This window comes from Streptomyces sp. STR69 (assembly GCF_024519455.1).
GTDB lineage: Bacteria > Actinomycetota > Actinomycetes > Streptomycetales > Streptomycetaceae > Streptomyces.
This window is the reverse complement of record NZ_JALJRY010000013.1, coordinates 115343-173013: the sequence shown is the minus strand read 5'-3', so window position 1 is coordinate 173013 and position 57671 is coordinate 115343. Positions and strand designations below refer to the sequence as shown.

The 57671-nt window shown below is 71.2% G+C and carries 50 protein-coding genes and 1 pseudogene (2 of these 51 running past the window's edge); 24 read left to right on the top strand and 27 right to left on the bottom strand.

What is annotated here, in order from left to right; translation table 11 throughout:
• The 9 genes from OC490_RS24845 to OC490_RS24805 all read left to right on the top strand — a co-directional run.
• Positions 1–236, top strand: partial view of an ABC transporter permease gene (locus OC490_RS24845; RefSeq protein ID WP_262060200.1) — the 3' portion only. It extends 706 nt beyond the left edge of the window; only the last 236 of its 942 coding nucleotides appear in the window; its start codon lies beyond the left edge, outside the window; it ends in the stop codon at positions 234–236.
• Entirely contained in the window at positions 233–2089 is a 1857-nt protein-coding gene (locus OC490_RS24840) for a dipeptide/oligopeptide/nickel ABC transporter permease/ATP-binding protein (protein ID WP_262060199.1), read from the top strand. Before OC490_RS24845 ends, OC490_RS24840 begins: the two co-directional genes overlap by 4 nt.
• Positions 2086–3012: an ATP-binding cassette domain-containing protein gene (locus tag OC490_RS24835; protein WP_262060198.1), complete on the top strand. Its 927-nt coding sequence runs from the start codon at positions 2086–2088 to the stop codon at positions 3010–3012. Before OC490_RS24840 ends, OC490_RS24835 begins: the two co-directional genes overlap by 4 nt.
• A complete protein-coding gene (locus OC490_RS24830) occupies positions 3009–4496 on the top strand; it encodes a glycoside hydrolase family 43 protein (protein ID WP_262060197.1) in 1488 nt (495 codons plus the stop codon). The genes OC490_RS24835 and OC490_RS24830 overlap by 4 nt, the downstream gene beginning before the upstream one ends.
• 59 nt (positions 4497–4555) lie before the next feature.
• A complete protein-coding gene (locus tag OC490_RS24825; RefSeq protein ID WP_262060196.1) occupies positions 4556–6736 on the top strand; it encodes a beta-galactosidase in 2181 nt (726 codons plus the stop codon).
• On the top strand, positions 6733–9267 hold the full coding sequence (locus tag OC490_RS24820; RefSeq protein WP_262060195.1) for a beta-glucosidase family protein: 2535 nt from the start codon (positions 6733–6735) through the stop codon (positions 9265–9267). The genes OC490_RS24825 and OC490_RS24820 overlap by 4 nt, the downstream gene beginning before the upstream one ends.
• The gene (locus tag OC490_RS24815) at positions 9264–10838 is read left to right on the top strand and encodes a DUF4038 domain-containing protein (RefSeq protein ID WP_262060194.1); all 1575 of its coding nucleotides are present in this window, start codon (positions 9264–9266) and stop codon (positions 10836–10838) included. Before OC490_RS24820 ends, OC490_RS24815 begins: the two co-directional genes overlap by 4 nt.
• 135 nt (positions 10839–10973) lie before the next feature.
• Complete coding sequence (locus tag OC490_RS24810; protein WP_262060298.1) at positions 10974–11894, top strand: DUF5829 family protein; 921 nt, start codon at positions 10974–10976, stop codon at positions 11892–11894.
• Positions 11895–11937: 43 nt separating this feature from the next.
• Positions 11938–12438, top strand: a complete 501-nt coding sequence (locus OC490_RS24805; protein ID WP_262060193.1) for a GNAT family N-acetyltransferase — start codon at positions 11938–11940, stop codon at positions 12436–12438.
• Between the two features lie 22 nt (positions 12439–12460).
• Here OC490_RS24805 and OC490_RS24800 read toward each other — a convergent pair whose 3' ends face one another.
• Both OC490_RS24800 and OC490_RS24795 read right to left on the bottom strand, forming a co-directional pair.
• Positions 12461–14230: an MFS transporter gene (locus OC490_RS24800; protein ID WP_410098955.1), complete on the bottom strand. Its 1770-nt coding sequence runs from the start codon at positions 14228–14230 to the stop codon at positions 12461–12463.
• Between the two features lie 65 nt (positions 14231–14295).
• Entirely contained in the window at positions 14296–14736 is a 441-nt protein-coding gene (locus tag OC490_RS24795) for a MarR family winged helix-turn-helix transcriptional regulator (RefSeq protein ID WP_262060191.1), read from the bottom strand.
• Between the two features lie 72 nt (positions 14737–14808).
• Between OC490_RS24795 and OC490_RS24790 the strand changes: the two genes are divergently transcribed.
• The 3 genes from OC490_RS24790 (at position 14809) to OC490_RS24780 (ending at position 17570) form a co-directional block, all read left to right on the top strand.
• Positions 14809–15696, top strand: a complete 888-nt coding sequence (locus OC490_RS24790; protein ID WP_262060190.1) for a PfkB family carbohydrate kinase — start codon at positions 14809–14811, stop codon at positions 15694–15696.
• Between the two features lie 80 nt (positions 15697–15776).
• A complete protein-coding gene (locus OC490_RS24785) occupies positions 15777–15971 on the top strand; it encodes a hypothetical protein (protein ID WP_262060189.1) in 195 nt (64 codons plus the stop codon).
• Positions 15972–16103: 132 nt separating this feature from the next.
• A complete protein-coding gene (locus tag OC490_RS24780) occupies positions 16104–17570 on the top strand; it encodes an FAD-binding protein (RefSeq protein ID WP_262060188.1) in 1467 nt (488 codons plus the stop codon).
• A 32-nt stretch (positions 17571–17602) separates the two neighbouring features.
• Here OC490_RS24780 and OC490_RS24775 read toward each other — a convergent pair.
• Positions 17603–17755: pseudogene (locus tag OC490_RS24775) on the bottom strand (helix-turn-helix domain-containing protein); the annotation flags it as partial.
• Here OC490_RS24775 and OC490_RS24770 point away from each other — a divergent pair.
• On the top strand, positions 17715–18677 hold the full coding sequence (locus tag OC490_RS24770; RefSeq protein WP_262060187.1) for an FAD-dependent monooxygenase: 963 nt from the start codon (positions 17715–17717) through the stop codon (positions 18675–18677). The pseudogene OC490_RS24775 and the gene OC490_RS24770 overlap by 41 nt on opposite strands.
• A gap of 13 nt (positions 18678–18690) precedes the next feature.
• On the opposite strand, the gene OC490_RS24765 is transcribed toward OC490_RS24770, so the two are convergent.
• On the bottom strand, positions 18691–20100 hold the full coding sequence (locus OC490_RS24765) for a DHA2 family efflux MFS transporter permease subunit (RefSeq protein WP_262060297.1): 1410 nt from the start codon (positions 20098–20100) through the stop codon (positions 18691–18693).
• A gap of 198 nt (positions 20101–20298) precedes the next feature.
• Here OC490_RS24765 and OC490_RS24760 point away from each other — a divergent pair, with 198 nt between their 5' ends.
• On the top strand, positions 20299–20730 hold the full coding sequence (locus tag OC490_RS24760) for a MarR family winged helix-turn-helix transcriptional regulator (protein ID WP_262060186.1): 432 nt from the start codon (positions 20299–20301) through the stop codon (positions 20728–20730).
• A 16-nt stretch (positions 20731–20746) separates the two neighbouring features.
• Here the strand turns inward: OC490_RS24760 and OC490_RS24755 are convergent, their stop codons facing one another.
• From OC490_RS24755 to OC490_RS24720, 8 genes are all read right to left on the bottom strand, one after another.
• Positions 20747–21133 (bottom strand): fic family toxin-antitoxin system, toxin component, encoded by a 387-nt coding sequence (locus tag OC490_RS24755; RefSeq protein WP_262060185.1) that lies wholly within the window; start codon positions 21131–21133, stop codon positions 20747–20749.
• Positions 21130–21429, bottom strand: a complete 300-nt coding sequence (locus tag OC490_RS24750) for a DUF1778 domain-containing protein (protein ID WP_262060184.1) — start codon at positions 21427–21429, stop codon at positions 21130–21132. Before OC490_RS24750 ends, OC490_RS24755 begins: the two co-directional genes overlap by 4 nt.
• Positions 21430–21474: 45 nt before the next feature.
• Entirely contained in the window at positions 21475–21855 is a 381-nt protein-coding gene (locus tag OC490_RS24745) for an NUDIX domain-containing protein (RefSeq protein ID WP_262060183.1), read from the bottom strand.
• Between the two features lie 118 nt (positions 21856–21973).
• Positions 21974–22420: a DUF6884 domain-containing protein gene (locus OC490_RS24740; protein WP_262060182.1), complete on the bottom strand. Its 447-nt coding sequence runs from the start codon at positions 22418–22420 to the stop codon at positions 21974–21976.
• A gap of 129 nt (positions 22421–22549) precedes the next feature.
• Complete coding sequence (locus OC490_RS24735) at positions 22550–23098, bottom strand: YciI family protein (protein WP_262060181.1); 549 nt, start codon at positions 23096–23098, stop codon at positions 22550–22552.
• A 2-nt stretch (positions 23099–23100) separates the two neighbouring features.
• Positions 23101–24090: an alpha/beta fold hydrolase gene (locus tag OC490_RS24730; RefSeq protein WP_262060180.1), complete on the bottom strand. Its 990-nt coding sequence runs from the start codon at positions 24088–24090 to the stop codon at positions 23101–23103.
• Between the two features lie 71 nt (positions 24091–24161).
• Positions 24162–24806 (bottom strand): molybdopterin-dependent oxidoreductase, encoded by a 645-nt coding sequence (locus OC490_RS24725; RefSeq protein WP_262060179.1) that lies wholly within the window; start codon positions 24804–24806, stop codon positions 24162–24164.
• 168 nt (positions 24807–24974) lie between these two features.
• The gene (locus OC490_RS24720) at positions 24975–25394 is read right to left on the bottom strand and encodes a molybdopterin-binding protein (RefSeq protein WP_093631270.1); all 420 of its coding nucleotides are present in this window, start codon (positions 25392–25394) and stop codon (positions 24975–24977) included.
• A gap of 435 nt (positions 25395–25829) precedes the next feature.
• Between OC490_RS24720 and OC490_RS24715 the strand changes: the two genes are divergently transcribed.
• The 3 genes from OC490_RS24715 to OC490_RS24705 are packed head-to-tail and all read left to right on the top strand — an operon-like array spanning position 25830 to position 28629.
• Positions 25830–27071 (top strand): methyltransferase domain-containing protein, encoded by a 1242-nt coding sequence (locus tag OC490_RS24715; RefSeq protein ID WP_262060178.1) that lies wholly within the window; start codon positions 25830–25832, stop codon positions 27069–27071.
• Between the two features lie 9 nt (positions 27072–27080).
• Positions 27081–27770 (top strand): aminopeptidase P family protein, encoded by a 690-nt coding sequence (locus OC490_RS24710; protein WP_262060177.1) that lies wholly within the window; start codon positions 27081–27083, stop codon positions 27768–27770.
• Positions 27771–27783: 13 nt separating this feature from the next.
• Positions 27784–28629, top strand: coding sequence for an MOSC domain-containing protein (locus tag OC490_RS24705; protein WP_262060176.1), 846 nt, complete (start codon positions 27784–27786; stop codon positions 28627–28629).
• 37 nt (positions 28630–28666) lie between these two features.
• Here OC490_RS24705 and OC490_RS24700 read toward each other — a convergent pair whose 3' ends face one another.
• Together OC490_RS24700 and OC490_RS24695 are read right to left on the bottom strand one after the other, a co-directional pair.
• Positions 28667–29281 (bottom strand): dihydrofolate reductase family protein, encoded by a 615-nt coding sequence (locus OC490_RS24700; RefSeq protein ID WP_262060175.1) that lies wholly within the window; start codon positions 29279–29281, stop codon positions 28667–28669.
• Positions 29282–29408: 127 nt separating this feature from the next.
• Positions 29409–30038 (bottom strand): helix-turn-helix transcriptional regulator, encoded by a 630-nt coding sequence (locus tag OC490_RS24695; RefSeq protein WP_262060174.1) that lies wholly within the window; start codon positions 30036–30038, stop codon positions 29409–29411.
• Between the two features lie 360 nt (positions 30039–30398).
• Here OC490_RS24695 and OC490_RS24690 point away from each other — a divergent pair, with 360 nt between their 5' ends.
• Positions 30399–31322, top strand: a complete 924-nt coding sequence (locus OC490_RS24690) for a hypothetical protein (RefSeq protein ID WP_262060173.1) — start codon at positions 30399–30401, stop codon at positions 31320–31322.
• A 7-nt stretch (positions 31323–31329) separates the two neighbouring features.
• Here the strand turns inward: OC490_RS24690 and OC490_RS24685 are convergent, their stop codons facing one another.
• Positions 31330–34347 carry a helix-turn-helix transcriptional regulator gene (locus tag OC490_RS24685; RefSeq protein ID WP_262060172.1) on the bottom strand — a complete coding sequence of 1006 codons (3018 nt, stop codon included), beginning with the start codon at positions 34345–34347 and terminating at the stop codon, positions 31330–31332.
• Between the two features lie 211 nt (positions 34348–34558).
• Between OC490_RS24685 and OC490_RS24680 the strand changes: the two genes are divergently transcribed.
• A complete protein-coding gene (locus OC490_RS24680; RefSeq protein ID WP_262060171.1) occupies positions 34559–37432 on the top strand; it encodes an AAA family ATPase in 2874 nt (957 codons plus the stop codon).
• Between the two features lie 29 nt (positions 37433–37461).
• On the opposite strand, the gene OC490_RS24675 is transcribed toward OC490_RS24680, so the two are convergent.
• The 4 genes from OC490_RS24675 to OC490_RS24660 all read right to left on the bottom strand — a co-directional run bounded on the left by OC490_RS24675 (position 37462) and on the right by OC490_RS24660 (position 43153).
• Positions 37462–38199, bottom strand: coding sequence for an ABC transporter ATP-binding protein (locus tag OC490_RS24675; protein WP_262060170.1), 738 nt, complete (start codon positions 38197–38199; stop codon positions 37462–37464).
• Complete coding sequence (locus OC490_RS24670; RefSeq protein ID WP_262060169.1) at positions 38196–40985, bottom strand: branched-chain amino acid ABC transporter permease/ATP-binding protein; 2790 nt, start codon at positions 40983–40985, stop codon at positions 38196–38198. The genes OC490_RS24675 and OC490_RS24670 overlap by 4 nt, the downstream gene beginning before the upstream one ends.
• Positions 40986–41030: 45 nt before the next feature.
• The gene (locus OC490_RS24665; protein WP_262060168.1) at positions 41031–42305 is read right to left on the bottom strand and encodes an ABC transporter substrate-binding protein; all 1275 of its coding nucleotides are present in this window, start codon (positions 42303–42305) and stop codon (positions 41031–41033) included.
• 380 nt (positions 42306–42685) lie between these two features.
• Positions 42686–43153 carry a hypothetical protein gene (locus OC490_RS24660; RefSeq protein ID WP_262060167.1) on the bottom strand — a complete coding sequence of 156 codons (468 nt, stop codon included), beginning with the start codon at positions 43151–43153 and terminating at the stop codon, positions 42686–42688.
• Between the two features lie 147 nt (positions 43154–43300).
• On the opposite strand from OC490_RS24660, the gene OC490_RS24655 reads away from it, so the two are divergent.
• Positions 43301–43771 carry a cupin domain-containing protein gene (locus tag OC490_RS24655; protein ID WP_262060166.1) on the top strand — a complete coding sequence of 157 codons (471 nt, stop codon included), beginning with the start codon at positions 43301–43303 and terminating at the stop codon, positions 43769–43771.
• A gap of 63 nt (positions 43772–43834) precedes the next feature.
• Here OC490_RS24655 and OC490_RS24650 read toward each other — a convergent pair whose 3' ends face one another.
• Together OC490_RS24650 and OC490_RS24645 are read right to left on the bottom strand one after the other, a co-directional pair.
• Entirely contained in the window at positions 43835–45262 is a 1428-nt protein-coding gene (locus tag OC490_RS24650; protein ID WP_262060165.1) for an aromatic ring-hydroxylating oxygenase subunit alpha, read from the bottom strand.
• Between the two features lie 58 nt (positions 45263–45320).
• On the bottom strand, positions 45321–45623 hold the full coding sequence (locus tag OC490_RS24645; protein ID WP_410098928.1) for a ferredoxin: 303 nt from the start codon (positions 45621–45623) through the stop codon (positions 45321–45323).
• Between the two features lie 252 nt (positions 45624–45875).
• Here OC490_RS24645 and OC490_RS24640 point away from each other — a divergent pair, with 252 nt between their 5' ends.
• Positions 45876–46859 carry an NAD(P)/FAD-dependent oxidoreductase gene (locus tag OC490_RS24640; protein ID WP_262060163.1) on the top strand — a complete coding sequence of 328 codons (984 nt, stop codon included), beginning with the start codon at positions 45876–45878 and terminating at the stop codon, positions 46857–46859.
• A gap of 63 nt (positions 46860–46922) precedes the next feature.
• On the opposite strand, the gene OC490_RS24635 is transcribed toward OC490_RS24640, so the two are convergent.
• Positions 46923–48512, bottom strand: a complete 1590-nt coding sequence (locus OC490_RS24635) for an FAD-dependent oxidoreductase (protein ID WP_262060162.1) — start codon at positions 48510–48512, stop codon at positions 46923–46925.
• A gap of 32 nt (positions 48513–48544) precedes the next feature.
• Positions 48545–49063 (bottom strand): VOC family protein, encoded by a 519-nt coding sequence (locus OC490_RS24630; protein WP_262060161.1) that lies wholly within the window; start codon positions 49061–49063, stop codon positions 48545–48547.
• A gap of 169 nt (positions 49064–49232) precedes the next feature.
• On the opposite strand from OC490_RS24630, the gene OC490_RS24625 reads away from it, so the two are divergent.
• The gene (locus OC490_RS24625; protein ID WP_262060160.1) at positions 49233–49700 is read left to right on the top strand and encodes a hypothetical protein; all 468 of its coding nucleotides are present in this window, start codon (positions 49233–49235) and stop codon (positions 49698–49700) included.
• A 5-nt stretch (positions 49701–49705) separates the two neighbouring features.
• On the opposite strand, the gene OC490_RS24620 is transcribed toward OC490_RS24625, so the two are convergent.
• Positions 49706–50608 carry a LysR family transcriptional regulator gene (locus OC490_RS24620; protein WP_262060159.1) on the bottom strand — a complete coding sequence of 301 codons (903 nt, stop codon included), beginning with the start codon at positions 50606–50608 and terminating at the stop codon, positions 49706–49708.
• A gap of 175 nt (positions 50609–50783) precedes the next feature.
• Here OC490_RS24620 and OC490_RS24615 point away from each other — a divergent pair, with 175 nt between their 5' ends.
• Both OC490_RS24615 and OC490_RS24610 read left to right on the top strand, forming a co-directional pair.
• Complete coding sequence (locus OC490_RS24615; protein ID WP_262060158.1) at positions 50784–51722, top strand: family 2A encapsulin nanocompartment shell protein; 939 nt, start codon at positions 50784–50786, stop codon at positions 51720–51722.
• Positions 51723–51724: 2 nt separating this feature from the next.
• Positions 51725–53674 (top strand): family 2A encapsulin nanocompartment cargo protein cysteine desulfurase, encoded by a 1950-nt coding sequence (locus tag OC490_RS24610; RefSeq protein WP_262060157.1) that lies wholly within the window; start codon positions 51725–51727, stop codon positions 53672–53674.
• Between the two features lie 437 nt (positions 53675–54111).
• On the opposite strand, the gene OC490_RS24605 is transcribed toward OC490_RS24610, so the two are convergent.
• The 3 genes in view from OC490_RS24605 to OC490_RS24595 are tightly spaced (each overlapping or abutting the next) and all read right to left on the bottom strand, a layout consistent with a single transcriptional unit that may run on beyond the window.
• Positions 54112–55125, bottom strand: a complete 1014-nt coding sequence (locus tag OC490_RS24605; RefSeq protein ID WP_262060156.1) for an LLM class flavin-dependent oxidoreductase — start codon at positions 55123–55125, stop codon at positions 54112–54114.
• A complete protein-coding gene (locus OC490_RS24600; RefSeq protein ID WP_262060155.1) occupies positions 55122–56858 on the bottom strand; it encodes a dipeptide ABC transporter ATP-binding protein in 1737 nt (578 codons plus the stop codon). Before OC490_RS24600 ends, OC490_RS24605 begins: the two co-directional genes overlap by 4 nt.
• Positions 56840–57671 carry the 3' portion of an ABC transporter permease gene (locus tag OC490_RS24595; RefSeq protein WP_262060154.1) on the bottom strand. It continues 95 nt past the right edge of the window, so the window shows 832 of its 927 coding nt (coding positions 96–927); the start codon falls outside the window, past its right edge; its stop codon occupies positions 56840–56842. The genes OC490_RS24600 and OC490_RS24595 overlap by 19 nt, the downstream gene beginning before the upstream one ends.

The window sequence follows — 57671 nt, the reverse complement described above, 5'->3', positions numbered from 1 at the left end:
CGGCCGCGCTGACCGTGCTGGCCCTGCAGTTCATCGGCCTGGTCGGCGGCGCGGTGGTCGTCGAGAAGGTCTTCGGCCTCAACGGGATCGGCAGCGAGGCGACGAGCGCCGGATCCCAGGGCGACACCCCGGTGGTCATGGGCGTCGTCGTGGTCATGGTCGCCCTCGTCGTGGTGGTCAACATCCTGATGGACCTCGCGTACGGCTGGCTCAACCCGAAGGTGCGTGTCGGATGACGCTGCCTCAGTCCGAAGAAACAGCGGTCACCGCGGCCGTCGCCGCACACGGAAGGGCGGGCCTCCTGCGCCGGCTGCTGCGCAGCCCGGTGGCCGTGACCTGCCTGGTCCTCCTCGCCCTCGTCTCCCTGGCCAGCCTGTTCGCGCCGCTGTTGACCAGCCAGGACCCGGCGCACACCTCGCTCACCGAGAGCCTCGCCCCGATGAGCGGCAAGCACCCCCTGGGCGGTGACGGCGTCGGCCGTGACGTCCTGGCGCGGCTGCTCTACGGCGGGCGCACCAGCCTGCTGGGCGCTCTGCTCGCGGTGGCCGTCGCCCTGGTGATCGGTGTTCCCGCCGGTCTGGTGGCCGGTTACTACCGCAAGTGGTTCGACGCGGTGAGCAGTTGGCTGGCGAACCTGCTGATGGCCGTACCGGCGATCATCGTGCTGCTGGTCGTGATGTCCTCGGTGGGACAGAACACCTACATCGCCATGGCCGTCTTCGGCGTGCTGATGTCACCGGGTGTCTTCCGGCTGATCCGCGCCTCGGTGATCTCCGTGCGCGAGGAGCTGTACGTGGATGCGGCCCGGGTCTCCGGCCTGGCCGACCGTCGGATCATCCGTCGGCACATCCTGCCCGTCGTCCAGGCGCCGACCATCATCCAGGCCGCCCAGATGCTCGGTCTCGGCATCGTCATCCAGTCCGGTCTGGAGTTCCTCGGCCTGGGCTCGGCGACCCAGGCGAGCTGGGGCTCCATGCTCAACGACGCCTTCGCCAACATCTACAACAAGCCGGAGTTGATGGTCTGGCCCGGAGCGGCGCTCGCCGTGACCGTCGCCGCGTTCGGCCTGCTGGGCAACGCCCTGCGGGACGCGCTGGACGGGACCGCGACCCGCGGACGGAAGCCGCGCGGCGCGACGCCCCGCAAGCCGGTGGTGGTGAAGCACTCCGTACGGCCCGAGGCGACGGACGCGCTGCTCGCCCTCGAAGGCCTGACGGTCTCCTATCCGACGGCCGAGGGGGAGAAGACCGTCGTCGACGGCGTATCGCTCACGGTGCGCCGGGGCGAAGTCCTCGGTCTGGTGGGGGAGTCGGGCTCGGGCAAGAGCCAGACCGCCTTCGCCGTCCTCGGCCTGCTGCCCCCGGAGGCCCGCGTCTCCACCGATCAACTGGTCTTCGACGGCACGGAGTTGGGAAGCCTCGGCCGCGCGGAGATGAACCGGTACCGGGGCCGCCGGATCGCCTATGTGCCGCAGGAGCCGATGTCCAACCTCGACCCCTCCTTCCGTATCGGCGCCCAACTGGTCGAACCGGTGCGCAGACACCTGAAGTTGTCGGCCGCCGAGGCGAAGGCCAAGACCCTCGCCCTGCTGGATCGGGTCGGGATCGCCGACCCCGAGCGGGTCTTCAACAGCTATCCCCACCAGATCTCCGGCGGCATGGCGCAGCGCGTCCTCATCGCCGGCGCGGTCTCCTGCGAACCGGACCTGCTGATCGCCGACGAGCCGACCACGGCACTTGATGTGACCGTGCAGGCCGAGGTGCTCGACCTGATCCGGTCCCTTCAACGCGAGCGGAACATGGGCGTGATCCTGGTGACCCACGACTTCGGTGTGGTGGCCGACATCTGCGACCGCGTGACGGTGATGCAGACCGGCACCGTCGTGGAGTCCGCCCCCGTAAGGGAGTTGTTCGCCGGTCCCCGCCACCCGTACACGCGGATGCTCCTGGCCTCCACGCTGGAGGACGCCGAGCCGAGGTCGCCGCTCAGCCGCATCGTGCCGGCGAGCGTCGCGGGAGCCACGCAGGTCGCGGGCCTCACGGACACCGCAGGGATCACGAACTCCGCACATCAGGAGGGTCCGGCATGACCGCGACCATGAACGGGACTCCGAACAAGGAACTCCCGGCCGAACCACTGCTGGCAGCCGACGACTTGGTCGTGGAATACCCGTCCAAGGGCTGGCGAAAGCCGCCGTTCCGGGTGCTGAAGGGCGTCTCGATCACCATCGGCGCGGGCGAGACCCTCGGACTGGTCGGTGAGTCGGGCTCCGGCAAGACCACCCTGGGCCGGGCCGTCCTCGGACTGGCCCCCGTCGCCTCCGGCACCGTCCGCTACGCCGGCAAGGTCATCTCGGGCCTGGGCCCGAAGGAACGCCGGGCGCTCAGCAGCGACATCCAGGTGGTGTTCCAGGACCCGTACACCTCCCTCAACCCGGCGATGACCGTGAACGACATCCTCAGCGAACCGCTCCGCGTCGCGGGCACCCCTCGCGCGGAGGCCGAGAAGCGGGTGCGGGACCTGCTCGACCAGGTCCGGCTGCCCGCCGACGCGGGGGAGCGGATGCCCCGGGAGTTCTCCGGCGGCCAGCGCCAACGCATCGCCATCGCAAGGGCGTTGTCCCGGGACCCCAGGGTCATCGTCTGCGACGAGCCGGTCAGCGCACTGGACCTGTCGACCCAGGCCCGGGTCCTGGACCTGTTCGTCGAGATCCAGGAACGCACCGGTGTCGCCTATCTGTTCGTCACCCACGACCTGTCCGTGGTCCGGCACATCAGCCACCGGGTCGCCGTCATGCGCGACGGCGAGATCGTCGAGACCGGCGACGCGGCGACGATCACCACCACACCCCAACACCCTTACACGAAACGGCTGTTGCTCGCCGCGCCGGTGCCGGACCCGGCTCGTCAGGCGGAACGCAGGGCCGAACGGCAACGCCTGGCGGCGGCCATGGCGGCCGGCGCCCCCACGAACACCCCCGTTATCGCCTCGACGTCGGGAGACCGAGCATGACCCTGCCCAACCCCACCGTCCCCGGCTTCCACCCGGACCCCAGCGTCACCCGCGTCGGCGACGACTACTACCTGGCCTGTTCCAGCTTCGAGTACCTCCCCGGCATACCGCTGTTCCACAGCCGCGACCTGGAGCACTGGGAGCCGATCGGCCATGTCGTCACGCGGCCGGGGCAGTTGGCGGTCGAGAAGGTCCCCACGCTCGGCGGTGCCTGGGCACCCACCATCCGCTTCCACGACGGCCGTTTCTGGCTGGTCGTCACCGACGCGATGGGACGCGGCAGCCTGATCTTCACCGCCGACCGTGCCGAGGGCCCCTGGTCCGACGGCATCGTCATGCAGGGAGCGCCCGGTATCGACCCGGACCTCGCCTGGGACGCCGACGGCACCTGCTACGTCACGTACTCCGGTCTCCAACTCGACGGCGACCGCGCCGGCGAACACCTGGGCGTCCAGCAGGTCCGGATGGACCTAGAAACCGGCCAAGCCCTCGAAGAACCACGGTCGTTGTGGTCCGGCACGGGCCTGATGTTCCCCGAGGCTCCGCACCTCTACGAGATCGACGGCACCTGGTACCTCCTGATCGCCGAGGGCGGCACCGAGCGCGGGCACTCCGTGAGCATCGCCCGCGGCACCCGTCCCGACGGCCCCTTCGAGGGCTGCCCGGCCAATCCCGTGCTCAGCGCCCGCAGCACCGCCCGCCCGATCCAGAACACCGGCCACGCCGACCTCGTACGCACTCCCGACGACGGCTGGGCCCTGATCCTGCTGGGGATGCGGCCCGGCGGTCTGACCAGGGCCTTCTCGCCCATGGGCCGGGAGACGTTCAGCACCGCGCTGGAATGGGTCGACGGCTGGCCCGTGGTACAGCCGGTCCAACTGACCCCGTCCACCCGACCGGTTGAGCAGACCGACACCTTCAGCGGCGCCCAACTCGGCCTGGAATGGCTCTCGATACGCACACCCGCCGCCGACTGGTCCTCGCTCACCGAGCGCCCGGGGCACCTCGTCATCCACGCCGACGGCTCCACCATGGACGACCCCCGACCACGGTTCGTCGGCCGCCGCCAGCAGCACGAGTCGGCCGTCTTCACGGTCCGCGTGGACAGCGGCGAGGGAGTCGGCGGACTGAGCCTGCGCATCGACGAACTCCATCACTACGACATCGAGGTGGGCGCCGGCCTCGCCCGTGCCCGCGCCCGGGTGGGCGGACTCTCCCAGACCTGGGAGCAGCCGATTCCCCCGGGACCGGTGACCGTACGGATCGAGACCGAACCGGTCACCGGTACGGGCCTCGACGCCCTCGGCCCCGACGTGGTCCACCTGTCCGTCGACTCCGGCACCGGACCGGTCGAACTCGCGGCCCTCGACGGCCGCTACGTCTCCGCCGAGACCGCCGCGTCCTTCACGGGCCGGGTCGTCGGCATGTACGCCGCCGAAGGCTCGGTCGCCTTCGCGCAGTTCAGCTACCGGGGCGAGGACTGACGCCTTCGTTCCGTCCCGAACCGGCCGACCGGTTCCTGACAGAAAGTCACCAGCACCGTATGGGCACTTCCTCCTCACGCATGCTCTTCGGAGCCGCGTACTACACCGAGTACCAGCCGTACGAGAGGCTCGCGCAGGACCTCGATCTGATGGCCGGGGCCGGGTTCAACGTCATCCGGGTCGGCGAGTCGGTCTGGTCGACCTGGGAACCTCGCGAGGGACAGTTCGAGCTCGACTGGCTGCAGCCCGTGCTCGACGCCGCCCACGACCGCGGCATCAAGGCCGTCGTGGGCACCCCGACCTACGCCGTCCCGCCCTGGCTGCGCCGCAAGTACCCCGAAACGGCGGCCCGTTCACGCACCGGGGAACCGATCCCGTACGGCATGCGACAGGACGCGGACTACTCGCACCCGGCCTTCCGGCATCTCGCCGAGCGGCTGGTCCGCAAGGTCGTGGGACGCTACGCCGACCATCCGGCGGTCATCGGCTGGCAGGTCGACAACGAGCCCGGACTGCGCCTGTTCTACAACGACTCGGTGTTCCAGGGCTTCCTCGACCACCTCCGCGACCGCTACGGCGACGTCGAGACCCTCAACCGCCGCTGGGGACTCACCTATTGGTCCCACCGCCTGCAGGACTGGGCGGACCTGTGGACCCCCGACGGCAACACCACCCCGTCGTACGACCTCGCCTGGCGCCGCTACCAGTCCCGGCTGACGCAGGAGTACATCACCTGGCACGCCGAACTGGTCCGCGACCTCGTCCCCGAGCACCACTTCATCACCACCTGCGTCGCCCTCGGCCAACAGGGCCTGGACATCTCGGCCATCGGCCAACCCCTCGACGTCGCCGGGGCCAACATCTACTACGCCACCCAGGACGGACTGGCCCTGCCGGGCCCCGACGAGCCCGCCGGCGGACTGCACCCGTTCTTCGTCCCCTGGTCGGGGCCCGCCTGGCTCTCCCTCCAGAACGACCTGGCCCGCGGCATCCGCCAGGAACCCTTCCTCGTCATGGAGACCAACGCCACCTCCATCGGCGGCTCCGCCGACAACTTCCCCCTCTACCGGGGCCAGGCCCGCCAGGCCGTGTGGAACATGGTCGCGCGCGGCGCCAGGATGATCGAGTACTGGCACTGGCACTCCCTGCACTACGGCGCCGAGACCTACTGGGGCGGCATCCTCGGCCACAGCCTGGAACCCGGCCGGACCTATCAGGAACTCTCGCTGATCGCAGGGGAGTTGCAGCAGGCAGGCCCGACGATCGAGGGTCTGCGCCCCCGCAGCGACGTGGCGATGCTGCTGTCCGCCGACAGTCGCTGGGCCATGGAGTTCATGGCACCCCTCAGGGGCGGCGCCCCCGCCTGGTTCGGCGACCCGCAGTCCTACGACTGGATCGTCGCCGCGTACTACCGGGGGCTGTTCGACGCCGGACTGTCCGTCGACATCGTCGCCCCCGAACAACTCCCGTCCAGTCCTGAGGAGGTGGCGGACCGCTGGCCGGTGCTGGTCGTCCCGGCGCTGTACATCGCGGACGACACGACACTCGACCTGCTGCGCCGGTACGCCGAGGCGGGCGGCCATCTCGTCCTCACTCCCCGCACCGGCTACGCCGACGAGGAGGCCGTCGCCCGGCACACGGTCATGCCCGGAGTGCTGCGCCCCGCCGCCGGCGCGCACTACCAGGAGTTCACCAATGTGCTGACCCCGGTCACGATCACCAAGGGCGAGGGGACACCGAACGGCCCCGCCCTGCACGGGCGGGCCACCGCGTGGGCCGACGGGCTGATCCCGGACGGTGCGACCGTCCTCGCCGGGTACGACCATCCGCACCTGGGCGAGTTCGCCGCCGTCACCACCCACGAGTACGGCGCCGGCCGGGTGACGTACGTCGGCACCGTCCCGGACCGCGAACTCTCGCACAGCCTCGCCGACTGGATCGCCGCGACCTCGCTGCCGCCCGACGCCTGGCGCGCGGCCCGGCCGGCCTCCGTCACCTGCACCTCGGCCACCACCACCGACGGCGCGATGCTGCGCTTCGTCCACAACTGGGCCTGGGAGCCGGTCGATTACCACCTGCCGGAAGACGTCCGCGACCTGCTGACCGGCGAGCCCCTCGCCGCCGGCAGCGCGCTCCCACTCGGGCCCTGGGACGTCCGGGTGCTCGTCGAGCACCCGGACGACACCCCCGCGACATCCCTTTCGCCCGCCGACCCCACTTCTTCGAGGAGGACGCCGTGACCCGGCAGCCCACCCCCACCGACGCCCCGCCCACGGCCGACGAGGCCGAGCTCGCCAGGCGCCTCGGCGCGCTCACCCTGGAGCAGAAGGTGCGGCTGCTGACCGGCGCGGACTTCTGGTCCCTCCATCCCGAACCCGCCGTAGGACTGAGGCGGTTGGTCGTCTCGGACGGCCCCGCCGGAGTCCGCGGCGAACTGTGGGACGAGCGCAGCCCCTCCGCCAACGTGCCCTCGCCCACCGCCCTCGCCGCCACCTGGGACGAGCAACTCGTCGAGCAGCTCGGAGGGTTGCTCGCCCACGAGGCGCGCGCCAAGGGCGTCGACGTCCTCCTCGCCCCCACCGTGAACCTGCACCGAACCCCTTACGGCGGACGGCACTTCGAGTGCTTCAGCGAGGACCCGCTGCTCACCGCGCGGATCGGCGTCGCCTATGTGAAGGGGGTGCAGGGCGGCGGCGTGGCGGCCACCGTGAAGCACTTCGTCGGCAACGACTCGGAGACCCAGCGGATGACGCTCGACGCCCGCATCGGCGAACGCGCCCTGCGGGAGCTGTACTTGACGCCCTTCGAGGCGATCGTCGGCGAGGGCCGCGTATGGGCCGTGATGGCCGCCTACAACGGGGTCAACGGACACCCGATGACCGAGAGCCCACTGCTGCGCCAAGTCCTGCACGACGACTGGAACTTCGACGGACTGGTGATGTCGGACTGGTTCGCCGCCCGCACCACCGAGCAGTCCGCGCGCGCCGCGCTCGACCTGGTGATGCCCGGCCCGATCGGCCCGTGGGGCGACGCGCTGGTGGCCGCTGTACGCAAGGGCAAGGTCGACGAGACGCTGGTGGACGACAAGGTGCTGCGGCTGCTGCGCCTCGCCGCCCGCGTCGGCGCGCTGGACGGCATCCCCACCACCGCCCGGCCGCCGGAGCAGGACACGGCATCGGTGGCGGCCCGGCTGCGCGAGACAGCCGCCGCCGGATTCGTGCTCGCCCGCAACGAGAATGCCGTACTGCCCCTGAACCGCGTGGTGTTGAAGAAGATCGCCGTCCTCGGCCCCAACGCCGCCGTGGCCCGCACCCTCGGCGGCGGCAGCGCCACCGTTTTCCCGCCGTACACCGTCTCCCCGCTCGACGGCATCCGCGCCGCCCTCGGCGACGGCGTCGAGGTCACCCACGGCATCGGCGTCACCCCGCAGACCCGCACCCCCGTAGCGCCGCTGTCCCACCTCCGCCTCCCCGACGGCACCGGCGAGGGCACCGAGGTCCGCTTCCTCGCCGCGGACGGAACCCTCCTCGGTTCCGAGCGCCGCGCCGGAGCCGCCTACACCTGGATGGGGTCCTACGGTCCCGGAGTGCCCGTCGGCGAGGTCGCCCGGGTGGAGGTGCGCACCGTGGTCCGCGCGGCCGGGGCCGGCCGCTACGCGATCGGCGGCTCGGGCATCGGCCGCTTCCGGATGTCCGTCGCGGGGACCGAGGCCTTCGACGTACGGCTCCAACTCCCGCCGGGCGCCGACCTGGTGGAGGGGCTGATGACCCCACCCCAGCGATTGCACACCGTCGAGCTGGCAGCGGGGGAGGAGACCGAGATCGTCCTCACCCACGACATCGACACCGAGTCCGCCTCCGGTTCGACGGGCGAGGCCATCGGTGACGCGGTCACCATGTTCCAGTTCAACCTGCAGCCCCCGCACGGCAGCGACGACGAGGAGATCGAGCGGGCCGTGGCACTCGCCCGCGATGCCGAGGTCGCCGTGGTCGTGGTCGGCACCACCGAGGAGGTCGAGAGCGAGGGCTTCGACCGTACCGGCCTCGCCCTTCCCGGCCGGCAGGACGAACTCGTCCGCCGGGTCGCCGAGGCCAACCCGCGCACCGTCGTGGTGGTCAACTCCGGTGCCCCTGTGCTGCTTCCCTGGGCCGACGACGTGGCGGCCGTGCTGCTCGCCTGGTTCCCCGGCCAGGAGTTCGGCAACGCGCTCGCCGACGTCCTGCTCGGCACGGCGGAACCCGGCGGACGGCTGCCGACGGTCTGGCCCGCCTCCGAGCGCGGACTGCCCACCACCGAACCGTCCGACGGCGTCCTCACCTACGACGAGGGACTGTTCATCGGCCACCGGGGCGCCGGCCGTCCCGAATGGCAGCCGCCCCGCTACGACTTCGGCCACGGACTCGGCTACACCACCTGGGAGTACGTCTCGCTCGACGTCCCCGGTGAGACGCCGCCCGGCACCGACTTCACGGCGGAGGTGCGCGTCCGCAACACCGGTACGCGGCACGGCAAGGAGGTCGTGCAGGTCTACGCCCGCCGTCCCGGAAGCGAGGTCGAACGTCCGGTCCGCTGGCTGGCCGGGTTCGCCGTGGTCGAGGCCGCGCCCGGCGAGGAGATGGTCGCGACGGTGACGGTGGACGCGCGGGCCCTGCGGCACTGGGACCCCGAGTCGGGTCGCTGGACGGTCGAGCCGGGGACCTTCCGCCTGGATGCGGGCCCGTCCTCGACGACCCTCCCGCTCACCGCGGACATCGTCGTCGGCCGGTCATGAACACTGCACGACCGGAAGCGGACCCGGTGACCGCCCCCTGGCGGCAGACCGAGATCACCCTCACCGGGGTCCGCGACCACGCCAACCCCTACACGGACGTCGACGTTTGGGCCGACTTCACCCACGAGTCCGGGACGGTCCTGCGCCGCCCGGCCTTCTGGGACGGCGGCCGGGTCTGGAAGATCCGGTTCGCTTCCCCGGAGCCGGCCGGCCGCTGGACCTGGCGCAGCGACACCAACTGCCTCACGGACGAAGGCCTCTCCGGGCGGACCGGAACCCTCGACGTCCGCCCCGCCACGGACGATGCCAACTCCTTCCACCGGCACGGCTTCTGGCGGATGTCGCCCGGCGGACGCAGCCTGGTGCACGCCGACGGGACGCCCGCGCTGCTGGTCGCCGACACCGCCTGGGCCCTGCCCTGGCGGGCCACGGAAGAACAGGTGAGGCAGTACGCGGCCGACCGGCGGGCCAAGGGCTTCAACGCGGCCCTGCTGATGAGCGTCCAGCCCGACATGGACGCGCGCGGCCCGCGCGACCGCACCGCCGACGAGGGGTTCGACGTCGGCTTCGAGGACCTGCCCACCGGGCACGTCACTGTCCTGAACCCTGCGTACTTCCAGTACCTCGACCGGCTGACCGGCATCCTCCGCGACCACGGGATCGTGCCCGTCCTCCAGCCGCTCTTCCACGGCTTCGGCTGGAAGGGCCAGCGGGTGGCGGGCCCGGTGGTCCCGCCGCAGGAGTACGCGCGCTACTGCCGCTACCTGGTCGCCCGCTACGGCGCCGCCCCCACCGTCTACCTGGTCGGCGCCGACGGCGAGGGCGGCGAACCGCAGATCGCGGCGGGCGGTGCGGAGATCGGCCGCTGGGACGGCTACGGCCAGCCCTGCGGCATCCACTACCGTCCGCACTCCGCCAACCGCGCCCACCAGAGCGAGAGTTGGCTGCACTTCCAGTGGTGCCAGACCGGCCACATGGGCGGGCACGTCCAGGAACGCGTCGCCGACATGTGGCGCAACACCCCGCCCAAGGCGGTCGCCAACGGCGAACCCACCTACGAGAACACCGGCCGCCCCGGCCGCGCCGCCGGCTGGTGGCAGGGGCACGAGGCCTGGAGCAATCTCTGCGCCGGCGGCACGATGGGCGTGGTGTACGGCGCGGCGAGCCTGTGGCAGTGGCGACTGCACGCCGAGGAACCCGGCCACGAGGACTACTTCCTCGCCGAGGGCGCGGGCTGGCGCGAGGCACTCGACTTCGAGGGCTCGCACCACGTCGGCCGCATCTCCCGCATCCTCGACGGCCTCCCGCTCACGGACATGCGCCCGGACTGGCACTCCACCCTGGCACCCCGGGGCCTGTCCGTCCCCGGCGAGCTGTACCTCTGCTACGCGGAGGAGGGCGGCCCACTGATCATCACGGACCCGCAGAACGTCCCGCTTCCCTACCGCGTCGTGGACCCCCGAACCGGAGCCACCGTCCGCGAGGGCGTGCGCGCCGCCGCAGGGGACCCCGTGCCCGACGAGGGAGGTGCGCCGAGGGTGTACATCTGCCATGACCCGAGGGGGAGTTGACCTCTGGGGCAGGCTGCCGTGCGGCATCCCGTCGAAGGCCGTGTGTCAAGCATTTCGACCACGTTCGCAAAGCACGGCAGCCGTCCCCTCGCCGCCCCTACGATCGCGCGCATGCTGATGCGTCGGACATTTCGGTTGATCATCGTGCTCGTCGTGGCCCTGGCCGGAGCGATCGGGGGTGCTGTCGGGACGGCACAGGCCGAGGGAGGCCGGTCCTCGTACGATCGGCAGCTGCTGTTCTACAACCACTCCTACGGCGTCTTCGACCGGGAGACCGCCGACGCCATCGAACACTCCGACTATCTGCGGGACTTCGCCAACTTCCAGGTCCGCACCACGACCGGCACCGGCGGACAGACCTGGACCGGCCGTTACCTGATGGGCCGTGAGACCTACTTGGAACTGTTCGGAGTCGGCGACGTCGCCGGCCAGGACGGCACCCTCGGCTCCGCCGGGCTGGGCCTGTCGACCGAGCGGGCGGGCGACCTGGCCACGGTCACCGCACGGCTGAAGGACGAAGGGGTTGCCGACCCGATCGCGTTCCTCCAGACCCGCGATTTCGGTGACGGTGTGCCCGTGCCGTGGTTCGACGCCGTTCTCACCACCACCGAGTACGACGCCTTCGGCGCCTGGGCGATGGAGTACCGGCCGGAGTACTTCGCCGACCCCCGCGGCAACACCGAACCGCCGCGCTATCCAGGTGACGTAGGCCGGGAACGCTACCTCTCCGACGACTACCGCACCCACCTGATGCGTGACGTGACCTCCGTCCGCATCGCGGTCACCCAGGGCGACCTCGCCGACACCGTGCCACTGCTGCGGGCCGGCGGGTTCACCGTCCGGACCGTGGCGGGCGGTGGCGTCGTCGCCGAGGGCGGCGGCACCACGATCCGCCTGGATGTCGTACCGCGGGAGAACGCGGGGATGCAGCGGGTCGACTTCGCACTCAACCGGCCCGTGAAGGACCGGCATGTGGAGCAGATCGGCCACTCGACCCTCACCGTCGGCCCCGGCAGCCGGGCCGTGTGGACGTTCGCCCACAACGGCACCCGGTAGGGGCCCGGACGGCCCCTGTCCTGGGCCATGTGATGCTGACGTCATGACTGCTCAGGACCAGGTCTCCGTCGTCCGCCGACCGGCCGGGGATCTCTCCGCCGAGGACGGCACGGCCGCGCTGCTGACGGCCTACCATCTGTGCACGGAGGCCGAGAAGGGCCGTGCCGTCGCCGATGCGGACGGTCTGCCGGACCGCTACCGCGCGGAGATCTCGGACCCGCGGACCGCGTTCGCCGACGATGTGGTGCTCCTGGCGCTGAGCGGGAGCACCCCGGTGGGCTGTCTTGTGGTGACCGCCCCCGCCGACGGACGGTCGGAGATCAAGAGGCTGTGGACGGACCCGGCATTCCGGGGCCGGGGCATCGCGTCGGACCTGCTCCGTGCCGCACTCGAGCATGCCGCGGAAAGCGACGCGGGCACCGTGCGGCTGTCGGTCTGGAAATGGCGCACCGGGGCCATCGCCCTGTACGAACGGTTCGGCTTCACCGTCACCGAGTCATGGGACGACCGCGATCAACTGGTGTGCATGGAGCGCGCCGTGTGAGCGGTCTCCCTCAACTTGCTTTCTACGACGGCCCGTTCGGCCCGGCCTGCGTGGCCTCGGGTGTCTCGGCGGGTGCGGGCGGCAGACCGGCCGGAGCCGGTCCGGGACCGGGCTCGGACTGGTGGCCGCCGCGCAGGGCCGAGGCGATCGCGGAGACCAGCGCCATGCCCGCCGCCACGCCGAAGACGATGGTCAGGCCGTGGTGGAACGGGCCGGAAACCAGCCGGGGGAAGAAGGAGTGGCCGGTCAGGACGGCACGCTGGGCCGTCGACAGCTGGTCGAGGACACCGTTGGACGCGAGCAGGTGCTGAATGGGGTTGTTGCCGAGGAAGGTGGCGAACAGCGTGCTCACCGGTGGCAGCGACGCGGCCTGCTCGGCGGCACCGGCCGGTACGCCGTGCGCCTGGAGCCCCTTGCTCAGCGTCCCGGGCAGCGAGGAGGCGAGCCCGGAGACCATCAGCGAGAAGAACACGCCGATGGACAGGGCGGTCCCCGAGTTCTGGAAGGTGGACCGCATGCCCGAGGCGACACCCCGGTACTCGCTCGGCACACTGCCCATGATCGAGGACGTGTTCGGTGCGGAGAACATGCCCTGCCCCAGCCCGTTGAGCAGCAGCAGCGCCGCGAACATCCCGTAGTCGAAGTCGATGGGCAGCGCCAGCAGACCGACGAAGGACAGGGCTACGACGACCAGCCCGACCGTCGAGAACATCCGGGCGCCGAACCGGTCCGACAGATATCCGGACACGGGCCCCGCGATGAGGAACCCGACCGTGAGCGGCAGCATGAAGATGCCCGCCCACAGCGGGGTGTCCTCGTAGTCGTAGCCGTGCAACGGCAGCCAGATGCCCTGCAGCCAGATGATCAGCATGAACTGCAGCCCGCCGCGCGCGATCGCCGTCAACAGCGCGGCCAGGTTGCCCGCCGCGAAGGCCCGCACCTTGAACAGGGCCAGGTTGAACATCGGTTCGGCGATGTGCGTCTCGATGTAGCAGAAGACCAGCAGCAGTACGACGCCGCCGATCAGACCGCTGAGCACCCACGGGTTCCCCCAGCCGGTGGCGCTGCCGCCGTAGGGCTGGATGCCGTAGGTGATGCCCGCGAGGAGGATTCCGGCGCCCGACGCGAAGGTGAGGTTGCCGAGCCAGTCGATGCGGCCGGGGCGGCCCGCCGAGGTCTCGCGCAGGCTCAGGTACGACCAGATCGTGCCGGTGATGCTGATCGGCACGCTCACCCAGAACACCGCGCGCCAGTCGACCACGGCCAGCAGCCCACCGGCGAGCAGGCCGAGGAACTGCCCGGCCAGGGCGGTGATCTGGTTGACGCCGAGGGCCATTCCGCGCTGCCGGGCGGGGAACGCGTCGGTCAGGATGGCGGCCGAGTTGGCGGTGAGCATCGAGCCGCCGAAGGCCTGCACGATCCGCCACAGGATCAGCCACATCGCCCCCGCGCCCGCACGGAACGGGTCCAGGGACAGCGCGACGGACGCGCACGCGAAGATCAGGAAGCCGATGTTGTAGATCTTCACCCGGCCGAACATGTCACCGAGCCGGCCGAGCACGACGACGAGCACCGCCGAGACCAGCAGATAGCCCAGGATCATCCACAGCAGATAGCCGATGTTGCCCGGTGCGAGCGGATCGAGGCCGATGCCCCGGAAGATCGCGGGCAGCGAGATGATCACGATGGAGGCGTCCATCGTGGCGATCAGCACCCCGAGCGTGGTGTTCGACAGCGCGACCCACTTGTAGTTCGGCCCCGGTGGAGCGTCCTTACGACGCCCCGAGCGCACGGCACGCGACAGAGACGGCTGAGCACCGTCCCCCTGCCCGTCCCCGGGTATGTGTGTCTGTCCGCTCACAGCCGCTCCGCCAGTCGGTCGAGGAGTGGCAGGGCCGACGCGAGGGTCGCGCGCTCCTCCGCGGTGAACTCGTCGAGGACGGCCCCGAGCCGGTGCACGGACGCGGAGCGCCGCTCGGCCAGCACGGCACGTCCCTCGTCCGTGATCTCCAGAATGCTGCGCCGCCCGTCCGCCGGATCGGGGCTGCGGCGGACCAGCCCGCGCTGTTCCAGCAGTGCGAGCGTGCTCGCCATGGCCTGTGGGCGGACCCGCTCCGCCTCGGCGAGGGACGTCGGCGACTCGGAGCCGTCCCGGGCGAGCCGGGCCAGGACCGAGACTCCTGAGAGCGACACATCACCCACGGCGTGCGCCTGGCGCAGGCGCCGCGTCACCCGCCCCACCGCGAGCCGCAGCTCGGACGCGAGCCGAGCGGTGTCGTTCGGACTGTCCACCTTCATGGGTACTAACACTAGATTTATCAGCCTGGACTGCTCAACCATTTGTTAGTAAATCGAGCGAGGAGGTCGCCGGTGGAGCGAGGACGCCCTGCGGGACTGTTCGTCGGGCTGTGCACCCTGGACGTCATCCAACTCGTGGACCACGCCCCGGGCCCGAACGAGAAACTCACCGCCCGGGACCAGGTGGTCGCCGCGGGCGGCCCGGCGGCGAACGCGGCCGTGGCCTTCGGCCATCTCGGCGGTACGGCCACGCTGCTGACGGCGATCGGCCGCCACCCGTTGGGAGCCGGGGTGGCCGCCGACCTGAACGCGCTGGGCGTGACCGTGCGCGACCTGGCGGCCGACTCGACGCGACCGCCCGCCGTCTCCACCGTGCTCGTGACCGCGTCCACAGGGGAACGCGCCGTCGCCTCGACCAACGCGACAGCGCACCGGCTCGCCCCGCCCGGCGATCTCGACGCGCTGGTGGCGGCCTGCGACCTCGTCGAGTTAGACGGCCACCACATGGAACTCGCCATCGCCGCGGCCCGTTCGGCACGGGCCGTCGGCCGCAAGACCCTTTTCGACGGCGGCAGTTGGAAGCCCGGCACGGAGGACCTGCTGCCCCTGCTCGACATCGCCGTCTGCTCGGCCGACTTCCACCCGCCCGGCACCCGCACACCGACCGACACGCTGCGCTTCCTGCGGGAACACGGGGTTCTCCGGTCGGCGGTCAGCAGGGGAGCGGACCCCGTCCTGTGGGCGGGCCCCGACGCCGAGGGTGCGATCGAGGTGCCCGAGGTGCACGTCGAAGACACACTGGGCGCGGGCGACGTTCTGCACGGCGCCCTGGCCCATCACCTCGCGCTCCAGGACCGCCTGACCTCGGAGGGCTTCGCCGAGGCGCTGCGCACGGCGGCCACCGTGGCCTCGCGGGCCATCGGCTCGTTCGGTACGCGCGAGTGGATGCGGGAGGGGTGACCCGGGCCGACGCGCCCGGACCTGAGAAGATCATCAGGAACGTACGCGTCACCGGACCGTACGAACCAGGGGTGGGAAACATGATCGTTGCAGTGCTGCTCGGTGTCCTGGTGCTCGTCATCGGCGGGTGCGCATGTGTGTTCTGGGCCGAGCGCGGCGGGCCCCGCTGGGCCCGCGTCGTGGCGACCGCGACACTCATGGCGAGCGAACTGCTGCGCAGCTCCGACAAGAAGCGGCGCCGGGGCCTGAACCCGAGCAGCCAGGACGACGACTAGCGGGGCCCGGCTGCCGCGGCACGTGCCGAACCGGTCGGGGAACGCGCCGCGACGGACCCCTGTTCCGGACCCCAACGTGCCTAGACTGAGCCGTCGTTGATCGTTTCAACCGGACGGTCTCAGGAGGACCACATGCCCCGCACCCCGACCCGACGCACCGCTCTGCGCGGCCTGGCCGTCGCCTCGGCCGCGGTCATCGGCTTCGACCCCTTCACCCGGAGCTGGGCGGTGACCGACTCCGGCGGACCGCTCAGCGGCGTCCCGCACCTGGACGGGACGCTCCACACCGACGACGCCTCGCTCACCGCCGACGCGGACGACTTCGGACACATCGTGCACCGGCGCCCGGCCGCGGTGCTGCGGCCCGGCTCCGTGCGGGACGTCGTCGCGATGGTCCGGTTCTGCAATCGGCACGGCCTTCGCGTGGCCCCGCGCGGACAGGGCCACGGCACGAACGGGCAGGCGCAGGTCGAGGGCGGCCTGATCATCGAGACCGAGCCGCTCGCCTCCATCGGGCCCGTACGGACGGGCAGTTCACGCGTCACCGTCGGGGCGGGCGCGAAGTGGAGCGACGTCGCCAAGGCCACCCTCGCCCACGGTCTGACCCCTCCCGTCTTCACCGACTACCTCGAACTCTCCGTCGGCGGCACCCTGTCCGTCGGCGGCCTGGGCGGTCAGACCCACCGGCACGGCGCACAGGTCGACAACGTCCTGGAACTCGAAGTCGTCACCGGCGCGGGGGAGTTGCTCCGCTGTTCCCCCACCCGGCACCCCGACCTGTTCCACGCCGTGCTCGCCGGACTCGGACAGTGCGCCGTGATCGTCGCCGCCATCCTGCGCCTGGTGCGCGCCCCGGAGACCGTACGGCACTACCTCCTGCCCTACGCCGATCTGCGGACCTTCCTCGACGACCAGCGCCTGCTCGCCACCGAGGGCCGTTTCGCCTACGTCGAGGGCCAGGTGAGCGCGGACACCGCCGGTGCCTTCAACCAGTTCGCCATCGAGGCCGTCGCCTACGGACCGCCGGTGGGGGACACCCCGGACGACACCGGGCTCCTGAGTGGCCTGCGCCACACCGCGTCCAGCGTCCAGATCACCGACCTCGGCTACTACGACTTCCTCGACCGGCTCGCCCCCTCCGTCGCCGCCGTGAAGGCAGCGGGCCTGTGGGCCTACGCCCACCCCTGGCTCAACCTCCTGCTGCCCGGCCGCAGCACCGCCGACCTCGCCGCCACCCTCCTCGACGCGCTCACCCCGGCCGACCTGGGACCCGGCGTCGTACTCCTCTATCCGCTGCTGCGCGACCGCCTCCACACCCCGCTGCTGCGGACGCCCGACGACCCGGTGCCGTACCTGTTCGCCGTCCTGCGCACCACACCGCCCGAGGACACGGCCACGGTGCAGCGCCTGCTGAGCGCCAACCGGTCCGCCTACGACACGGTCCGCGCGGCCGGCGGCACGCAGTACCCGGTCGGCTCCATCCCGTTCCAACACGCCGACTGGAAACGGCAGTTCGGTCCGGTCTGGAACCGGTTCGCCGAGGCCAGGAGGACGTACGACCCGAAGGGGATCCTGGTACCGGGGCAGGGCATCTTCTGAATGCCGACGCCGTCCTGCTGGCGCAGATGGGCGGCGACGGTGTGGGGCGAGAGGAAGAGGCGTTCGGCGATCTGTTTGTTGGTGAGGCCGGCCGCCGCGAGGAAGGCGATCTCCCGTTGCTGAGGTTTCAGTGACGCGGGTCCGGTGACGTCGACCGGCCCGACGGACAGGCCGGTCGCCCGCAACTCGTTGCCCGCCCGGGCCGTCCAGGGGCGGGTGCCGAGCCGCTTGAAGGTGTCGATCGCGTCGGCGAGCCGGGTGCCTGCCTCCGTCGTGGCCCACTTCACGGACCGGCACACCGGAGGATCGGTGGTGATCGAGGCCGACGTCCTCGTCGGCGCCGACGGCATCGACTCCCGGCTACGGGCCCAACTGCACCCCGGTGAAGGCGCCCCGAGCGGGAACGGGGTGCGCATGTGGCGGGGGATGAGCCGGTATCCGCACATACTCGGCGGGCGGTCGATCGTGGTGGCCGGAGGACGACCCGGGGACAAGTTCGTCGCCTACCCCGTCGAGGACCCGGCCGCCGAGGGCGGGCCCACGCTGATGAACTGGGTGCTGGAGCTCCGGGGCCCGCGGCCCGGCGAGGGAACGGACGGCTCCTACGGCCCGGTCGCCGTGGACGAGGCACTGGCCGGGGTGGCCGAGTGGAGTCTGCCGTGGATCGACCTGCCCGAACTGGTCCGCGAGTCCACCGGCATCCACGAGTATCCGATGGTGGACCGCGACCCACTGCCGCGTTGGAGCTTCGGCCGGGTGACGCTGGTCGGAGCCGCCGCCCGTCCCATGTATCCCATGGGCATGAACGGCGGCTCCCAGTCCATCGTGGACGCCCGGGTCCTGGCCTGGACCCTCGCCCACCACGACGATCCGGTACGGGCGTTGGCACGGTACGAGGAGCTGCGCCGCGAACCCCTGAACCAACTGGTCCTGGCCAACCGCGAGTTGGGCCCGGAGAAGATCATCGCCCTGGCCGAGCAGACCGGCGGCCCGGTGCCCGCCGAGCATGCGACGGCCGTCTCCGAGGGCTACAAACAACTCGCCGGGTGTACGACCGCAGTGCTCAACTCCCGGGATTCCTGGTCGGTTTCACCGGTGAGCCCCTGAGAGCGCGGAAGGACTAGTGCGCCTCCTCGTGCCGGCGCCGCGGTGAAGCCGTACCGCCCGACGCGGTGGTCCCACGGGCGGCAGCGGCGCGGGCCGGGCCGTCGGGGAGGGTGAAGGCGAAGAGGGAGGTCGCCGCGGCGAGGGCGGCCAGGGCGAGATAGGCGTGCTGGTAGGCGGTGATGGGCGGATCCGCCGCGGCTGCCGTGGGGGTGCTCAGCACCAGGGCCGTGGTCACCGCCGCCGGGGCGAAGGCGCCCCCGGTCTGCCGTACGACGGTGTTGAGCGTCGACGCCTGGGCCAGGTCCTTGCGGGAGACGGTCGCCAGCGAGGCCACCGTGGTCGGCATGAAGACACCGCCCATGCCGACCCCGAGCAGGAACATGTACGTACGGAACGTCCAGAGACCGGTGTCCTGGTCGCAAGTGGCGAAGAGCAGCAGCACCCCGCTCACCATGGCCAGGCCGCTGGCGATGATGATCCGGGGGCCGACCCTGGAGTACAGGACCCCGGCGATCTGCACGGTCAGCAGCACACCGAAGGCCTCGGGGAAGGTGCTGGTGCCGGACTCCAGTGCCGAACGGCCCTGCCCCTGCTGGAGAAAGAGCGGGCCGAGGTACATGGCGCCCAGGATCGGCACCAGGCCCACCAGATTGATCAGGTTGGTGTCCCGGAAGAGCCGGTCCGCGAAGAGTCGGAGCCTCAACAGCGGTTCGGCGATGCGCAGTTCGAAGAGGACGGCGGCGGTGAGCAGGACCGCGCCGAGCACGAGGGCGGTGACGACGGCGGGGGAGGACCAGCCGCGGTTGGGGCCCTCGCAGACCCCGAACATGACGGAACCCAGAGCCGCCGCGCTCAGCAGCAGCCCGATGAGGTCGAAACGGCCGGGCCGATGACCGCGGTGCTCGGCCAGGAAGACCGCTCCGAACACCACGGCGGGCACGCCCAGCGGCAGGTTGACGTAGAACACCCAGCGCCAGGACAGATGGTCCACCAGCAGGCCGCCGAGGATCGGCGCGACGGCCGGGGCCATCTGCTGCGGGACGATCATGTACCGCGAGATCCGCACCTGCTCCCACGAGTTGAAGGTGCTGTAGAGCAGCGAGGACGCGGCGGGGAAGAGCAGTCCTGCGGAGAGGCCCTGCACCGCGCGGAAGGCGACGAGCTGACCGAGGTCGGCTGCCGCGCCGCACAGCAGTGACGAGCCGAGGAAGGCCCCGAGAGCGGTGAGCAGCACGCGCTTGGCGCCGAACCGCTCCACCAGCCAGGCGGAGGCGGGGATGGCCATGGCCAGACAGACCGGGTAGACCACGACCACACCGTCCAGGGCGGCCGTGGTCAGGTGGAAGGTGCGGGCGATGGAGGGGAGCGCGACGGTCGTGATCGCTCCGTCGACGATCGCGATGAACGTCACGCAGACACACATGACGGGCACGACCAGACGCTGGCCCGGGCGCGGACGGAGGCGTATTCGGGAGGCGAGAGGGACGGGGGAAGCGGGGGAGACGGAACGGCGTCGGAACAGCAGCACATGCTGAGCATACTCACTATGTGAGTGCTCATAGGTCGCGGTCGAGGAACGTAGAATCGGTCCTCACCGCGAAAACGGGGAACGGGGAACGGCATGGCAGTGCACGGCAGCAGCGACATCCTGGTCGACGAGCTCTACGAGACGACCCACCGGCTACGGCAGTTCGTGGAGACCCGGCTGCGCGCCAACGGCGCCTCGGTCGCCAGGCTGCGCGCCCTGCGGATGCTCGCCCATGCCGAACAGCCGCTGCGCATGCGGGACTTGAGCGAGATGACCGGCGTCGCGGCCCGGACCACGACCAGCATCGTCGACAGCCTGGAGCGCGACGGACTGGTGGAGCGCGTGCGACATCCGCACGACCGGCGCGCATTCCTGCTGCGCCTCACCGACAAGGGCCGGGAGTGCCACCGCGAGGCCGAGGAGGTCGACGGCCTCGCGCTCGCGGAGGCGACGGCCGACCTCGACGCGGAGGACCGCGCACAGCTGCGCGCCCTGCTCGCGTGTATCCGCAAGGCGACGTCCTGAGTCCGGACCGGGAGACTCAGGCGGTGGTCCACTCGCGCAGCTGCCGGGCGATCCTGGCCAGGCCCAGTTCCCCGGAGGCCGCGTCGCGCACGAGCGCCACGGCCGCCTTGGGCGGGTAGTCGAGGCGGCGCTCGTTGAGGATCAGGTAGGCCTCGGTGGCGTGCCAGGCGAAGGCCTCGTTGGAGTGTTCCAGGCAGGGCAGCTTCGCCAGGGTCTGCAGAAGCGCCGCCGCCTTGAGGTGGAGGGAGCCGTAGATGTCGCGCTCCATCGCGCGGGCGTCGACGCGTGCTGCGGCTGCGTACAGCGGGCCGTAGTCGTCGACCTGGGGATCACGGTCGAGCAGTTCGGCGGCGTGCAACAGGAACGTGACGTCCAGCGTGTGCGGTGGTTCGGGCTGGGTCACGCGGCGTGCCCTTGCTCCTGGCGTTCGAGTTCACGCAGCGCGTCCGCCTCGGCCGCCCGCTGCTCCGCACTGGAATCCGCGGTGCCCGGCTCGGCCGCGAACGCCGCGCCACTGCGCGCCATGGACTCCTTGAAGCCCGCGAGGAACCTCTCCTCGACGGCCGTCGCCCGCGCGTAGGCGGCCGAGAGGATGTACTCCTGCAGGCTGACGCCGGCCTGCTTGGCCGCCGCCTCGATGGCCGCGCGTTGCCGGGGGTCTCGGAAGCGGAGGTTCATGGCTTTCGGCGTGTTCGGCATGACGTTCACGGTACCAGTGGTACCACGCGGGCGGGCCGGCATTTCCTACACGGGCGTATGGCCCTCCAAGTAGGCCCGCACCGCCGCGGGCAGCCCACCCTCGATGGCTTCGGCGAAGGGCGCCCACCGGAGCTGCCCCGCGGTGAGCTGTGCCTCCCCGGACGGATCCTGGCTCAGCAGATGACAGACCACGGCCGGCGGTTCCGCCGCTCCGGCCGCCGAGTCCGACCCCAGGAGACTCGACCCGTCCACGAGATAGCCCGTGAGTTCATAGACCACACGCGCGGCGGTGGCCTGTGCCGTCTCGGCCTCCTCGGGGACACCGGACGGCAGCCCCCAACCGCCCTGCACATTCACCAGCAGCAGCTGTCCGTCGTTCACGACGACCGCGTCCACCAGCTGCTCGGAGGCCTGCTCCAACGCCATCTCCGCACCGTTCCCTTCGCAGAAGCAGCGACCGTCCGTCCGGCCGCGTCCGACCCCGTTTCCTACCCTGGACGCAACGGTTCACGCGGTGCGACCACGAGAGGGTCGGCCAACTCCGTCAGCGGACAGGGCTGTTGCGTATCGCCGCCAGCCGGGCCATCTGCTCACCCATGCCGCGCGTTCCGGCGAGCGGTGTGTGGGCGTGCGGCCACACGGCGTGCACCAGACCGACGTGCCGGGCTCCTCCGAGAGCGACGACGGGATCGAGGCGCACGATGCCGCGCAGCGTCGCCTGTTCCAGAAGAACTGGGGCCGTAACGGCGCCTGTTGCCCCGTGCGGAGTGTCGTACGGCTCGACGACGTCGTCGAGATCGAGCAGGCCGTACCGCGCCGAGAGGATCAACAGCCGGTCGGGGCGCAGGGCTTCGGCCGCGCTGCGGCACGCGCGGTGGTACGAGCCGACGTACATGTCCGCGGCCCGCGCGGGATGGTCCAGTTTGCGGCTGCCGCACGGGATGACGACGAGTTCCGGCTTGAGGTGGTGGAGAGGGTGGGGCGTGGTCATGCCGGTGTCCTGTTCCCGTGCTTGGTTCGTCGGACACCATCCTGCTCCCGCCTCCGGACCTCGTGCCAGGATCGGGTTCCTCCCTGCTGAGAGGCGCCGTCTACCACCGACGGTTGAGAGGGCGGCGGTTCAGGACGGTCGTCCGCCGAACTGCCAGTTGTGGACCTCGATGTCCGCGTAGCGATCCTGTGTGAGCACGGCGCGTGCCGCCCTCGGGTCGGGTGCCCGGAGCAGTGCCGCCGTGCCCAGCCAGAAGGTGCCGTCGTCGGACAACAGCGGTCCGTACGCGATCAGTTCGTCGCGGTCGGGCGGCACGGCGAGGTCCGCCGCCGGACCGGCGCCGAGGCCGATCACCAGGTACCGGTCGCCGCCGGTCCGGCCGCCGGGGAAGTCCCACATGGTGCGCCCCAGCGCGTTCCGCCAGCGGCGCAGGAACACGTCCCGGTAGACACCGGCCTGGTGGTTCGGCTCGTCGAAGGCGAACGCGCGGGCGGCGGCCGGAGAGGGCAGGTCGAGGATGTGCACGCTGCCCGTGGGGGCGCCGTCGTCGGAGAGGGTCGGGCCCCGGGCGATCATCTCCTTCGCGTACCGGTCCATGTAGGACCAGTGCCGCTCCGTCAGTTCCTCGCGCAGGGCGAGGGAGCCGGGCCGGTCGCGGTGGAGGCAGAGGAACTCCATGATCAGCGGATTTCCTGTTCCCCGGCGCCCTCACCGCAGGCCGTCAGGAAATCGATGAGCGCCGCGTTCACCTCGTCCGGACGTTCCTGCTGGGTCCAGTGGCCGCAGTCGGCCAGTTCGACGGGCTTGCGTACCAGGTTGGGCATGAAGTCGGGCAGCTGCGCGATGAGTTCGGGGGCGCCCGGGAACGCGGGGACGAGGTCGCGGTCGCCGTACACATACAGGGCGGGCGGGGTGACGACGGCGTTGTGCCAGGGCGCGGTCAGCTCCCAGTTGCGGTCGAGGTTGCGGTACCAGTTCAGCGGGCCGGTGAAACCCCCGGCGAAGCTCTCCGTGAGCGCGTCGAGGGCCTCCTCGGTGAGCCAGTCCGGCAGCACCTCGGGATCCTCCATGGACGCGAGCCAGCCCTGCCCCGAGGGGACCAGCGGCTGCATGATCTCGCCGGAGGGAGAGGCCGCGGCGGAGGCGGAGTAGAGGAACTTGCGGAGCGTGGTCCGGGTGTCCGCGCCGAACTCGGCGTCGGCGACCCCGGGACGGTCGAAGTAGTTCCAGTAGAACCGGCCCCCGAACCGCTCCTGCGTCACGGCCAGCGGCGGGTACTGGCCGCGGAAGGGCGGCGGGACGCTCAGGCCGGCCACCCCGAGCACCATGTCCGGCCGCAGCAGCGCGGTGTGCCAGGCGACCGCCGCACCCCAGTCGTGGCCCACGACGTACGCCTGCCGCTCGCCCAACTCCTGGATGAGACCGACGACATCGCCGACCAGATGGAAGACGGTGTACGCGTCGACGGCCTCGGGACGGTCGCTGCGGCCGTATCCCCGCTGGTTGGGGGCGACCACCCGGAAGCCCGCGTCGGCCAGTGGGCCGATCTGGCGGTGCCAGGAGTGCCATGACTCCGGGAAGCCGTGCAGGAGCACCACCAGCGGGCCTTCGCCCTGTTCGGCGATCTCCAGCCGTACGCCGTTCACGTCGACCATGCGCTGCGCAACCATGCGGGCGAGCCTACGTGCCGTCAACATCGCCGGGCAGTACGGGTCCTGGAGCGGGGGAAGGTCTCGGCCACTCAGGCGCTGTGCTCCGTACCGTCCTCGTCCTGCTCCTGGTAGGAGTAGCGCTGTTCTTTCCAGGGGTCGGCGATGTTGTGGTAGCCGCGTTCCTCCCAGAAACCGCGGCGGTCCTCGGTGAGGTACTCGACGGCGCGCAGCCACTTGGGGCTCTTGTAGCCGTACAGGTGCGGCACGACCAGGCGCAGGGGGAAGCCGTGTTCGGCGGTGAGGGGCTCGCCGTTGTGGTGGGTGGCCAGCAGGGTCTGCGAGGCCGTGAAGTCGGCGAGGCGGAGGTTGGCGGAATAGCCGTACTCCGCCCAGGCCATGACGTGCGTGACCTCCGGCGCGGGCGGCACCAGGTCCAGGAGGGCGGTGGCGGGGATGCCGTACCACTCGTGGTCGGTGGAGGTCGGGCCGGACGCGCAGTGCAGGTCGGCGACGACCGTGACATGCGGCAGGGGCGCCAGTTCGTCGAAGGTCCAGCTGTGCTCGGTGCCGTCGGCGGTGGCGCCGTGGACCCGCAGGTTCCAGCGGTCGGGGCGGAAGCGGGGGACGGGCCCGTAGTGCGAGACCGGCCAACCGTGCACATGGCGCTGGCCGGGCGGGATGTGGCGGTCCGCGTCGTCGGCGGCCTCGGCCGTGCCCTGTCGGTCGCTTGCCACGCGGGACGTCCCTTCCTCACCGGTGACCTGGTTACGGCTACCTCTCCCGAGCAGCGTAGGCGCTCCCGGCCGACGCGACCGAGGCCGGGTCCGGGTGCGCCCGCGCGCATCGCCGCTCTGCGGGGTACGGGCCGGAGACCGGCGTCTGACCAGCACACCCCGAACAGGTCAGACGGTCGCCAGGGACACCTCGGTCGACTTGATCAGCGCGACGACCGGTGAACCGGCCGCCAGACCGAGGTCGCCGACCGCGTCCTTGGTGATCGCCGCGGTCAGCTCGCCCCCGTCGACCGTGATCTTGACGACGGCCATCGCCCCGCCGGTGGCGACGTCGCTGACTGTGCCGGGCAGCTGGTTGCGGATGGACAGCCCCTCCACCCGGCCGGTGGCGAGCGCGACCTCGGTGGACTTCATCATGGCGCGTACGGCCGTACCCTCGGCGAGCCCCAGGTCCTTCACGGCCTCCAGCGTGATCGCCGCCGTGAGGTCCTGGCCGCCGTCGAGGCGCACCTTCACGGTCGCCATCACCGCGCCGGGCGTGACGGCCGTGACGGTGCCGGGAATCTGGTTGCGGATGCTCAAGGTCATGACGGAACGCCTCACAGGAGAAAGTTCTGGATTGCCGGATTTATCACCGGTTGTGCGTCCACAAGCTAGCCGCTCCGGCCGCGCCCGTCACAGACCTCGTCGCATCCGCCACCTGGGAGTTTCCTCCGTCCTGGCAAATCGGAGAAAGCCGCGAAAGGGGGAGGGCGGGCGCCGGAATCCCGCCGCTGTGGCAGGGGTATTCGCCCGCGCCTGGGCAATGAGAGGTATGTCCTGGCAATTGCGAGGCAGGACGAGCTCTTCGTCTCGTATCCGCGTTTGGTTTCGGCCATCGTCCGGGTACGGTCGTGCGGGAGGTGGTCGCCCGTGATTCAGATCGTGGAGCACGCACCGCACGAAGGCCCCTACGCCATCGGCTCCGCGCTCAAGGCGGCCGGGCTGCCGACCCGGGTCTGCCGGACCTGAGCGGGCGACCCGGTGCCGGACACGGCCGACGACCTGGTGGGTCTGGTGGTGATGGGCGGGGCGATGGCCGCCTACGAGGACTTCCCCGGCCGGAACGCTGAACTGGCCCTGCTGCGCGCCGCGTTGGACGCCGAGATCCCCGTACTGGGCGTGTGCCTCGGCGCGCAGTTGCTGGCCGTCGCGGCGGGCGGTGCCGGACGGCCGGGCGACGGGGCACAGATCGGCTGGGCCGACGTGTGGATGACGCAGGCCGCGCGCAGCGACGCCCTCTTCGCGGGCGTTCCCGAGCGGCTGCGGGTGCTGCACTGGCACGGCGACACGATGGACCTGCCGGCCGGGGCGACCCTGCTGGCCTCCTGCGACCGGTACCCGGTGCAGGCGTTCCGGCTCGGCGGCTCGGCGTGGGGAACGCAGTTCCACCTGGAGGTGGACGAGACCGCGGTCGGCGCCTTCGCCGACGCCTTCCCCGAGGAAGCGGCCACCGCCCCCGGCCTGATCGAGTCCGCGCCCGCCGAACTGGCCGTACTGGCCCGGCACCGCGACGGTGTGTTCAAGCGCTTCGCCGCCTTCGTCGCGGCGCGCGCCGAGCAGACCGCGACCCGCGCCTTCTTCACCCGGCGGGCGGCCACCTGGGAGGAACGGTTCGCGGACGACGGCCCCCGGTACGCGGTGGCCGTCGAGCGGATGGAACTGCGCCCCGGCGCGCGGGTCCCGGACCTCGGCTGCGGCACCGGCCGGGCACTGCCCGCACTGCGCGCACACGTCGGCGACGCGGGCCTCGTCCTCGGCGTCGACCTCACGCCTGCGATGCTCACCGCCGCCCTGCGCGAGAGCCGCGACAAGGACGGGCACCTGCTGCTGGCCGACGTCTGCCGACTGCCGCTGCCGACCGCCGCGCTGGACGCCGTCTTCAGCGCGGGCCTGATCAACCACGTACCCGACCCCGCGACCGCCCTGCGCGAATGGGCCCGCGTCACCGCACCCGACGGCACCCTGCTGCTCTACCACCCCTCCGGCCGCGCCGAACGCGCCGCCCGCCACGGCCGCCCCCTCGACCCGGACGACCTCCTCGCGGAGCACCGACTGCGCCCCGCCCTGCGCACGGCGGATGGGACCTGTCCCGCTACGAGGACGCTCCGCACCACTTCCTGGCCCGCGCGTCCCGCGTCGCCGGCTGAACCCGCTGCCCACGCCACGGGGTGCGGCGAGCCCGGCATGCGGAATACCGTTGCCGACAATGATCGGGCTGGTTAGGTTCGGCCCATGGCTGACGACGAACCCACGCGGGCCGCACGCCTGCTCGATGCCCAGGCCAAAGCCGCACTGCTCTTCGCGGAGATCGAGGAGCGCGGGCTCGTCGCGCCCGGCGAGGGGGAACGCGCGGTCAGCGACCGGATCCGCGATCTCGCGAACGAGATGTTCGGCACCACCCGGCACTGGCACAAGCGGATCGTGCGCTCGGGACCGAACACGCTCAAGCCGTACAAGGAGAACCCGCCGGACCGGGTGATCGGCGCCGACGACATCGTGTTCGCCGACTTCGGACCGATCTTCGAGGAGTACGAGGCCGACTTCGGCCGGACCTTCGTCCTCGGCGGCGACCCGGTCAAACACCGACTGCGCGACGACCTGCCCAAAGTGTTCGCGGCCGGCCGGAGCTTCTTCGAGAGCACCCAGGACATCACCGGCGAGCGCCTGTACGCCGAGGTCGTCCGCCTCGCCGAGAAGGCGGGCTGGGAGCTGGGCGGCTGGCACGCCGGACACCTGGTCGGCGAGTTCCCGCACGAGACGATCGAGGGCGCGCACGTCGAGTCGTACGTCACCCCGGAGAACGTCACACCCATGCGCCGCACCGACAAGGCCGGCCGCAACTGTCACTGGATCCTGGAGATCCATCTCGTCGACCGTGAGCGGGAGTTCGGGGGTTTCTACGAGGAACTGCTCACCCTCTGAAGGAGATTGCTCCATGGGGACTGTCGCGGCGCTGTACCGCTATCCGGTGAAGTCGATGGTGGGCGAGGCCGTTGTCGCCGCGGCGGTCACGGAGCGCGGGCTCTCCGGGGACCGGGTCTACGCCGTCCTCGACGGGACGGGTGCGGTCGGCAGCGCCAAACACCCGCGGAAATGGGGTGAGTTGCTGCGCTGCCGCAGCCGCCTTGACGACTCCGGCGTGGTGAGGGTCGTACTGCCGGACGGCACCGCCCTCCCGGTCGAAGACCCGGACCTGGACGGGGAGTTGTCCAAACTGCTGGGTCGCCAGGTCTTCCTGTCGGCCGTCGTGCCGGAGGACAGCAGGCTGGAGCGCGCGGTGCCCGCGTACGAGGGCGGGGTCCCGGACTCCGTGCGGGAGTCGGCCACCGTCGACGTCACCGGGGAGAGCATCACGACGGGCGGCGTCGCCCCGGGGACGTTCTTCGACTTCGGCCGGGTCCATCTCGTCACCACCGCGGCCCTGGACCGGATGCGCGCCGTCCACCCGGCGGGGGACTTCGACGCCCGCCGCTTCCGGCCGAACCTGGTCGTGGACACCCCCGGGGAACCCGGCTTCCCGGAGGACGCCTGGGTGGGGTCGTGCCTGCGGGTGGGGGAGGCCCTGTTCCGGGTCCTGGTGCCGACACCCCGCTGCGTGGTTCCCACCCTCGGCCACGACGAACTGCCGCCGGACCCCGGCATCATGCGCGCGGTCGCCCGGGAACACCGCGTACCGGTCTTCGACCTGGGCCGGCTCTCGTGCCTCGGCGTGTACCTGGACGTTCTGGAGGCGGGCACGGTCCGGGTGGGTGACCCGATCTCGTTGCGGCACGCCGGGTGATCGTCCCGACGGAACGGACGGAGCGGGTACGGAACGCTCACTCCACGAAGCGGTACTTCAGATGGGTGGCCAGGGGAGTGTCGACCACCCCGACCTGCTCGACTCGCCGCCGTCCCGTACCCGTTCCCTCGAAGAGGCGCAGGCCGTCGCCGAGCAGCGCGGGCACCACATGCAGCTGGAGCTCGTCGACGAGCCCCGCCCCGAGGTACTGCCGGACCGTGCTCGCACCACCGGCGATGTCGACGTTCCTTTCACCGGCGGCGGCCCTCGCCCGGTCGAGGGCGCTGTGGATGCCGTCCGTGACGAAGGTGAAGGTGGTGCCGCCCTCCTTGACGAGGGTCGGTCGGGGGTGGTGCGTGAGCACGAACACCGGTGCCCGGAACGGCGGGTTGTCGCCCCAGAACTCCTCGCCGGTGTCGTACATCGTCCGCCCCATGACCACCGCCCCGGTGGCGTCGAACCACTCGCGCATCAACTCCGAGTCGCGGTTCTCCTCCCCACCGGTCATGCCCTGGCGCTCCCGCCAGCTCGCCAGGTTGTGGATCCACTCGAAGAGCAGCTCGGCGCCGTCGCCTCCGGGGTTGTCGACGGTGACGCCGGTACCGGCGATGTATCCGTCGAGGGACATGGCGAAATCCGCGGTCACGGTCATGATGGGGCGCTCCTGAGTCGTGGAGGTGGTGCTTCCACTCTCACGTCGATCGGGAACCGGCGCATTCGACACGCTGCGCCGGCCGGATGCGGCGGGCCGGAGGCGGCGGGTCGGGCACGGCGCCGGTTCAGATCAGTCCGGCCCGGATGGCGGACGAGACGGCGTGGGCCCGGGTGCGGGTCCGCAGGCGCTTCATCGCGCCGTAGAGGATGTACCGCACTGTGCGCTCGGAATAGGAGAGTTCCGTCGCTATCTCGTCGCACTGCCTTCCTTCGGCGATCAGGCGCAGCACCGCCACCTCGCGCGGGCTCAGCGCGGCCCGGTCCCCGGCGACCGCGACGGCTCGTTCGCTCGGTGTGGCATCACGCGGCTGGCGTGCGGGACTTCGCCGGGCGGCGGGCTCCCCGGCCACCGCGCGGACCGTACGGACGAAGACGTCCGGGCTGCAGAAGTCCCACCACACGACCGCCCGGACACCCCGGTGCCGCGCCGCCGACACATCGGCCCGCCACTGCTTGCCCACCACCACCACAAAACGCGCGCCCGGCTTGTCGCACAGGCTGCGGAGCAGGTCCAGGACGGCGGCGTCCGCCACGTCCACGGCGACCACGATCGCGTCGGCCTCCCGGATCCTGTCCGGTGGCACCTCGCGCAGTCGCGGCTCCATGGCGACGAAGCCGGCCAGTCCGGCGCGGACGAGGGGAGCGGGCGCGTGAATCGCCACGCGCAGGGTCTCGCCGAGTACGTGCTGAGGCATGTGCCCCCACCTCCCAACTGCGGTCGTACGGGAGGACGATGCTGCCACCGGCACCGACCGCGCATCCGTGCCACCGCCCCCTCGCCGGTCAACCGAGGGAAATCTGCCGCGAGTTGACGAAGCGCCCTGACCTCGGTCCGAGCGGCGCCGCGGCCCTGGGTGGTGGATCCCACCAACTCCCTGTACGGACCGGCAAGGTTGGCGGTTTCGCCCTCCATCGGAGACGACAGGCACGCGACGATGCCGTGCGGTGAACACCGGGGCCCGGTTCAGGGGACCGCCGGCGTTCCACCCTGACGGGCCGCGTCTCCACGGAGCCGGTGACCGAATCCGACAACTTCTAGCAACAAAGGTGGCCGCATGCTCGCGTCCATTGCCCTGTGCGTGCTGCTCGGCCTGCTCCTGGTCGGGGCCGCGCTGATCCGCCGTAGCCGCAACTCGCCCTCGGAGCGGGTCCGTTCAGGGCTGTCGGGCGCCCACCGCAAGGCGCTGGAGACCGTGGCCCTCGGTCTGCGGGCCGTGGCCGTGGGCCGTACGCACGGCGGGCGCCCGCTGCCGGACCTGCAGACCGTCGTCCACTCGGGGCAGCGACTGACGTTACGGCTCACCGAGGCGGACACCCACGCGCCGGCGCCGTGGACCGCGGACGTCTCCGGGAAGGAGTGGTCGGTGGACACGAAGGACCTGCGGCGGACCGGCAACGCGGGTGACGCGCTCACCCACCCGTACTCGCTGACCGTCACTCTCGGTCTGTACAGGGGCGAAAGGACACTGGTCGACCTCTCCCGGCTCAGCGGCCCGATCGCCCTGACGGGAGACGACGACGATGTCCTGCGTCTCGCGCAGGCCCTCATCTCCGAAGTGGTCTCGGGACCGGTCGGAACCCTCGCCACGGTCGTCCTGGTGGGCTCGGCCGCCACTCCCTCGGTGACCGACGGGCTGGGCGCGCGATCGGCCCGGCTGCGCACCGCGACCGGCCGGGGCGAGGCGCTGTCCGTCGGCGAGAACCAGGTGTCCGGACCATCGGCCCTGCACACCCTGTTCATGGGCAGGGACCGCGGCGGGGCGAACGCTCCGACACACGCCCGCCGGCTCTTCGTGGTGACCGCGGCCCAGTACCGCAACGAGCGATGGGGCGAGACCCCGTTGCGCGGGACGGACACGCTGCTGGTGCTCGGCTACATCCCCACCCTTGAGTGGAACCTCCGGGTGAGGTCCGACGGCTCCCTCGACACGGGCCGGCTCGGTGTACCCATCGACACCCACACCGCCCGCCTCGGCTGACCGGCCGTCACAGCCGGCCCGGCGGTGTCGTTCCGCCGGGGCCCGGCAGTGTCGTTCCGGCCCGGTGGGTGCCGTCCGGGACCAGGACACGGCGGGCGAGGCTGCCGTCCAGCCAGGCCGCGGCCAGCTCCACCCGGGAGCGGCACCCGGTGCGCTGGAAGAGCCGGGTGAGCCGCCGTTCGACGGTCTTCTCGCTCCACGCGAGGCGTGCCGCGATCTGGCGGTTGGTCGCCCCGTTGCTGACCATCGTGGTCAGCCTGACGTCGTCCTCGCCGAATGTGTCCTTGGCCGGGCGCGTCCTCGGCAGCCCGAAGGTCCGCCGCCGTGTCATGTGGCCGAGCGTCGTGCGGGTGGCCCGCCCGATCCCCAGCGACCGCGCAATCCGAGAGGCCTCGGCCGGCCACGGTTCGGACTCGTCGCCGATCTCCATCAGGGACAGACAACAGAGCAGGTTCTGGTACGCGTCACCCCGCCCGCGCACCGACCGCAGTGCGGCCAGCGCGCTGTCCGCGTCGCCGTGCACCAGACCACGGCCGAACAGCACCGCCTCGCGCGTCATCGCGGAGCCCACCACCTCGTGCAGCGCCTCCAGTTCGGCCAGCCCCTCCCGCATGGCCTGCGGCAGGTCCGCCACCAGGGCGAAGGCGACGTACCGCAGCAACACCTTCTCGGTACCCGAGTGCACACCGCTCCCGTGAGCCCGCCGTACGTCCCTCAGCGCCGTCTCCAACGACTCCTCCACCTGCCCCGACCAGTACCGCAGGCCGAGCCTGGCCCAGGCGACGAGCGGGTGCGACACGCTGTCCGGAACCAGCTCCAGCCAGGTCCTGGCCCTCCCCAACTCCCCACGCGTACAGAGGATTTCGGCCGCGAGCACCCGGGCGGACTGCGCGGCGCCGGCCGTCGTGCCGCGCGTCCGGCTGCGCGCCTCGATCCGGCGGGCCGCCACCAGCGCCCGGTCCCAGTCGCCTTCGAGGTAGTCGCGAACCATGGCGTGGTACCAGGCGGCCGTGCTGTTGCCCGCCCCCGTGTAGCGGTCCCCGAGCACGGTGGCCAGAACACCGGTCAGGTCCGCGTGCACGGCCGCCGTCCGCAGCCTGTCCAGGTCCAGCGCGCCGCTCGCCTCGGGAGACAGGGCGTGCAGCGCGCCCGACAGTTCGGCACGGCTGCCCGTGGCGGCGGCCAGCAACCGCAGCTCCGGCGGGGAGGGCAGCGGTCCGGAGCCCGGACGGCGGGCGGGAGTCGGGGGCTGGTGAGTCCCGCCTGTCGGTGGGGACGGCGGTGGTCCGGCGTCCCCACGAGGGTCGGGGGCATCCGGTTGGCGGGGCCCGCTTGTCGGTTGGGACGGCATCGGTCCGGTGCGCGTACGGTGTCCTGCGGCCGACGGCCGAGGAGTCCCGCTCGCCGGTCTGGGCGTCGTTGCGCCGAGCCCGAACGGGCCGACGAGTTCCGCGAATTGGGCTACGGCGGGAATCTGATTCCGGACATCGTCGGCGGGGAGACCGGTGCCTGCGGTGTCCGGCAACCGGTGCTCGTGCAGCGCCGCCATCGCCCACACCTCCGCGACGAAGTCGAGACAGTCACGGTCCTGCCGGGCCGGTGACGCGGACAGGTGGGCGAGCAGCGGTTCGCCCAGGGCCAGCGCACCCGGGTGGTCGGCGTGGCGCAGGCTCAGTTCGGCGGACTCGCGCAGGACGCCGGGCGTCCGGTGGTCGTGCGGTGCCAGGCGCCGCAGCGCCGAGGCGTAGGCGCGGACCGACCGGGGCCAGTCCGACCTGGCGTCCGTACGGGCAGCCGCGAGCAGTACGTCCACCGCCAGGGCGTCGTCCAGTTCGGCCCCGGCCGCCGCCACGTGCTCGGCGAGGCGCGGATAGCAGCTGCCGGCCGTCTGCGGGCCCAGCCGGTCGGTCAACGACCTGGTGATCAGGGCGTGCAGCGACGACACGCCGTGGTGCGTGGGCAGTGCGCGCAGTGCCGCCGCGAGCGCCGGAACGGCGAACGCCATCCGGCCGTCCCCGTCCACGGTCAGCGTCCCGTCCTTGACCAGCGGGGTGAGCGAGCGGTCGACCAGACCCGCCCGACGCGGTCCACCGGGCTTCAGGCGGAGCAGATCGTCCAGGCGCACTTCGGCGTGTTCGAGGTTGCGGGCCACCGCCGCCGCGGCGTCCAGGGCGACGGGGTCCGGCGGCGCGTCCGGCCAGCACAGGCGGCTCAGCTTCTTCACGTCGGTGGTGAGCCGCAGCGCCCGCTCCGGTTGGGTCAGACAGACGTGGCCGTCGAGTTCCAGGAAGCCACCGTGCTCGGCCATCGCGTCGAGCACCGACAGTACGGCTTCGGGGATCCCCGCCATCGGGCCCAGCGCGCCCAACACCGCTGTCACCAGGGCCGGTTCGACCGGTCGGCCGAGCCGCCGTACGACGAGGGCCTCGATGTCGGTGGGCCGCAGCGGCGGCAGTTCCAGCAGTCGGTCGGCCGCCGCTGCTAGCGGTGGGGCGCCGTCGTCCGGGGGACGGAGCGGTCGGCCGGCCATCACCATCGGCACCCCGACCGGGCGGAAGACGCGCAGCAGCAGGCCGAGGGCGGACGCCGTCCGCGGTGGCATCCGGTCGATGTCGTCGACCACCACCGCGAAGGGGAGGTGCGCCGCCGCGTCCGTGAGGATCTCGCCGAGAACGGACAGCAGCGCCAACTCGCCGTCGTGGCCGGTGGATTGCAGGCGGATCCGGCGGACGGCACCGACCCGGACCGGGCTGCGACGGTCGTGGAACTTGGCGAGCACCGAGTGCACGCCGTCGGCCAGGGCGGCGGCACCGGGCGGGCTCGCACCGTCGTGACAGCGCAGCCGTAGGACGTGGGCGCCTTCCTCGGCCGCGGCCCGCCGGGCCTGTTCCACCACGGCGGTCTTGCCCGTTCCCGGTCCTCCGACGACCAGGAGGGTGCGCGCCGAAGCGCCGGTGGACATCAACGTCCGCGTCACGTCCCGGAGTTCACCGTCCCTGCCGATGACAGGCTCCCATGCCCGCACGTCCACCCCTTCCGGGTCCGGTACTCCGCGGGTGAACGGCCGCCAGGAGCGCGCACGTTCGGGGCGCGCTGGGTGCGGAGTCCGCCGGCCGACGGAAACGACCGTCCGGATGTGATCATAATGTGGCCGCGGGGCCAATTTCCGAACACATGGCCGACCGGACTCGTCACCGTCCACCCGGCACAAGTCGTCGAAGAGAACGTAGTGGACCATGACTCTTGCGTCCGAGGACCCCCGGTCGGCGCACGGCGGCACGGCAGTCGGTGTGGGCCCGTTGGCTGGCCAACTCGTGGGGCGTGAGCGGGAGTTGGGTGAAGTCCATGGCTGGCTGAGAGACACGGACGGGTCGCGCCTGGTGCTGGTCCGGGGTCGGCGAGGCGCCGGACGCACGGTGTTCCTGCATGCCGTCGCCGAACGGCTGCGCGCTCAGGGGGTGTTCGTACGTGCCGTGGGCTGCGTTCAGGGCGACGACGCGCGGCCCTTCCTGCTGGCGCTGCGGCTCGTCATGGCGTTGGAGGACCGCCGGAACGTGGAGGCGGTGCGGGCGGCCGGGCGGGGCGACGGGACGGGGATGGCCGCACTGCTGCACACGGCCCTGGCGCGGACCGCGTCCGTGGTGGTGATCGACGACATCCAGCACGCCGACGCCGACTCACTGTCCCTGCTCGGCGGCATCGACTTCCCCGGAATCCCGTCCGGTGCGCGGCTGGTGGCCTCGGCTGTGGGGCGAGACCACGCATCCCGGCACCGGAGGGGCGTCGACAGGGCCCGCACGATCGTGCTGCCCCCTCTTACCCCGGAGGAGACGACCGCCATGGTGGCGCGGCGGTTGGCGGCGATCCCCGACACCGGCCTGGCCCGGCGGGTACGCGACCTCACGCAGGGTCTGCCAGGGGCGGTCGACGCACTGCTCACCGCCTGGACCCGGCAAGGGGCGATCAGGGTGACGGACGGCCACGCCTTCGTCGGGGCGCGGACACCGATACCCGAACTTCCGGACAGCGACCGGCACATGAGGGCACTGGCCGCGCTGGGCGAACCGTGCCGCACGGTGGCCGGGGCACTGAGTATCCTGTGGCCCCTCGGCGTACGGGCCGTGGAACTGATCGCGGCCTCGGCCGGACTCTCCACCGACGAAGTCCGCGAAGCAGTCCGCGAGTTGATCGACGCGGAGATCATCGAGGAGACCGTCGGGGGTCTGCGCCAGCTCAACTCTGCCGAAGCGCACCAGGGTTGGACGTTCACCGTACCGCTGGCGGCACACGCCGTACGCGAGCGGCTCGGGCCGCTGGAACGCAGCCGGCTGTCCGCCACCGCAGTGGAGACCCTCTGGGCCGATGCCGACGAGGCAGACACGGCGTCAGGGATGCAGCAGCGGCCGACGACAACCCGGCTCGACGACGTCGACGCGGTGGCCTACCTCGCGGACCGCATCGCGGAGGCGGGCACCCTCGTCGAACGCGACCGCGCGGCACGCGAGTTGACCGCGGCGGTCGAGCGTCTGCATCCCGACGCCGAGGGCAGGGGAATGCTCCGGTGGTGTCGCGCGGCCGGCTATCTCATCGAGCGACCCGCCGACCGTGTCCCGGCCCTTCAGCGGTACGCCGTCGCCGCCTACTTCGCCGGAGACTTCGCGACCGCACGCGCCATCGCCGAGTCGATCCTGCGCAACCGCCCGGACATCCTCGGCCCGCTCGAACTCCAGGAGACAGCCACCCTGTTGACGGCGGCGACGGCCGACGACCTGGACTGGGCGGCGCTGTCCCGGCTGGCCACCCCGCGCTGGTGGGACGAACTGCGGCTGCCCGTCCTGGCCGGCGCGACCGGCCGTGCGCTGGCCCTGTGTCTGCTGGCGAGATGGCACGAAGCGCTGGACCTCCTGGCGCGGACCGAACCCGTGTGGAGCACCGACGTCCGAGCCCGCGCCAATCCCACCTGCTTCCGCGACGCGGCGGAACTCGCGCTGGGCCGGCCGGAACGCTTCCGACGCTCACTCGCCGTCCCGGAAGTCCCGCACATCGGCCCCGACCGTACCTATGCGCTGACCGTCACCAAGTTCGACGAGCTCCTCAACGGCGGGGACCTGCACGCCGCCGAAGCCCTCCTGACCGCTCAGGGCATGACCCCCGAACTGCTGCCCCGGTCCGGTCGGTTCCTGCGGCACCACCTCCGGGGCGAGTGGGACCAGGCACTGGAGCCAACCCGCTGGATGCTGGCGAACAACCAGTTCCACACGCCCGCGCTGGACAAGTACCTGATTCCGGCGCGGACCGTGGCGATCCTGCTCGCCCGGGGCCGCGTCACCAGCGCCCGTCGCGTGATCGACGGCGTGCGCGTCCCGGGCGAAGGCCCACCGGAACACTCACTGGACGCCGCCGAGGCCGACGTGCTGCGGACCCTCGGCGATCCGGTCGGCGCCGAGCGGTCGCTACGGCGCGGTCTCGCCGCGGCGGACGCACACGCCCAGGTCGCCGGCACCGACGAACTCTGGGCGTCCCTGACGGAGTTGCTCGCGCAGGCGGGCCGCAGGGCGGAGGCGGCGACCTGCCTGGACCGCCTGGAACACATCTCCGCCCGGATGGGCACCGGAAGGACCCGCCTGACGTATCTGCTGGCCTCGGCCCGGCTGTTACGGCAGGAGAGTCCCGGCACCGCCGACCGCAACCTGCGGGAGGCCGTGGAGCTGGCCCGCTCACGCAGCCAGCCGTTCGAGACGGCGGTGACGTTGGGCGCCGCCGCCGACGCGGGCGCAGGCCCGCCCGCACTGCTGCGCGAGGCGTACGAACTGTTCGGGCAGTGCGGTGCCGCGCTGGAGCGTTTCCACGCCCGGGCCGCCATGCGCGCGGCCGGGATCACCGTCCCCGGCCGGAGACAGGCCACCGTCGAGAGCGAGCAGCTGCTCGCGACGCTGATCGCCGAGGGCCTGACCAACCGTCAGATCGCCACGGTGCTACGGCTCACGGAGGACGCGGTCGCCAACCGGCTGTCCCGGCTGTTCGCCCGCACCGGGCTGCGCTCCCGCACCGAAGTGGTCACGGCCGTACTCACCGACTACCGCGTCCGCGGGCTCACCCCCGACGCGTAGGCGAGTACGGCCTGATCCGGTCCATCCGGTCACGGGACGGGATCCGGATCCGGTGACCGCTCGCCGAGATAGGCGCGTTCCAGCAGGCCGGGGTCGGCCGCGAGCCGGTCGGCGGAGTCGCTCAGCACGGTTTCGCCGTGCACCAGGACCGCCGCCCGGTCCGCCACGTCGAGGGCCAGCCGGACGTGCTGCTCGACCAGTACGACGGCCGCGCCGGTGTCCTCGGCGATCCGCCGTACCACCGGCAGCAGTTCCTCGACGATCACCGGCGCCAGCCCCATGCTCAGCTCGTCGACGAGCAGCACCCGCGGATCCTGGATCATGGCCCGGCCCAGGGCCAGCATCTGCTGCTCCCCGCCGGAGAGCAGGCCGGCCGCGACCTTCAGCCGTTTCCCCAGTGCAGGAAAGAAGTCGAGCACCTGGTCCACGGTGCTGCCCTGCCGCCGTCGTGCGAGCGTCAGGTTGTCCCGCACGGTCAACTGCGTGAACAGAGCGCGGTCGTCGGGCACGAGGACCAGTCCCCGTCGGGCTGCCTCGCGCGCCCGGCCGCCACGGATCTCCCGGCCGTCGAGGGCCACCGTCCCGCCCAGTCGCGGCTGCAGACCGGCGAGCGTCGTCAACAGGGTTGTCTTTCCCGCCCCGTTGGGCCCGAGAAGGGCCAAGACCTCACCGGGCAGCAGCTTCAGGTCGAAGGCGCGCACCACTGGTCGCCCCTTCGTGTAGCCCGCGTCCACGCCCTCGCACATCAGCAGCTCCGGCCCGGTCACTGGACGACCTCCCCCCGCACCTGGTCCGTATCGCTCTGCGCCGCGCCGAGGTAGGCGGTGGCGACGCGTGGATCCGCCTTGATCTCGGCGGGAGTTCCGTCCGCGATGACCTTTCCGATGTCCAGCACGACGATCCGGTCGCACACGTCGAGCACCAGCCCCATGTCGTGGTCGATCAGCAGCACGGTCACACCGTCGGCCCGCACGGCCCGCAGCCGGTCGCCCAGCCACCGGCTCTCGGAACTGTCGAGACCGGCCGCGGGCTCGTCCAGCAGCAGCATCCGGGGGCGGCCCGCCAGGGCGCGCGCGATGGACACCAACTGCCGCCTGCCCTGGGAGAGTTCGCGGGCCGGCTGGGCCCGGAACCGGCTCAGGTGCAGCGTCTCGAACAATCGGTTGCGCAGCTCCGGCCCCTGCACGGAACCGACATGGTCGCCGCCGTGCCGGGCCGCGGCCTCCCCGACCAGCACGTTCTCCTCCACGCTGAGATCCTCGTAGAGCTCGATGCCCTGGAAGGTGCGGCCGAGGCCCGCCCGGCCGCGCTGATGCGGCTTCAGGGACGAGATCTCCCGGCCGTCGAACTCCACTGTTCCCGTGCTGCGGTGGTATCCGCTGATGGCGTCGAGCAGGGTGGTCTTCCCGGCACCGTTCGGCCCGATCACGCCGACGATCTCGCCCGAACGCACCTCGAAGGAGACCGAGTCGACGGCCACCACACCGCCGTAGCGCACCCCGACCTCGCGCACCGCGAGCACCACCTCGCCCGGTTCGGGAACCGGGCGACGGGCGGCCGGTGCCGAACCGGTCAGCGCGTCGGCGTCCTGCTCGTCCACGGTGTCGACGGCTGCCGGGTGGCGTGCGCGCCGGACTCGCGCCGCCAGTTCGTGCGCCGGGCCGACGACGCCCTCGGGGTTGGTGATCACGGTGAGGACGAGTCCGACGCCCATGATCACGTCGTACCACTCGCCGAGGGACAGGGCCCGGTCCAGCAGGACGGGCAGCAGGCCGCCGGCTCCCATGACACCGGCCACGATGCCGCCGGACAGGGCGGTGACACCTGCCAGATAGGCGGTGGCGAACAGGCCGAGGCCGCCGATCGCGGTGAACATCTCGGCGTCCGCGACGGTCTGTTGGTAGCCCAGGAGGGCGCCGCCGAGCCCGGCGACGAACGCGCCGATCGCGAAGGCGACGATCTTCGTGCGGGCGACGTCGATGCCGGCAGCCGCGGCCGACCGTTCGTTGGCACGCACGGCGAGCATCGCGGCGCCGAGCCTGCTGCGCCGCAGCCACGCCACGCCCAGGCCCACCAGCAACAGCACCACCAGACACAGCAGCGCGAAGGGCAGCCGTGGATAGTCCTCGCCGGAGCCGATGCCCAGGTCGAGGCCGAACAGGTGCGGCGAGGGGATCTTGGAGCCGCCGAGGCCGCCGTTGAGTTCGGGGTTGCGGAACCAGAAGGCCTCCAGTGCCACCGCCAGCGCGACCGTGACCACCGCCGCCGGAAGACCGCGGATCCGCAGCGCGGGAAGCCCGATCACGACCCCGATCACCATCGCCGCCAGGGCCGCCAGCAGTGGGGCGAACGGAAAGGGTATACCCCATCCCGCACTCAGCCTGCTCAGGCTGAACGCGCCGACTCCGGCCAGCGTCAGCTGCGCCAGCGAGATCTGCCCGGCGAACCCGGTGACGACCACCAGCGACAGCGAGATCACCGCCAGGGTCAGCGAGGTGATCACGGCGGCGCGAATGCTGCCGTGGGTGGCCAGGAGCACGACGACACCCAGGGCCGTACTCACGACGGCCGGGACCAGCACACGGTCCGGGCGCGGTGCCCGGCCGAGCGCCTGCTGGATCAGCGAGCCACGGGTGGGAAGCGGACGCCCGCGCACCACCAGGTAGGCCAGGATGACGGCCAGCGGCACCAGTTGGGCCAGACCGGTCTGGGGCAGCCACGACCATTTCCCCTGCAGGAACTGCACCTCGGACTGGAGCATCCCGATGACCAGCCCGGCTCCCACGGCCGGGATCAGCGCGGTGAAGTTGCCGACCAGCGCCGCCGCGAGGGCCGGGACGATGAACAGCGTGTAGGACACCGGGACCAGCGGCACGATCGGCGCGATCAGGATGCCGGACAGGCCGGCGATGGCCGAGCTGAGCGCCCAGTTCGCCACCGCGATCCGCTCCGGCGACAACCCGCTGACCAGCGCGCCCTTCTCCGACTCCGCCACCGCCCGGGCCGCCAGACCGAACCGGGTCAGCCGGAACACCAGCGCCAGCACGACGGTCAGTACGACGATGACGGCTGCGAACCACAGCCGGTCGCCCGGGATGAGCGAACCGCCCCAGGACACCGGGTCGTTGGGCAGGATGGCCTTCACCGACACCGCACCCGTACCCACGCCCGCGGCCAGCACGGCCTGGATCACCAGCATCACCCCGATCGAGGCGACGGCCTTCGCCACCGGCGGTGCGGTGCGCAACGGCCGGAAGACCAGCCCGTACAGCACCACCCCCAACAGGGCCGCCAGCACAAGGGAGATGACCACCGCCGGGAAGAGACCGAGCGGTCCGCCGAGCCCGACCTTCTTCGGCACACCCGGCAGCGGCACCAGCAACTCACCTTGGCGCAGGAACGCGTAGGTGTACGCGCTGTACAACGCGATCGCCCCGGTGGCGAAGTTGACCACCCCGGAACCGCGGTAGGTGAGCACCAGTGCCAGCGCGAGGGCGCCGAACACCGCCCCACTGCCCAGCCCCAGCAACAGAAACACGACGTACTGGCTCATCGGCGAGACCGTCCCTCCCGGTTGCTCCGACCACCGCTGCTTCGACTAGCGCGCGAACAACGAGCTGGGATCGACGACCCGCAACTGCCCCAACTTGCCGTCGGACACCGTGCCGGTGACCTCCTTCGCCGAGCAGGCCGCGGGCAGTCCGGGTACCGCTTTGGAGTCGCAGCTGAAGGTGATGCCGTGGCCGGCCGGCAGTACGACGTCCTTCGCCGTGCGCAGCGCCGCCGTGATCGTCTTCGCCGAGACCGTGCCGGTCAGTCCGTGCAGGGCGCGCACCAGGCCCAGCACGCCCTGGTAGCCGACCGCCGCGTAGCCCTGGGTGGGGGTGTCGGGGCTGTACTCCTTCATCACCTGCCGGAAGAGCTGGGCCTCCGGGTCGTTGCCGGCGACGTCGAAACTGCTGAAGACCTGGACGCCGTCCATGCCCGCGCCCACCGCCTGTACGACCTCCGGGGACACGCACGACTGGACGGTCATCCGGGCGATGCCGGCGCCGAGGGTGCCCATGGCCTGGAGCACGGAGGTGCACACGGTCGGATCCGCCACGACGGCGACGGCGTCGGGCTTGTTCCGCAGCGCGGCGCTCACCTGCGGAGACGCGTCCGGGGTGCCCGCGGCCACCGTCACGACCTGGAGGCCGATACCCGCCCTGGCGAAGACGGGCTTGCCGATGGCCTCGATCCCGCTGACCGCGGCCGGTGCGTCGATCACGAACGCGGCGACCTTCTTGTACCCCTTCTCCTTCGCGTACGCGGCCATCGACGTCATGGTCGTCGGGAAACCGCCCGTCCAGGAGAAGGCGTTGGGCGTGGTGCCCTCGGAGTTGCTCGCGGCGATGGCGGTCGCCCAGGGAATGCCGGCCTTCGTCACGATCGGCACCATCGAGTCACCCAGACCGCTGCTGGTCAGGACCACCGCGTCGACCTTCTGCTCGACCATCTGGTTCGCGCAGTCCCGGGCCGTCGCCGGTTCCTCCTTCGTCTTGCAGACCGTGAGTTCGACGGGCCTGCCCGCGATCCCGCCGAGGTTGGCGTTGGCGTACTTCATGGCAGCCTGGGCGGCTTCCCTGGTCTCGGGCTGGCTGATGGCGGAGCCGCCCTCGTTGGTGATGAGGCCGATCCTGACCGGTGCGCCGGTGGCCTTCTTCCCGGGGAAGGCGCTCGCCAGTGCGGCCGGGACTTTCGTGCTGTCCGCGGCGGTGGTGGCGCCGTCACCGCCGCTGCCGCAGCCCGCGAGCAGGAGCGTGGCCGACACCAGCGCGACCGACGCGCGTGACCTGGGTGAGGAAATGGCTCGTCCGACCGACTCGATCATGTCTGCGTCCCAACGTGTCGGCGAGTGCCCGGCACTCGCTGCGATCAGCGACCGGCGGCGCCGTGCGGCGGCGCTGCCGTCCGAGAAAGTGAAGAGAGAGCCGCGAGTGGAGGTCGAACGGCACGAGGGCCGGGCGCCGCGGCAGACCATGCCGGCCGGCGTGCCGAGGGCTTGCCGAGGACTTCACGACCGGCGACGAGACGGACCCTGCTCCGATGCGGGGAGAGGGACAGCCGATCCCCGCAAGGACCAGCCGCAAGCAAGAAGAGTATACGTAATTGCGTCACGCTGGAATGGGTCGTACGGGACTTGTCCATGCAGTCGGCCCCTCTTCCGGCATCACGCCTGGAATGAGGGGCCGAAATATGCGGGTGGGCTGGTCAGTGGCCGCGGTGCACCCAGCCCGCGTCGTGCCAGTACGTCTCAAGGTTCTCCATCGGCTCGGGCCAGGTCTCGACGTAGGTGACGCCCTCCGGTCCGGCCGTCATGAGATAGGGGGTTCCGGCCTCGCTGATCCAGAACTCGCCCGGACCGATGGTCCGGCTGCCCTCTTCCCCGTCCTTGCCCCAGTCGACGTGGAACTCACCGCCGAAGACGATGATCAACTCGTCGAGGTTGTGATGGTGGCGGGGGACCGCGAAGTTCGCTGCGCACCGCAGGCCGTTCAGATTGAACGACGGGTCCACCTTCGTCGACCACCACATGTTCCCTTTGAAGGTCTGCTCCATGTCGACCGGCGCATCGGCCAGGAGACCGCCCTCGCTCCACAGATACGTGGGAGCGGACTGGTCGACCGGCAGCTCGATCCAGCCCTCGTCCGACAGCAGATTGAAGAACTCGATTCCCATGCCCCGATACTGGGGACCGGGGTCTGGCGTGTCATGCGTGAATCCCGTTGGCCGGGACCGGAGCCGGGATCGCAGCCCCCGGCGGGCGGGTCCCGATGAGCGGAACCTTCCGACGACACCGTGTCCGGCCGTGCGTACGGTCGCCGCGTGACTCTTACATTCGGTGATCTGGTGGAAGACGCGGACTGGGTTCCCATGGGCCTGGAGCAGCAGGGCCATCCGCAGTACTTCTGGAACGACGGCGGTCTGCTGCGGGACGCGCCCGTGGACTTCGCGGCGACGTTCGACGGCGCGATGTGGGTGACCACGAAGCCGATCGACATACCGCGCTTCAACCGCAACCCGCTGCGCGTGCGCCCGAACTTCACGGTGCCCCGGCACCACCACAACGTCGACGAGATGCTCTTCGTCTTCGCCGGTGAGTACCACATCGAGCACTACGAGTCGGGCGAGCCGCAGACCGTGCGGGTGGGTCCGGGGGACGTGTTCCTCAGCCGGGCCGGCACGCCGTACACGATGACGGCGGGACCCGAGGGTGTCACCTACATCGAGACCTGGCCCAAGCCGGTGCGGGAGTTGGAGACGTACTGGCACGACGTCGGCTGGGTCCGGCGGTAGGTCGCCGACACGATCGTGTCCCGGCTCCTGGGAGCCGGGACCACGGATCGGACGTCGGACGGGTCAGTCCGTCCAGAGGAACCGGTCGGCGACGCGGTGATGGTTGTAGATGGTCATCTCCTGGTCCTCGCTCAGCCGGTGGCCGTCGAAGCTGGGGGAGTGCATGCCCACGGTCACCTCCTTGGCGTTCATCAGGTCCTGGGTGAAGATCTCGCCGAGGTCGGCCTCACGGAAGTCCTCGAAGAACTGGGGCTGGAAGTCCCGCTTCTTGTCGTAGTCGGCGACGGGGACCTGGTCCAGGCTGAAGATCTCGAAGATGCAGCTGTCCGGGTCGAGTCCGTCGGGCCGCGCCCGGTAGCCGAACACCGAACCCTGGTTGGGCAGCAGGATCGTGTTCGGGAACACGTTCCACGCCGTACCGGCCTCCGCCCACTGCTGGGGCGTGATCTCCGGCCAGTCGTAGCCCTCGGCGAGCGACAACTCCTTGTACAGCTGGAGGTAGTACTGACCGGCGGTCATCCCCTCCGGCACGTCCGCCGTCTTCAGCGCCTCGGCTGCCCGCCAGCTCCGCTCGTTCTCCAGACCGCGCATGTCGTCGGCGATGTACTGCACGCTCAGCGCGACGCTCAGCCGCTCGTCGGTCACGCCCCCCGTGCCCCGGTTGGCCGGGTCCTTGGCGGTGTCCTTCTTCTTCGGGCCGACACTCGAATAGTGCGCGTGCCGCTCGTACACGGTCGTCGGCGCCCACATCCGGTTCTCGAGTTCCTTCATCGAGGCGATGTTGGTGTTCGACTTGTCGAAGCGGTACAGCTGCGGATGCGTCCCCGCCACGTGATAGGCCTCGAGGAACCCGTCCAGCGCCGTCTTCCAATTGCACGGCAGCAGCACGCTCTTGTGCCACCGGTACCGCATGTTCTCGAACTGGAACGGCGCGAAGATCCGCGGTATCGGGTCGAGGTATTCGAGCAGCGGTTTCGCGTCCGGGTCCATGTTGATGAACACGAACCCGCCCCACTGCTCCGCCCGCACCTGCACCAGACCGAGGTCGTCGTCCGAACGCGGCACGAACTCCTCACGGTCCAGCACCAGCCTGATCGAACCGTCCAGGTTCCAACGCCAGCCGTGGAACGGGCAGATGAGCGAACCGACCCGGCCCCGGCCGCGCGCCAGCCGCGTACCGCGATGCCGGCACGCGTTGAAATAGGCCCGGACCGAGTCCTTGCCCTCCCGCACGACCAGGATCGAATGACCACCGATCTCGTACTCGACGAAACAGCCGACACCCGGCAGTTCCTCCAGCCGGCAGGCCATCAGCCAGGCCCGCGTGAACACCTTCTCCAGCTCCAGCTTGAGGAACTCGGGGTCCAGATAACGGGCCTTGGGCACGAACGCACGCGAAAGCCGGTACTTCTCCGGGACCTTCTCGGCCGGCACATCACCCTCGAACCACGGGACACGACGGTCCACTTGGGGCTCAACCACGGCAGACACCGATCACCACTCCTCCACTCGACATACGTGTACGGCTCCAGCGGGCCGCAAGGTGAGATCAGCCGGCGTCGGGCCCGGCGACCTCGGCCCCGTCGGCGCGCCGCACCACGTGGATGCAGTTGCCAGGGCACTCGTCGGCGGCGTCGATCACGTCCAGGCGCAGCCGCTCCGACACATCGGCCTGTGCGCCCTCCGGCGTCAGCAACTCCCCGTCGGGGGCGTCCTTGACGTAGGCCAGCCCGTCGTCGCCGAACTCGAAGACATCGGGGGCGTACTGGGTGCACAGACCGTCACCCGTGCACAGCTTCTGATCGATCCACACCCGCACCTCATCGCTCACGGGCCCTGCCTCCTCGTCCACGAAAAGCTCCCAGCACCACAGGGCGAACGGGCGTCGGCCCGTCGTCGCGGTGGCGGTGAGAACGACTCTCCACGCGGCGCCCCGGACCGTCCACCGACCGTCCCATCAACCGGGACCGGCGCCGACGCCCCTGGTCGGACGCCTCCTACACTCGACCGGCCGACGCGGGGGCGACGTGCGTCACCGCCGCCCACCGCCCGCCTCACGGCCGTCGCCGGAGCACCCCGCCCACCACACCCAGGAGGCCGGCCCGTGGCCGAGACCGTGACCACAGACATCCTCATCGTCGGCGCCGGCCCGATCGGGCTCTACGGCGCCTACTGCGCGGGCTTCCGCGGGCTGCGGACCGTCCTGGTCGACGCGCTGCCGCAGTGCGGCGGCCAGATCACCGCGCTCTACCCGGAGAAGGAGATCCGTGACATCGCCGCCGTCCCCGGCACCCGTGGCCGCGACGTCGTCACCGCCCTCAAGGACCAGGCCGACGCCTTCGACCCGACGTATCTCCTGGGCCGCCAGGCGGTCGGCCTCGCCCGCTCGCCCGAGGGGCGCCCGCAGGTCACCCTCTCCGACGGCGTCACGGTCGACGCCGGAGCGGTCGTACTGACCGCCGGGATCGGCACGTTCACCCCGCGGACCCTCCCGGCCGGCGAGGAGTTCCTCGACCGGGGACTGAGCTACTTCGTCCCCGACCCGGCCGAACACACCGACCGTGACGTCCTCGTCGTCGGCGGCGGGGACAGCGCCGTCGACTGGGCCCTCGCCCTGCACCCGGTGGCCCGCTCGGTGACCCTCGTCCACCGCCGCGGCACGTTCCGGGCGCACGCGGCGAGCGTCCGCGAACTGCACGAGTGCGGGGTCGGTATCGTCACCAACGCCCAGGTGGAGACCCTGGTCGGCGACGACCGGCTGCGCCAGGCGCACTTGAGGGTCGACGGGGAGACCGAGCCCCGGGTCCTGAAGGTGGACGCGGTCGTGGCCGCGCTCGGCTTCGTCAGCAACCTCGGACCCCTGGCCGACTGGGGCGTCGCACTGGAGCGGCGCACGATCGTCGTCGACACCAGGATGCGCACCACGGTCGAGCGGATCTACGCCGCCGGTGACGTCACCGCGTACCCCGGCAAGGTCCGCCTGATGTCGGTCGGCTTCGGGGAGGTCGCGACCGCGGTCAACAACGCGGCCGTCGCCCTGGACCCCGCGTTGTCCCTGTTCCCCGGGCACTCCACCGAGTCCGCCTGAACACGCCGCAACTCCCGCCCGAAGAGACCGTCTTCGGGCGGGAGTTGAGCGTATTCCTCGTGCCTATCGGCTCTCGTCGGCCATGTCGACGGCGGCGATGTAGGAGAACGCCATCGACGAACCCACGGGGCCGCCCGCGCCCGGGTAGATCCGGCCGGACATCGGCGCCATCGTGTTCCCGGACGCGTACAGACCGGTGATCACCGAGCCGTCGGGGCGCAGCACGCGCGCGTGGTCGTCGGTCTTGAGACCGCCCTTGGTGCCCAGGTCGGACAGCACGATCGAGGCCGCGTAGAACGGCGCCTTGTCGATCACCCCGAGACAGGGGTTGGGCCCGTCGGTGTGGGACCCCGCCATGTGCGTGATCATCAGGTCCCAGGGATCCTCACCGCGACCGAACTCCTCGTCCTTGCCGCCCCGGGCATAGCCGTTGAACCGCTCGACGCTCTCGGTGAGCGCGCCAGGAGGCACCGCGATCAGCTCCGCCAGCTCCTCCAGCGAGTCGGCCCGCTTCAACACACCGGCGGCCAGGAACTTCTCGACGTCGAACCAGCCAGGAACCTGCGGCGCGACCGGCAGCCCGGCGAACGCCCTCCTGTTGTCGAGCTGGCGCTGGTCGAACACCCAGTGCGTCGGCAGGTGCGACACGCCCGACGACCTGTGCGCCTTGAGCATCTCGTGGCCGGCGCGGTCGTAGGGGAGACGCTCGTTCATGTAGCGCTGTCCCGCCGCGTTGACCCAAATACCGCTCCAGACCGACGTGTAGAACACCGGGCGGGTGTCGGGCACGACGAGTCCGGGTGCGTACCACGACTCGTCGAGCAGGTCGGTCGCGGCGCCGATGTCCATGCCCGCGACGAGGGCGTCGCCGGTGTTGCCAGGGCAGCCCTGGGTCCACTCGTCGGTGACTCCGGGCTGGAACCGCTCACGCAGCGGGCCGTTCCGCTCGTAGCCGCCGGCCGCGAGCAGTACGCCCCGGCGGGCGCGGAACGTCACCGGCTCGCCCTCGCTCAGGGCCTCGACGCCGACGACCGTGCCGTCCTCGACGAGGAGACGCGACATCCCGGTGTTCGTGCGCACGGTGCCGTTGCCGGTCTCCATGAAGGCCAGCAGCGCCCGGCCGATCAGGGCCTGCCCGCCGATCATCCTCGGGCCGACCTCGACACCCCAGCGTTCCGTCCACAGCGGCCTGCGCACCAGCGGTTCCAGCGCGCCGAGTTCGGACCGGTCGAGGTCCGGGGGGAAGACGGTACGCCCCTGCGGCAGACTCCCCGGCCGTCCCGCGAAGTAGTCGGGCACGCCCTGCCAGACGAACTGGCCGAACCGTGGATTCCGCTCCAACTCGTCGATCAGGACGGGCCCCGCCTCCAGGAAGGCCTCCCGCAACGAGGCCGGCGAGTCGTCGCCGACGATCGCGTCGAGATAGGGACGCGCGACATCGGGACCGTCCTCGATCCCGGCGCGTTGCTCGGCCGCGTTGCCGGGCAGCCAGATCCCGGCGCCCGAATAGGCCGTGGTCCCGCCGACGTACTCCGTCTTCTCGATGACCAGCGTACGGAGCCCGCGGGAGGCCGCCGCGTACGCGCCGACGAGCCCCGCGCCCGAACCGACGACGATGACGTCGTAGGAATCGGCTGTGCCTTCGTCGCTCATGACGTTTCCTCTCCCGATCCCGAATGCCCTTGTCACCGGCCCGCGTTGGACGCGGCCTCAAGGTGGGCGAACCCCTGGGCGGATGCCTCGTCCAGCTCCATGACCTCGACGTAGTGGCCCAGTTCGGCCGTCATGTCGAGGTAGCCGAAACGGATGCCACCGCTGTCCCCGAACTGCTTCCAGGTCCTGCCGCTCGCGGCGACGATCGCGGTCGCCTCGTCGAAGTCGTCGACGCGGAAGCCCAGATGATGCAGCGTCGCCGGTTCCCCGGGCCGGACGGCGCCGCGATAGAGGTCGACCGCGCCGCCGACCGGGCGGATGATCTCCAGGTTGGTCGGCCCGGCGTTGACCAGCGCCACATCGATGACCCACTCGTCGGCGGGCGCACCGTCCACCACCACGAAGGGGGTGCGCGGGGCGTCGGCACCGACGGGCGGCAGGCCACCGCCCAGCGACGACTTGAAGTGCTTGACGGATCGCACGGTCCCGAGCCTCGATTCGAGGAAGGTGGCCGCCGCGTCGATGTCGTCCGTCACGTATCCGAGCTGCATGAAATTACGGAAGAGGTCACTCAACGACCGCACTCGGCACCCCCTGCTCTGGCTGGCCCGGCGGACCACGGGCATCGACTGTCCACCCGCCGAATACGGTCGTCCACCGGATGTCCCACCAGCCGGAATCGGCGGCGCCGGCGCGGACCCCGCGTGGCACGATGCGGCGATGACCACATCCAGCGCGGGGGCGGCCCAACTGCCCGTGGACCGGGCGTCGATCGAGCACCGGCTCATCACCGTGCGCAAGTCGGTCGGGCAACTCGACGGGCTCGGAGCGCTGGACAGCGCCCGCCTGGCCGCCGATCCGGGAGCCGGGCTCGTGATCGAACGCATTCTGGCGCTCTTGTACGACCTGGCCGCCGCCGTCAACCGCGAGGTGTCGACAGCGGTACTGGGCGGACAACCGACGTCACCGGCCGCCTCGTTCGGCGCGGCCGAGAAGGCCGGAATGATCGACGCCGAACTGGCAGGCGCCCTCGCACCGGCGGACGGCCCGCACCACGTCCTCGTACAGCTGTGTCTGGACACCGAACCCGAGCAGGTCCCCGCGATCGTGGATGCCGCGCGGTCCGGATACCGGGAGTACGTACGGCAGGTGACCGACTGGATCACCGCTGATCCAGGGCAGGACTGAGCCGGTCAGGACGGCCATTCCGGTTCGGTGACGGTCGCGGCGAGCGCGTCGAGGAGCACTTGGGCGGGCTGGGACGCGGGCGGCTTGCCGTAGACGGCGGCCACGACCTGGCGGCGCATCCCGGCGATGCGGTGGAGGCTGACCCCGGGGTGCCGGTTGGCGAGGAGGGTGAGGCCCGGCAGCAGGCTCACACCGAGCCCGGCCGCGACGAGTGCCTGCACGGCGACATAGTCGTCGGTCTCGAACTCGACCACCGGCTCGAACCCCGCCCGCCCGCAGGCCGCGACGAGATGCTCGCGGCAGCGTTCGCACCCGGCGATCCAGCGCGCGTCGGCATAGGTGGCCAGCTCCGCCCGGGGTTTGTCCCAGCACCGATCCGCCGGGGTGACCACGTACAACGGCTCGTCGAGCAGCGGTGTCATCGTGGTGTCGCGGCGATCGCGCTGGGGCGGATCGCCGTGCTCGAAGATCAGCGCCACGTCCACGTCGTTGTTGCGCAGGGAGTTGAGCGCGTCGGGCGGTTCGGCCTCCCGCAGGGTCAGCTCGATCGCGGGATGCTCGGCGGACAAGCGGGCGGCGGCGAGCGGCACCAGGGTGGCCAACGCCGAGGGAAACGCGGCCAGCCGGACCCGACCGGTGCGCAGCCCGGCCAGCTCGTCCAGTTCCGCGTGCACCGACTCGACCTGCGCCAGGATCGACTCGGCCCGGTCCACCAGCAGCCGGCCGGCCTCCGTGAGCCGGATACCGCGCCCCATCCGCTGCAACAGCGGCACGCCGACCTCGGCCTCCAGCTTGGCGAGTTGATGACTCACCGACGGTTGGGCGTAGTGCAGTGCCTCGGCGGCTGCCGTGATCGAACCCTCCCGGGCGACGGCGACCAGGACGCGCAACCGACTCAAGTCGATCATTTGTGAATCATAGTCCGCGTCGATGACAGCCTCGAAAACACGCATTGGACCATTACCGGGCTGACTGCGACGGTGAATCGATAGTGGGTGCGAGAGATCCATGCCGCACACGTCCCCGTCGGCGATCTCACCCCTCACGCGTGCCCGGATCCCGGGCGCCGAAAGGAGATGGCGCATGACCACGGCTGTGAATCCACCGTCGCGATCGATGTCGGTGAGCGACAGCGCGGCGCGAACCCTCGCGAACGCCACCAAGACCGTTCCCCAGATGAGCTCCATCACGCCTCGCTGGCTGGTGCATCTGATGTCCTGGGTTCCGGTCGAGGCCGGCATCTACCGGGTGAACAAGGTCGTTCACCCCGAGTCGGTGCGCATCGAGTGCGACAACTACGACGAGTCGCCGCTCCCGGACACCTTCGTCGACTACGAACGCGAGCCCCGCGAGTACCGGCTCAAGGCCGTCCAGACCGTCCTGGACCTCCACACCCGGATCTCCGACCTGTACTCCAGCCCGCACAACCAGACCGCACAGCAACTGCGGCTGACCATCGAGGCGGTGAAGGAACACCAGGAGGGCGAGCTGATCAACAGCCCGGAGTACGGGATGCTGGCCAGCGTGGCGGATACCCAGCGGATCTCCACCATGGCGGGCCCGCCGACCCCGGACGACCTCGACGCCCTCATCACGAAGGTGTGGAAGCAGCCGGCCTTCTTCCTCACCCACCCCGAGGGGATCGCCGCGTTCGGCAGGGAGTGCACCCGGCGAGGCGTACCGCCGGCCACGGTCAGCATGTTCGGCTCGCAGTTCCTCACCTGGCGCGGCCTGCCGATCATCCCGTCGGACAAGGTCCCGCTGGAGAACGGCAGGACCAAGTTCATCCTGCTGCGCACCGGTGAGTCGCGCCAGGGCGTGGTCGGACTGTTCCAGCCCGGGCTCTCGGGCGAGCAGGGGATGGGCCTGTCGGTGCGGTTCATGCAGATCGACCGCAGCGCGATCGCCTCCTACCTGATCTCCCTGTACTGCTCGCTGGCGGTCCTCACCGAGGACGCGCTCGCCGTGCTCGACGACGTCGATGTGGACAAGTTCCATGACTACGCGCCGAGTTACCGGTAGCCATGACCACGCCCTCAACCACCGGTAACGAAGCCGCCCCGGCGTGGCTGCCGGACGAGGAGACGCTGAGCCGGATGGCCGGGGAGTTCTTCCGAGCACTCCCCGGGCAGTCGGCGGACCCGGAGACCCCGGTCCTCGACGGCCCGACGCAGTGGCCGACGCCGACGGGCCCGCCGACGGCGGACCCGTCCGCCCCGGTCCCTACGGCGGAGTCCGCTCCGCCGGTCTCCACGGGCCTGCCGGCCGCAGCCCCCTCCGCGCCGGTGCCGACCGCCACGCCCGGCGCGAACCCGGCCCCTCCGCTGCCGACCGGCCTCCCGTCCATGGACCCGCCGCCCCCGGCACCGACCGCCGGAATGAGCCCACCGTCCGGGCCGCCACCGACCAGTGCCCCCGCCACGTTCATGGCGAACCCCCATGCGGTGGGTGCGCCCGGCGGCGCCGGACCCATCCCGGAGACACCGGCCCCGCCGGTACCTCCGGGGCCGCCGACCGCCCCCTCACCGACCGCACCGGCCCGCCTCCCGGACCCCGGGCCGTACTACTTCCTCACCGAGGCCGCCGGGTACCCCGCCCAGGCACCGGAGCTCCCCGGCTTCGGGCACCTCGGGCTGCCGCCCCTGCCCGAGGCGATGGCACCGACAGCGACGACCGCGCCGTACTACTTCGTCCAGGAACCCGACGTATCCGGCGCCCCGTCGGTCCTGCCGCTCGACCCGCACCCGGCCTTCGACGTGCAGGCGGTGCGCCGGGACTTCCCGATCCTGTCCGAACTGGTCAACGGGCGTCCGCTGATCTGGCTGGACAACGCGGCGACCACGCAGAAGCCGCAGGCGGTGATCGACCGGCTGGCGGAGTTCTACTCCCGGGAGAACTCCAACATCCACCGGGCGGCGCACGAGTTGGCCGCCCGGGCGACGGACGCCTACGAGGGCGCCAGAAAGACCGTCGCCCGGTTCATCGGGGCGGGTTCCGCCGAGGGGATCGTGTTCGTCCGGGGCACCACCGAGGCGATCAACCTGGTCGCCAAGGCATGGGGTCCGGCGCACATCGGCGCGGGCGACGAGATCGTGCTCTCCCACCTGGAGCACCACGCCAACATCGTGCCCTGGCAGATGCTCGCGGAACAGACCGGTGCGGTGATCAAGGTGATCCCGGTCGACGACGACGGACAGCTGCTACTCGACCGGTACACCGCGCTTCTGTCCGACCGCACCAAGCTCGTCGCGGTCACCCAGATGTCGAACGCGCTCGGCACCGTCGTACCGGTCGAGCAGATCATCGAGCTCGGGCACCGGGCCGGGGCACGCGTCCTGGTCGACGCGGCCCAGTCCGTCCCGCACCTGCCGATCGACGTCAGGGCTCTCGACGCCGACTTCCTGGTCTTCTCCGGGCACAAGCTGTTCGGACCGACCGGGATCGGCGTGCTCTACGGCAAACGGGAGGTCCTGGAGGACATGCCTCCGTGGGAGGGCGGCGGCAACATGATCACCGACGTCACCTTCGAGAAGTCCACCTTCCAGCCGCCACCGGGCCGTTTCGAGGCCGGCACCGGCAACATCGCCGACGCGGTGGGGCTGGCCACGGCCATCGACTACGTCGAGCGCATCGGCCTGCCGAACATCGCCGCCTACGAACACACCCTGGTCGAGCACGCCACCGAAGGTCTGCGGTGCGTACCCGGACTGCGGTTGGTCGGCACGGCTCCGAACAAGGCGAGCATCGTGTCGTTCGTCCTGGACGGCTACGAGCCGGCCGAGGTGGGCACCGCGCTCAACGAGGAAGGAATCGCGGTGCGTTCGGGCCATCACTGCGCGCAGCCGATCCTGCGCCGGTACGGCCTGGAGGCCACCGTGCGGCCGTCGTTCGCCTTCTACAACACGCATGGAGAGGTGGACACGCTGATCGCGGCGGTCCAACGGCTCGCGGATCGTCGCGGCGGGCGGCGCTAGCGCGCATGCGCTCGCCTCACCAGTACGGCGGAGACCTGCCAGAGGTCTCCGCCGTACCGGCACGTCCTGGGGCGAACTGCCAGCCCTCCCGGGGCAGTTCCGTCGGCTCGCTGTGCGGATACCGCCGTCGGGTGAGTCGTGCGGTACGAGCTCCTTGCTCGCTGACGGGGGAGGACCTGGTGCTCGTCCAGCGGGAGAGCGGCAGGGACCGGACGGGCCCGTCCACGATGAACTCGGCTGTCGTCAGGCCGCGTACGGGCTCCGCGCCCCGCGTCGCCACGGGGAGGTCGAGCAGCAGGCCGCCGTCGCCCGGCGGCAGATCGCCCTGCCAGGCGCCGAAGACGACTGTGTCCTGCGGCGCAGCAGATAGCCGCCCTAGGCGAAGCGATGACCGTCGGCGAACGGCTCCCGGGTGTGGACGTCCAGTCGTACGGCACTCATCGCGCGGCCTCCAACTGTGCGGGGCGCCAGCCGAGTTCGGGTACGACCAAGTGGAGCACATCGTGCAGGATCTGTTCGTACTCCTCCCGCCGGAACTCGTACGGCAGTTCAAGGCGCAGCTCCGAGACCGCCGACACCACCGGATCCGCGGCCAGTTGCTCCAGGATCTGTTCCGCCGTGCCGACCACATCGGGTGCGAACAGGGTCCGCCTCGGGCCCTGCGGGCCAAGGGTGCGGGCATGACGGCTGTCGGCATACGTGCGGTAGCGGGCGCGGGTGGCCCGGTCGGCGCTGTCGAACGGCACGACGACGCGGCCCAGCGCGACCCGGGCGGTGGACCGGACGCGCCGGTACTCGGCGAGCAGGTTCGACTGGGCCGTGGTGAAGTCGTCGGTGTTCTCGCCGGTGACGATGTTCCTGGACAGCAGGTTGAGGCCGCTCTCGCCGGCCCAGCGGGCGGAGCGCAGGCTGCCGCCGCCGTACCAGATCCGGTTCACCAGAGCGGGGTTGTGCGGTTGCAGCCGCGGTCGCTGGGTGTTGCCCGGTGACTCGATCACCGTGTCCGGGCCGCCGAGGTAGTCGCCGCGCAGGTTGTCGACGACCCGGGCGACCCGGCCGTAGGACAGGTCGAAGGCGCGCCAGTCGCCGTCGTACACCAGGTCGCCGAGGAGTTCGGCGTGCGGCATGCCGGTGCTGAAGCCGACCTGGAGCCGGCCCCGCGACAGGACGTCGGCCAGTGCCAGGTCCTCGGCCAGCCGGAACGGGCTCTCGTAGCCGATCGGGATGACCGCGGTCCCCAACTCGACGCGCTGCGTGCGTTGTCCGGCCGCGGCGAGGAACACCGCGGCCGAACCGACGCCGTGTTCGAGGTGCCGCTGCCGGATCCAGGCGCCGTCGTATCCCAACCGCTCGCCGTACTCGAAGAGTTGGAGGGTCTCCTCCAGACCGGTGTACGGGTCGTCGTCGGCGAAGTTGCCCGGGGTGAGGAAGGCGAGGGAGGTGATGCTCATGCGCTCCGCGTCCTCAGGTCGTGGTCGTCCCGGTGGCCGGGGATCGCCGCGAGCAGCTCGCGGGTGTACTCGTGGCGGGGGTGCGTGAACAGGTCGTCGGGGGCGCCCGTCTCGACGACGCGGCCCGCTCGCATGACGGCGACCTCGTGCGCGATCTGTCGTACGACGGCCAGGTCGTGCGAGATGAACAGGTACGCCACGCCAGTGTCGGCCTGCAACTCGGCGAGCAGGTCGAGGGCTTGGGCCTGCACGGAGACATCGAGCGCGGACACCGGCTCGTCGCACACCACCAGGTCGGGGGAGAGGGCGAGGGCCCGCGCGATCGCGACACGTTGGCGTTGCCCGCCGGAGAGTTCCGCGGGGCGGCGGTCCAGGGTGGTGGCGGGCAGGGCGACGCGGTCGAGGAGTTCCCGGGCCCGGTCCAGCCGGGACGCGCGGTCGCCCACCTTGAAGGCGCGCAGCGGTTCGGTGATCACCTCGCCGATGGAGAAGCGGGGGTCGAGTGAGGCGTACGGGTTCTGGTAGACGAGCTGGGCGCGTCGGCGCAGTTGCCTGGCCTGTGCGCCCCGGGCGGTGGTGACGTCGGTGCCGTCGAACAGGATGTGTCCGGCGCTCGCGTCGGTGAGGCGGAGCACCAGGCGGGCGGTGGTGGACTTGCCCGAGCCGGATTCACCCACCAGAGCCAGGGTTCGACCACGGTGGAGGGTGAGGCTCACGTCGTCGACCGCGCGCAGTGTCCGGGACTCGCCCTCCGCGCGGGGCAGCCTGAACTCCTTGACCGCGTTGCGGAGTTCGACCAGCGTTGCCGTGTCGGTGGCCGGGGGTGCGGTGACCTCGGTGCGGGGGGCGGCGGTCGTCAGGCTCGGCGCGCTGGCCAACAGCCGTCGCGTGTAGTCGTGTTGGGGTTCGGCCAGGACCTCACGCGTTGCCCCGGCCTCGACCACCCGCCCCTGGGACATGACTACGAGGCGTTGTGCCCGGTCGGCGGCCACGCCGAGATCGTGGGTCACCAGCAGGATCGCGGTGCCCAACTCCTCGGTGAGGCCCTGGAGATGGTCGAGGATGACACGTTGCACGGTGACGTCGAGCGCGCTGGTCGGCTCGTCGGCGACGATCAGTCTCGGCCGTGCGGCGATGGCGATCGCGATCAGGGCGCGCTGCCGCATACCGCCGGAGAGCTCGTGCGGGTACTGCCGGGCACGCGTGACCGCGTCCGGCAGTCCGGCCCGGTGCAGGATGTCGATCGCCTCCGACGGCGCGGAGCGGCGGGTCGCAAGACCGTGGATGCGCAGCACCTCGGCGACCTGCTCACCGATGCGTTTCACCGGATTGAGGGAAACCGACGGATCCTGGGGCACCAGGCCGATCTGCGCACCGCGCACGGTGCGCAACTCCGCCTCGCTCAGCGCGGTGAGGTCGTGCCGGCCGAAGCGGATCGTGCCCGCGTCGATCGTGGCGTTGGCCGCCAGCAGCCGGGTGATCGCATGCGCGGTGGTGCTCTTGCCGGACCCGGACTCCCCGACCACCGCGGTCACTTCGCCCGGCCGCACGTCGAGATCGACGTCCCGCACGGCCCGTACGGTGCCGCCGCGGGTGCGGTACGACACGGACAGGCCGCGTATCTCCAGCGCGGCGCCCTCACCGGGGTCCGGGGCGGTGCTCGGTGTCGTGCTCAAGTCCTCATCCGTTCCAGGTGTGTTCGGCGGGCCATCGCTCATGACTGCCGGGACCATTCGCCGTCCAGCGCGCGTGCGATGCGGTTGGTGGCCAGCACGGTCGCCGCGATCGCGAGCCCGGGCAACGCCGTCAACCACCAGGCGTTGGCGAGGTAGTTGCGGCCGTCCGAGATCAACGTGCCCCACTCCGGTGCCGGTGGCGGGGCGCCGTAGCCGAGGAAGCTCAGGGCCGACACGGCGAGGATCGAGGAGCCGAAGTCGAGGGTGGCCAGGACGATCACCGGACCCGCCGCGTTGGGCAGCACATGCCGTCCCAGTACCGAGTACCAGCGGGCGCCGCACGACCGCGAGGCCTCGACGAAGACCGCCTGCCGGACCCGCAGCACCTCGGCGCGCGTCACGCGCGCGAAGCTCGCCACGCTGGCGATGCCGACCGCGACCGCCACCTTGACCGTGCCGTAGCCGAGCGCGGTGACCAGGGCCAGGGAGAGGAACAGCGCCGGGATGGAGAGGAGTACGTCGACGAAGCGCATCAGCACGTCGTCGATCCAGCGGCCCACGAACCCGGCGACCAGTCCGATCAGGCTGCCGACCACGAAGGCGACCGCCACCGCGATGAGGGTTGCCTTCAGGGAGAGTTGGGCGCCGTGGACCACTCGGGAGAATACGTCGCGGCCGAGTTCGTCCGTGCCGAACCAGTGCGCGCCGCTCGGGCCCCGGAAGTTCTGCGACGGTACGCCCGTCAGCGGGTCCCGGGAGGTGAACAGGCCGGGCCGGAACGAGGCCAGCACCACTAGGACCAGGACGATGACCGACAGCAGCAGGCCGGGACGGCGTACCAGGAACCGCAGGACCCGCCGCGCGTCGACG

What these genes read in the sequence shown, in the direction of transcription:
- OC490_RS24750 (WP_262060184.1), bottom strand. Translation starts at nt 21,429, where the DNA reads ATGCCGAACACGCCGAAAGCCATGAACCTCCGCTTCCGAGACCCCCGG.
- OC490_RS24610 (WP_262060157.1), top strand. Translation starts at nt 51,725, where the DNA reads ATGACCACGCCCTCAACCACCGGTAACGAAGCCGCCCCGGCGTGGCTG.
- OC490_RS24795 (WP_262060191.1), bottom strand. Translation starts at nt 14,736, where the DNA reads ATGAAGGTGGACAGTCCGAACGACACCGCTCGGCTCGCGTCCGAGCTG.
- OC490_RS24735 (WP_262060181.1), bottom strand. Translation starts at nt 23,098, where the DNA reads ATGGAGTTCCTCTGCCTCCACCGCGACCGGCCCGGCTCCCTCGCCCTG.
- OC490_RS24730 (WP_262060180.1), bottom strand. Translation starts at nt 24,090, where the DNA reads ATGGTTGCGCAGCGCATGGTCGACGTGAACGGCGTACGGCTGGAGATC.
- OC490_RS24635 (WP_262060162.1), bottom strand. Translation starts at nt 48,512, where the DNA reads ATGAGCGACGAAGGCACAGCCGATTCCTACGACGTCATCGTCGTCGGT.
- OC490_RS24830 (WP_262060197.1), top strand. Translation starts at nt 3,009, where the DNA reads ATGACCCTGCCCAACCCCACCGTCCCCGGCTTCCACCCGGACCCCAGC.
- OC490_RS24760 (WP_262060186.1), top strand. Translation starts at nt 20,299, where the DNA reads ATGGCAGTGCACGGCAGCAGCGACATCCTGGTCGACGAGCTCTACGAG.
- OC490_RS24785 (WP_262060189.1), top strand. Translation starts at nt 15,777, where the DNA reads ATGATCGTTGCAGTGCTGCTCGGTGTCCTGGTGCTCGTCATCGGCGGG.
- OC490_RS24805 (WP_262060193.1), top strand. Translation starts at nt 11,938, where the DNA reads ATGACTGCTCAGGACCAGGTCTCCGTCGTCCGCCGACCGGCCGGGGAT.
- OC490_RS24840 (WP_262060199.1), top strand. Translation starts at nt 233, where the DNA reads ATGACGCTGCCTCAGTCCGAAGAAACAGCGGTCACCGCGGCCGTCGCC.
- OC490_RS24690 (WP_262060173.1), top strand. Translation starts at nt 30,399, where the DNA reads ATGCTCGCGTCCATTGCCCTGTGCGTGCTGCTCGGCCTGCTCCTGGTC.
- OC490_RS24815 (WP_262060194.1), top strand. Translation starts at nt 9,264, where the DNA reads ATGAACACTGCACGACCGGAAGCGGACCCGGTGACCGCCCCCTGGCGG.
- OC490_RS24825 (WP_262060196.1), top strand. Translation starts at nt 4,556, where the DNA reads ATGGGCACTTCCTCCTCACGCATGCTCTTCGGAGCCGCGTACTACACC.
- OC490_RS24665 (WP_262060168.1), bottom strand. Translation starts at nt 42,305, where the DNA reads ATGATCGAGTCGGTCGGACGAGCCATTTCCTCACCCAGGTCACGCGCG.
- OC490_RS24630 (WP_262060161.1), bottom strand. Translation starts at nt 49,063, where the DNA reads ATGCAGCTCGGATACGTGACGGACGACATCGACGCGGCGGCCACCTTC.
- OC490_RS24780 (WP_262060188.1), top strand. Translation starts at nt 16,104, where the DNA reads ATGCCCCGCACCCCGACCCGACGCACCGCTCTGCGCGGCCTGGCCGTC.
- OC490_RS24620 (WP_262060159.1), bottom strand. Translation starts at nt 50,608, where the DNA reads ATGATCGACTTGAGTCGGTTGCGCGTCCTGGTCGCCGTCGCCCGGGAG.
- OC490_RS24745 (WP_262060183.1), bottom strand. Translation starts at nt 21,855, where the DNA reads ATGGCGTTGGAGCAGGCCTCCGAGCAGCTGGTGGACGCGGTCGTCGTG.
- OC490_RS24615 (WP_262060158.1), top strand. Translation starts at nt 50,784, where the DNA reads ATGACCACGGCTGTGAATCCACCGTCGCGATCGATGTCGGTGAGCGAC.
- OC490_RS24680 (WP_262060171.1), top strand. Translation starts at nt 34,559, where the DNA reads ATGACTCTTGCGTCCGAGGACCCCCGGTCGGCGCACGGCGGCACGGCA.
- OC490_RS24700 (WP_262060175.1), bottom strand. Translation starts at nt 29,281, where the DNA reads ATGACCGTGACCGCGGATTTCGCCATGTCCCTCGACGGATACATCGCC.
- OC490_RS24705 (WP_262060176.1), top strand. Translation starts at nt 27,784, where the DNA reads ATGGGGACTGTCGCGGCGCTGTACCGCTATCCGGTGAAGTCGATGGTG.
- OC490_RS24660 (WP_262060167.1), bottom strand. Translation starts at nt 43,153, where the DNA reads ATGGGAATCGAGTTCTTCAATCTGCTGTCGGACGAGGGCTGGATCGAG.
- OC490_RS24740 (WP_262060182.1), bottom strand. Translation starts at nt 22,420, where the DNA reads ATGACCACGCCCCACCCTCTCCACCACCTCAAGCCGGAACTCGTCGTC.
- OC490_RS24600 (WP_262060155.1), bottom strand. Translation starts at nt 56,858, where the DNA reads ATGGTCCCGGCAGTCATGAGCGATGGCCCGCCGAACACACCTGGAACG.
- OC490_RS24625 (WP_262060160.1), top strand. Translation starts at nt 49,233, where the DNA reads ATGACCACATCCAGCGCGGGGGCGGCCCAACTGCCCGTGGACCGGGCG.
- OC490_RS24695 (WP_262060174.1), bottom strand. Translation starts at nt 30,038, where the DNA reads ATGCCTCAGCACGTACTCGGCGAGACCCTGCGCGTGGCGATTCACGCG.
- OC490_RS24835 (WP_262060198.1), top strand. Translation starts at nt 2,086, where the DNA reads ATGACCGCGACCATGAACGGGACTCCGAACAAGGAACTCCCGGCCGAA.
- OC490_RS24765 (WP_262060297.1), bottom strand. Translation starts at nt 20,100, where the DNA reads ATGTGTGTCTGCGTGACGTTCATCGCGATCGTCGACGGAGCGATCACG.
- OC490_RS24670 (WP_262060169.1), bottom strand. Translation starts at nt 40,985, where the DNA reads ATGAGCCAGTACGTCGTGTTTCTGTTGCTGGGGCTGGGCAGTGGGGCG.
- OC490_RS24720 (WP_093631270.1), bottom strand. Translation starts at nt 25,394, where the DNA reads ATGACCTTGAGCATCCGCAACCAGATTCCCGGCACCGTCACGGCCGTC.
- OC490_RS24710 (WP_262060177.1), top strand. Translation starts at nt 27,081, where the DNA reads ATGGCTGACGACGAACCCACGCGGGCCGCACGCCTGCTCGATGCCCAG.
- OC490_RS24605 (WP_262060156.1), bottom strand. Translation starts at nt 55,125, where the DNA reads ATGAGCATCACCTCCCTCGCCTTCCTCACCCCGGGCAACTTCGCCGAC.